Source organism: Nocardia sp. NPDC059195, assembly GCF_042754695.1.
GTDB lineage: Bacteria > Actinomycetota > Actinomycetes > Mycobacteriales > Mycobacteriaceae > Nocardia.
In genome coordinates, this window is record NZ_JBHZBG010000041.1 from 1 (window position 1) to 45,324 (window position 45,324).

The window sequence follows — 45,324 nt, forward strand, 5'->3', positions numbered from 1 at the left end:
TCAGGGCTCGAGACTAACGCCTTCGGCGTAGCGCTTTCGAGCCCTGATCGGCGACCCGGCCGCGGACCGGCCACTTCGTGGCCGCCGCTCCCCAGAGGTCGCGGGTGCGGGGCTGGGAATGCGGTCATGGCGGATCTCGGGTGTATGTTTCGGTGTCAGTCGGTGGTGACGACCGTCGCGTAGGTGGCGGTCAGGCCGGCGATGAACGCGGTGAGCGCCAATTCGAAACTGTCGTCATCGATTTCGTCGGCGATCGCGCGCAGGAGATGCGCCTGATTCAGGTGCGGGTACCGGTCGCGGTAGACCTGCACATCGTCGGCGAAGCCGCCGGCGAAGGAGCCCACTGTCGAGCCCATGACCAGGTAGCGGGTGGCCGCGCCGATCATGGTGGCGTAACGCGGTGGCCAGCCCGCGCCGACCAGACCGCCGTGGACGGCGTCGGCGGCGCGTAGATTCTCGGCGCGGCGGCCCGGACCCGTTGCCAGGTACGGCACGAAATTCGGGTGGGTGGCCAGTGCTGTGCGATAGCTGCGCGCCCAGTCCGCGAGTGCTCGATCCCAGCTCACGGCGTCGAAGGCTGAGGTGTCGACGAGGCTCATGATACCGGTGGCGATGTCGTCGAACAGGTCGTCCTTGTTCGGGTAGTGGCCGTAGAGCGAGGCGGCCTGCACGCCGAGTTCGGCGCCCAGCTTGCGCATGGAGACCTCGGCGAGCCCGTCGCGGTCGATCAGGACCAGCGCGGCGTCGCGAATTCGCTCGCGGCTCAACAGCGGTACGCGCGGCCTCGCCATGCGGCACTCCATCTCTCTCGTGGGGAATCGAACGGTATCACCGATGCCGAAAATGACTCTTGATTAACCGAACGCCGTTAGGCTACGGTTCGCACGTAAACCTAACACCGTATGGTTCAGGAGTGATTCCGTGGATTTCCAGCTCACCCCCGCGCAGTCCGACCTGTGCGAACTCGCCCGCACGTGGGTGGACAGGGAAGTCGTGCCGTATGCCGCCCAGTGGGATCGCGACGAATCGGTTGACCCGGCGATCGTCGGCAAGCTCGGGGCGCTGGGCTTCCTCGGCATCGGGATCACCGAGGAATACGGCGGCTCCGGCGGCGACACCGTCGACTACTGCCTGCTGCTCGAGGAGCTCGGGCGCGGTGACAGCGCGGTGCGCGGCATCGTGTCGGTCTCGCTCGGCCTGTTCGGCAAGTCGATCGCCGCGTACGGCACCGAGGAGCAGAAGCTGCGGTTCCTGCCGGGAATCTGTGCCGGTTCGCTGCTCGGTTGTTTCGCGCTGACCGAGCCCGGCACCGGCTCCGATGCCGCGAACCTGGACACCCGCGCCACCCGCGACGGGTCGGATTGGGTCATCTCCGGCACCAAGATCTTCATCACCAACGGCACCTGGGCCGATCACGCGCTGGTGTTCGCGCGGACCGGCGGACCGGGGCCCAAGGGTGTCACCGCGTTCGTAGTGCCCACGGACGCACCGGGTTTCGGCCGAACCGAGATCAAGGGCAAGCTCGGCCTGCGCGGCCAGGCCACCGCCGAACTCGTCCTCGACGGGGTTCGCGTGCCCGACTCTCTGCGTCTCGGCGAGCAGGGCCAGGGCTTCCGGATCGCGATGTCCGCGCTCGACAAGGGCCGCATCGGGGTCGCGGCCGGGTGTGTCGGGGTGGCCCGCGCTTGCCTGGAGGCGGCGGTCCGCTACGCGGGCGAACGTGCACAGTTCGGCAAGCCGATCGCCGGGTACCAGCTGGTTCAGGAGTTGCTCTCCGATATCGCCGTCGAGACCGATGCCGCCCGCCTACTAGCTTGGCGCGCTGCCGATCTCGCCGACCGCGGTGAACCCTTCGGTACCGCCGCGTCGATGGCGAAGCTGTTCGCCTCCGAAGCCGCGGTCTCCGCCGCCAACAACGCGATCCAGGTGTTCGGCGGCTACGGCTACATCGACGAATACCCGGTCGCCAAGTATCTGCGCGACGCTCGCGTGCTGACGCTCTACGAGGGCACCACCCAGATCCAGAAACTGCTCATCGGGCGCGCGCTCACCGGCGTGAACGCCATTGTCTGACACAGGAGTACGACCCATGACCCACAGAACTGCCTTCGTCACCGGTGCGGCCCGCGGCATCGGCGCGGCGACCGCGGCCCGCTTGGCCGAAGCCGGCTTCACCCTGGCGGTCGTCGATCTCGACGCCGACGCCGCCGTCCTGGCCGCCGGGAAGATCAACGCGGCCGGCGGTACCGCGATCGGCCTCGGCTGCGATGTCGCCGACGAGGCGCAGGTGAACGACGCGGTGGCGCGCACCGTGGCCGAGCTCGGCTCGCTCGACGTGCTCGTGAACAACGCGGGTGTGCTGCGCGACAACCTGCTGTTCAAGATGTCGGTCGACGACTGGGACACCGTCATGGCGGTGCACCTGCGCGGTGCGTTCCTGTGCAGCAAGGCCGCGCAGAAGCACATGGTGGACAACGGTGGCGGCGCCATCGTCAACACCTCGAGCGTCTCGGCGCTGGGCAACCGCGGCCAGGCCAACTACGCGGCGGCCAAAGCCGGCATCCAGGGCCTGACCCGCACGCTGGCCATGGAACTCGGCCCGTTCGGGATTCGCGTCAACGCCGTCGCCCCCGGCTTCATCGCCACCGAGATGACCGCGGCCACCGCGGCGCGGATGGGCGTGAGCGCCGAGGACCTGCAGGCGAAGACCGCCGAGATCACCCCGCTGCGACGGGTCGGTGTGCCTGCCGATATCGCGAACGTTGTCGCGTTTCTCGCCTCCGACGATGCCGGATTCGTCACCGGACAGACCGTGTATGTCGACGGCGGACGCCGTCTCTAGATTTCGGAGAACGTCATGCAGAGAACAGTTTTCAACGAAGAGCACGAGGCGTTCCGCAAGACCGTGCGCGCGTTCATCGAATCGCAGGTCTCGCCGGTCTACGACCAGTGGTACGAGGCAGGCATCGCGCCGCGCGAATTCTACGGCCGGCTGGCCGACCTCGGTGTGTTCGGAATCGAGGTGCCAGAGGAATACGGTGGCGCCGGCCTCGAATCGTTCAAATTCCAGGCGATCCTGCTGGAGGAAACCACCCGCGCCGGTGTGTCTTTCGGTGGTTCGGGCGTGCACGTCGGCCTGTGTCTGCCGTATCTGAAGAGCCTCGCGACCGAAGAGCAGAAGCAGCGCTGGCTACCGGGGTTCGTCACGGGCGAGATCATGTTCGCGATCGCCATGACCGAGCCCGGTACCGGCTCCGACCTCGCCGGAATGCGGACCACCGCACAGCTTTCCGATGATGGCACACACTATGTGCTCAACGGTGCCAAGACCTTCATCACCGGTGGCGTGCATGCCGACCGGGTGATCGTGTGCGCGCGGACCGCCCCGGCGCCGGACACCGATCGCCGCCACGGGATCTCGCTGCTCGTCGTCGACACGAAGTCGCCGGGATACGCGGTGGGGCGCAAGCTGGACAAGCTGGGTCTGAAGGTGTCCGACACCGCCGAGCTGTCCTTCACCGACGTGCGGGTTCCGGTCTCGGACCTGCTGGGCGAGGCGAACAAGGGTTTCGGTTACCTCGGCCAGAATCTGCCGCAGGAACGGCTCTCGATCGCGCTCGGTGCCTACGCCCAGGCCAAGGCGGCGATCCGGTTCACCCTCGAATACACCAGGGGCCGCAGCGTTTTCGGTCAGCCTGTCGCGCAGTTCCAGAACACCAAGTTCGAACTCGCGGCCTGTCGGGCCGAGGTCGACGCGGCCGAAGCGGTCGTCGACCGGGCGCTGGAGGCCCTCGACCGCGACGAGCTCACCGCCGCCGACGCGGCCTCGGCCAAACTGTTCTGCTCCGAGGTGGCCTCGCGGGTGATCGACCGCTGCCTGCAGTTGCACGGCGGCTACGGCTACATCAACGAGTACCCGGTGGCTCGCCTGTACGCCGACAACCGGGTCAACCGGATCTACGGCGGCACCAGTGAGGTAATGAAGATGATCATCGCCAAGGACATGGGCCTGTGAACACCGTGAACGCCACTCTCTCCCTGGCGAGCATTCTCGCCGAACCCGCCCGCCGCAGGCCCGATCACCTCGCGCTGATCGAAGGCGATACCCGCATCACCTTCGTCGAGCTGTGGCGCCAGGCCCGCGAACAAGCGGGTGCCCTGATCGCGCGTGGTGTGAAACCCGGTGATCGGGTCGGGCTGCTGTGCCCGAACACCGCCGACTTCCCCCGCGCCTACTTCGCCATCCTGGCCGCGGGCGCGACCGTGGTGCCCGTACACCTGCTGCTCACCGCGCCGGAAATGGCGTACGTGCTGCGCGACAGCGGTGCCTCGCTGACTGATCTGTCATCCGATGGTCGCGGCAACGGGTACCGAAGCTGCGAGTAGTGCGGGCATCGATGCCGTGGTGCCCGAAGAGCTTGTCGGCGAGGCGATCTCGAACTTCGTCTCGCGTGGCCCCCTCGACACCGCCGTCGTTTTCTACACCAGCGGCACCACCGGTACACCCAAGGGCGCCGAACTCAGCCATCTCAATATGGTGATGTGCGCGACGGTGAACACCTTCGACGCCAACGAGATCCACCGAGACGACATCGCCCTCGGCGCGCTGCCGCTGTTCCACGTGTTCGGGCAGACGGTGTCGATGAATTCGCAGTGGCGGGTCGGCGGCACCCTGGTGCTGATGCCGAGATTCGATGCGGCCGCGGCAGTTTCACTGATGGCCGCCGAGCGGGTCAACCTGTTCCACGGTGTGCCCACCATGTACCTGTCGCTGATCGAGGCGGCGGCTTCGGCACCGGAATTGCCGGAGCTGAAATTGTGCATCAGCGGTGGCGCCGCACTGCCCGTCGCCGTGCTCGAGGAATTCGAGCGGATCTTCCGCGCACCGGTGCTCGAGGGATACGGCCTGTCGGAGACCTCACCGACCGCCGCGGTGAACCAGCCGTGCTTCGGCTCCGAAGCAGGCACCGTGGGACATCCGGTGTGGGGAGTCGACGTGGAGATCGCCGATCCCGCGATCACCGATCGCATCGCGATGCTGCCCATCGGCGAGGTCGGGGAGGTGGTGGTGCGTGGGCACAACGTGTTCAGCGGCTACACCGGCAGGCCGGAGGCGACGGCCGCCGCCGTGGTCGACGGCTGGTTCCGGACCGGCGACCTCGGTACCCGCGACAAGACCGGCCGGGTGCGCATCGTCGACCGGATCAAGGAGATGATCCTGCGCGGCGGCTTCAACGTCTATCCGACCGAGGTCGAGGCGGCCCTGCTGCGCCACCCGAATATCGCGCAGGTCGCGGTGATCGGCGTGCCCGACGCGCATTACGGTGAGGAGATCGTGGCGGTCGTCGTGCCCGACGGTGCGTTGACCGAGCAGGAAGTGATCGACTTCGCCAAGCTGGCGGTCGCGAAGTACAAGTACCCGCGCCGGGTCGAGTTCGTCACCGAGCTGCCGCTGGGCCCCACCCACAAAGTTCTCAAACGCGAACTGCGCCAACGTTTCGGAGGATCGGCATGACCACGGATTTCGCAGATTTCGACGCCGTGCGCGCCGCGGTCGGAACCGAACTCGGCCCCAGCGACTGGGTCACCGTCGACCAGCGCCGCATCGACCTGTTCGCCGAGGCCACCGACGACCACCAGTGGATCCACGTCGACGCCGAACGCGCCGCCGCGGGCCCCTATGGCACCACCATCGCCCACGGCTTCCTCACCCTGTCGCTGATCGTGCCCATGACCCAGCAGATCATGACCGTCAGCGCCGCGAAGGCAGGCATCAACTACGGCCTCGACCGAGTTCGCTTCCTCACCCCGGTCCCCGTCGACAGCCGCATTCGCGCCCACCTCACGCTCACCGAGGTCACCGAAGTCCCCGGCGGCGTCCAGATCCATCGCCATGTCATCGTCGAACTGGAAAACGCCGACCGCCCGGCCTGTGTAGCCGACTCCATCGCCCGCTGCCTGCTCTGAACTGTCTGCGGCACCTGGCGCTGATCGCGGCGACCGCTTCGCCAACCGAGCCGTCGTGGTGGGCGGAACCGCTGGGAGCTACGGAGAAGGCGACGAGCATCGTGGTCCTTTCGGTGGGTGGGTCTCATGGTCGGTGGGCGACTGCCCAACTGTGCGCCGACGCGCGGGGGAGTGGACGCGACCATTACCCTCTATCGGGTGGCGATATCCAAGGTCGAGCGGCTGATGAATCTGGTCATCGCGCTGCTGTCGACCAGGCAGTTCCTGAGTGCGGAACGTATTCGCGCCAGCGTGGCCGGTTACGAGGACTCCGCGACCGACGAGGCGTTCAGCCGGATGTTCGAGCGCGACAAGAACGAATTGCGCGATCTGGGCATTCCCCTGGAAGTCGGTCCGGTGGGACGGTTCTCGACACTCGAGGGGTACCGGATCAACCGCGACGCCTACGAGCTGCCCGATATCGACCTGTCGAGCGAGGAAGCCGCGGCGGTCGCCGTCGCGGTGCAGATGTGGGCCTCACCGGAATTGGCGGGCGCGGCCGAGGGCGCGCTGCTGAAGCTGCGCGCGGCCGGGGTCACCGTCGAGACCGACAACGTCGGGGTGTCGGTGCCCGCGGTGCCCGCACGCACCCGCGGGTCGGAACCGGTGCTGCGGGAACTCCTTGCGGCGATCGACGCGGGTCAGGCGGTGCGGTTCGGCCACCACAGTGCCGTCACCGATCCGTTCGTGACCCGCGATGTCGAACCGTGGGGTGTGGTGACCCGGCACGGGCGCTGGTATCTCGTCGGGCACGACCGCGAACGTGATGCCGTTCGCACGTTCCGGTTGTCGCGGATCGGTGGTCAGGTGCGGCCGTACGGTCCGGTCGACACGGTGCACAAGCCCGCGCACACCGACCTGCGCGCGATCGTCGACCGGGTCACCGGCGATGCTCCCGTCACCGGGTCGGCCACCGTGTGGGTCGCCAAGGGCCGTGGACGCGAATTGCGCCGCATCGGCACCGAAGTCGACACCCGAGATCTCGGCGGTCGCCCCGGCTCGGTGTTAGAGGTGCCGGTCCGATCCAAGGACTGGGTGGCCCGGCTGATCACCGGCCTCGGGCCCGATGTCCTCGTGCTCGAACCACCGGAACTGCGCGCCGACGTGATGAACCGGCTACGGTCGGTACTCGACCACACGGAGGTCACGTCGTGAGTTCGCGTCTGTCGCTACGCCTTTCGCGCCTGCTGAACATGGTGCCGTACCTGCTCGCGCACCCGGGTATCAGCGCGGCCGAGGCCGCCGCCGAACTGGGTGTCACCACCAAACAGCTGATGAGCGACCTCAACCAGCTGTGGATGTGCGGGTTGCCTGGCTACGGTCCCGGCGATCTGATCGACCTGTCGTTCTCCGAGGAGAGCATCGAGGTCACCTTCTCGGCCGGCATCGAACGGCCGCTGCGGCTGACCTCCACCGAGGCCACCGCACTGCTGGTGGCCCTGCGCTCTATCGTGGAAATGCCGGGGATGGTCGACCCGACCGCCGCGCACGCCGCCATCGCCAAGATCGAATCGGCGATCGCCAGCACCGATGCGGTCGTCACCGGCAAACCGGTCGAGGTCCCCGTCGAGAAGCCGGTGGTCGCGACCGTGCGCGCCGCGCTCGCCGACGCGCGGGCACTGCGCCTGGTCTATTACTCGGCCAGCCGTGACGAGGTGTCCGAACGCGTCGTCGACCCGATTCGTGTCGTGCTGGTCGACAACAACAGCTACCTGCAGGCCTGGTGCAGGCAAGCCGAAGGCGTTCGCCTGTTCCGATTCGACCGGATCGAAGACGCCATCGAACTCGACGAACCAGCCCACCCGCCGAGCCACGCCGCCGCCGACGCGGCCGCACTCGACCTGTTCCAGGACGACCCCGACGTGCCGCTGGCCCGGCTACGGATCCGCGCCGACTACGCGTGGGTGCTCGACCAATACCCCATGCACCGCATCGAGTCCCGGCCCGACGGCAGCATCGAGGCGGGAATGCGGTTCGCCTCGGCCGACTGGATGGCCCGCCTGCTACTCGGCTTCGGCACCGGCGTCAGCGTGCTCGGGCCATCGGAACTCGTGGCGGCGGTGCGCGATCGCGCCGCCGCCGCCCTGGCGGCCTACGCGGCCGCCGGACTGCTCGAGGAGACTGAACCGGCGTGAACCAGCGAGTCCTGATCCTCGGTGCGGGCAGCGTCGGGGTCTTCATCGGCGGTCACCTGGCCGCGGCAGGCCTGGAAGTGATCTTCGTCGGCCGTCAGCGGGTGCTCGACGATATCGCCGATCACGGCCTGCACCTGACCGACCTCGACGGTGGCTCGATCGAAGTATCACCCGACCGATTCGGGCTGGCGTTGGCACCGGACGAACCGGAACTGGCCGACCTTGTCCTGGTGACCGTGAAATCCGCCGACACCGCCGCCGCGGTCCGACCCGTCGCGGGTCGATTACGCCCGGGCACCCCCGTGGTGAGCTTGCAAAACGGCATCGGCAACGACACCCTGATCCGGGAGATCCTGCCCACCTGCGTCGTGATGGCGGGGATGGTGCCGTTCAACGTGGTGCATCGTGGCCACGGCAGCTTCCATCGTGGCAGTGACGGCGTTCTCGCCATCCAGGACGATCCGGTGGTCGAACGGTTCGCCGACAAGTTCCGCGCGGCCGGGCTGCCGTTGCGCCGCTACCGCGACCTGCGTCCGGTGCAATGGGCCAAGCTCCTGCTCAATCTGAACAATCCGATCAACGCGCTGTCGGGCAGGCCGCTGCGCGAGGAGCTCGCCGAGCGCGACTACCGCCGCTGCCTCGCGCTGACCCAGGCCGAAGCCCTCGCCGTGATGAACACTGCGCGAATTCGCCCCGCGCAGCTCACCCCCGTGCCGCCCGAGTTGATGGTGCATTTGCTGCGTGTTCCCGACGCTGTCTTCCGGCGGGTGTTCGGCCGTGTGCTCGCCATCGATCCGTTGGCCCGCTCGTCGATGGCCGATGACCTCGCGCTCGGCCGACGCACCGAAATCGCGTGGTTGTGTGGGGAAATCGTGCGCCTGGGCGAGATGGTGGGGCACCCGACGCCGGTCAACCGGCGGCTGACGGAGCTGATCAGGATCGCCGAGTCCGGCGACACCGTGCGATTCACCGGAAGCCGGTTGTTCGCCGACCTGACCGGGGCGGCGGCCGCTGTCGCGGATTGAACGCGTGGCGAACACCGCTGCGGCTGGGCGGTCATCGCCGTCCGAACCCAGGTAGCATCGGTAATCACCACAGTCTTTGGAGGTATCTGATAATGGGCACGTTCAGCTGGACGCACCTGCTGATCATCGCGTTGCTGTTCGTTCTGCTCTTCGGCGCGAAGCGGCTTCCCGACGCGGCACGCGGCCTCGGCCGCTCGCTGCGCATCTTCAAGAGCGAGGTCGGGCAGATGCAGGCGGAGTCGACGACTTCCGACGCACCGCAGGCCACCACGGCCACCCCCGCGCCGCAGCAGCAGTTGTCCGCGTCCGCGACGCAGGCACAGACCCCGATCGTCGAACCGCAGCAGGGCCACAAAACCCTCTGACCTCGGCCATCACCCCGGGGCGGTAGTGACCGCTCCGGGGCGAAGTGCTGTGTAGTCGAGCATCCGCCGAACCGAGGGTTAGAGGCCACCACCCACCATGCGCATCCCGTTCGATCCCCGGCGCACCAAGCGCAGGACGAATCCCGACGGCACCATGTCGTTGGTCGAGCACCTGCAGGAATTGCGCACCCGGCTGTTGCTGGCACTGGCCGCGATCGCGGTGACCACGCTGATCGGCTTCTTCTGGTACGCGCACACCCTCTTCGGGCTGGAGAGCCTCGGCGAGATCTTGCGCGGCCCCTACTGCGCGCTGCCCGAATCGGCGCGGGCCACCCTGACTCCCGACGGCGCCTGCCGGCTCCTCGCCACCGGACCGTTCGACCAGTTCATGCTCCGGTTGAAGGTCGGGTTCACCGCAGGCGTGGTGATCGCGACGCCGTTCTGGCTGTATCAGCTGTGGGCGTTCATCACCCCGGGGCTGTACGCGAAGGAACGCAAGCTCGCGGTCGGTTTCGTGGTGACGGGCTCGGTGCTGTTCGTGACGGGCGCTGTGCTGGCCTATGTGGTGGTGTCGCACGCGTTGTCGTTCCTGATGACCATCGGCGACAACGTCCAGATCACCGCGTTGAGCGGTAACCAGTACTTCGGTTTCATCATCCAGTTGCTGATCATCTTCGGCGTCAGCTTCGAGACCCCGTTGATCATCATCGGGCTGAACCTGGTCGGGGTACTGCCCTACGCCAAGCTCAAGGCGTGGCGGCGCGGGATGATCTTCGGCCTGTTCGTCTTCGCCGCGATCGTCACCCCACAGGACCCGTTCTCCATGCTCGCGCTCGCGATCGCGCTGACCGTGCTGTTCGAGCTCGCGGTCCAGTTCTCGCGGTTCAGCGATGCTCGCAAGGCCCGCCGGGAGGCGAAGGAGGGCTGGGGCACCCTCGACGACGAACAGGCTTCACCGCTGCAGACCCCCGAACCGGTGGCGTCCGCCGATCCGGTGCGTGACCCGGAGAAAACCGCGCGCCCGGTGTCGGACTACTCCGATACGCTCTGAGGGGTGACCGACACTCCGGGGCTGCCCAGCGAACTGGCGAAATTCGCCGGTGAAATCTCCTTCGATCTGGACCCCTTCCAGAGCACCGCGTGCGCGGCGTTGGAAGACGGGCACAGCGTGCTCGTGTGCGCCCCTACCGGTGCGGGCAAGACGATCGTCGGTGAGTTCGCCGTGCACATGGCGCTGGCCTCGGGCGGAAAGTGCTTCTACACCACACCGATCAAGGCGCTGTCGAATCAGAAGTTCGCCGATCTCACCGCCCGCTACGGGCGCGACAGTGTCGGCCTGCTCACCGGTGACCAGTCGATCAACCCCGCCGCGCCGGTGGTCGTGATGACCACCGAGGTGCTGCGCAACATGCTCTACGCGTCCTCGGACTCGCTGCACGGCCTGTCCTACGTCGTGATGGACGAGGTGCACTACCTGGCCGACCGATTCCGCGGCGCGGTGTGGGAGGAAGTGATCCTGCACCTGCCACCGGATGTGCGCCTGGTGAGCCTGTCGGCGACGGTGTCCAACGCCGAGGAGTTCGGCGCGTGGATGGAAACCGTGCGCGGCGACACCGCGGTGGTGGTAGACGAGACAAGACCGGTGCCGCTGTGGCAGCACGTGATGGTCGGGCGGCGGATGTTCGACCTGTTCGACACCAAGTCCAGCGATCGCAAGGTCGTGGTCGACGAAGACCTCGTCCGGTTCATCCGCCAGCGGGAGAGCGCCGAACGGATGCACGGCTACGGCGGTCCGCGCGGTCGCGGCGGTCGCGGTGGCAACTTCCGGCCGCTGCCGCGACCCGACGTGCTCGCGCGCCTCGACGAGGAAGACCTGCTGCCCGCGATCACGTTCATCTTCAGCCGCGCGGGCTGCGACGGCGCGCTGGCCCAGTGCCTGCGCGCCCGCCTCGATCTGAGTCGTCCCGGCGAGGCCGAGCAGATCGACGAGATCATCGAGAAGCACACCGGCGACCTGCCCAAGGGTGATCTGGAGGTGCTCGGCTACTGGGAGTGGCGCGAGGCGCTGCACCGCGGCCTGGCCTCCCATCACGCCGGCATGCTGCCCGCGTTCCGGCACACCGTCGAGGACCTGTTCGTCAAGGGTCTGGTGCGCGCGGTGTTCGCCACCGAAACCCTGGCACTCGGCATCAATATGCCCGCCCGCACGGTGGTTCTCGAGCGCCTGGTGAAGTTCAACGGTGAAACCCACGCCGAGCTGACTCCTGGCGAATACACCCAGCTCACCGGTCGTGCGGGCAGGCGCGGCATCGACGTCGAAGGCCACGCGGTGGTGCTGTGGCAGCCTGAGGTCGACACCAGTGCGGTGGCCGGCCTGGCCTCCACCCGCACCTACCCGCTGCGCAGTTCGTTCCGGCCCGGCTACAACATGTCGATCAACCTGATCGACAGGATGGGCGCCCAGGAGGCCAGAACGCTGCTCGAAAGGTCGTTCGCCCAGTTCCAGGCCGACCGGTCGGTCGTCGGTCTCGTCCGTGGCATCGAACGCAACGAGGGCGCGCTGCGCAAGCTGGAGAGCCAGCTCGGTGGCGTCGACGGCGATTTCATGGAGTACCTGTCGCTGCGCGACCGGATCAAGCAGCGTGAGCGCGATATCCAGCAGCAGGGCCGGGCCGACCGGCGCGGCGCCGCGGTGAACGCGCTGATCGGCTTGCGTCGGGGCGACGTGGTATCCATCCCGGTGGGTAAACGTTCCGGGCTCGCGGTGATTCTCGAACCCGACCAGACGCCCGGCGACCCGCGTCCGCTGGTGCTGACCGAGGACCACTGGGCAGGTCGGGTGTCCGCGGCCGATTTCCCAGAGCCCGCCGAAGCACTCGGGCGCATGGATCTGCCGCGCCGGGTCGATCACCGGACCGCGCGCATCCGCCGCGACTTGGCCTCGGCGTTGCGCGGCACCGGGATCTCGGCTCCGCGCCGGAGTAAGCGCAACGATCGTGTTCGCGGCGGCGAAGATCGTCAACTCTCGACGCTGCGGCGCAGTCTGCGTTCCCATCCCGCGCACGATCGTCCCGATCGGGAGCAACTGAGCCGCACCGGCGAGCGGTATTCGCGCCTCGCCCGCGAGACCGAGACGATGCGCCAGAAGGTTGCCGCGACCACGAATTCGCTGGCGCGCACCTTCGACCGGATCGTCGGGCTGCTCGAGGAACGCGGATTCGTCGCCCACGGTGAGGTGACCGCCGACGGCAGGCGGCTGGCCAGGATCTACGCCGAGAGCGATCTCGTGGTCGCCGAGGCCTTGCGTCAGGGTCTGTGGCGCGGACTCGGCCCGGCCGAGCTCGCCGCGGTGGTATCGACGCTGGTCTACGAATCGCGCCAGGAATCCGGCCTGCTGACACCGGCGGGCCCGACCGACCCGATCCGCCGGGCGGTCGCGGCCACCATCGAAGTGTGGTCGGACCTGCGCTCCGACGAGGCGCGGCACAAACTTCCGCCCACGCGCGAACCCGATCTGGGATTCGTCACCGGGGTGCACAAATGGGCGCGCGGTGACGCGTTGGCCGAGGCGTTGCTGGCCAGTGGCGACCAGGGCACCACGATGTCGGCGGGCGATTTCGTGCGATGGTGCAGGCAGGTGATCGATCTGCTCGACCAGATCCACAACACCGCCGACGACCCCGAGATCGCGTCCACCGCGGCCAAGGCGGTGCGTGCCGTACGGCGGGGTGTCGTCGCGGTGGACGCCGCGTAGTCGGGGCGTCTGTGATTTGATTTCTTCGCGTACCGACCGTGAGGCGGATGTCGTGCGAATGCGGCAGGCCCGGCGCGGGGGGCTACCGTATGGATTAATGATGCGAGTGGAGGCGAGTGGATGAGCGGCCCTTACGGACCGAACAACCCCGGGGAGGGGAATAACGATCCCACCCAGCACTGGGGGGGTCAGCAGGGGGCCGGTGGCGCCGGTCCCACCCAGCACTGGGGTGGCGCGCAGCAGCCGCCGCAACAGGGCGCCCAGCCCACCCAGCAGTGGGGTGACCCGAACCAGCAGCCGCAGCAGCAGTGGGGGCAGCAGCCCCAGCAGCCGCAGCAGCCGTGGGGTCAGCAACCGCAGCAGGGTGGCGTGCCGCCGCAGCAACCGACCGGACCGCAGCAGCAGTGGGGCCAGACCCAGCCGCCTCCGCAGGACTGGAACAACCAGGCCGCCGGCGCGTCGCAGCAGCAGTGGGGTCAGCAGTCCGCGCCGCAGCAGCAGTGGGGGCAGCAGCCCGCGCCGCAGCAGCAGTGGGGCCAGCAGCCGCAGCAGTCCTCCGGCGGCAAGAGCAAGGGTCTGATCATCGGGCTCATCGCCGCGGGCGTGCTCGTGGTCGCCGCGGTCATCGGTCTGCTCCTGGTCGTGCTCTCCTCCGACGAACTCGACAACGCGGCCGTGCAGGACGGTGTCTCGCGCGTGCTGAAGGACTCCTACGGCATCGCCGACGTCTCCGATGTCAGCTGCCCTTCCGGCCAAGCAGTGAAGGTCGACGCGACCTTCACCTGCGACCTGAAGGTCAGCGGCGAGGCGAAGAAGGTCACGGTCAAGATCACCAAGGAAGACGGCACCTACGAGGTCGGCCGCCCCAACTAGGCGCTCGCGCTACGTTTTCCGGGCCGTCCGCGAATTCGCGGGCGGCCCGGTGTCGTTTCCGGTGTCGCATGGCCGGTCGGACGGGTGGCTCTGTCGCGAACTCGTCGCGGGCGGGTCAGTCGGCGTGTGCCGCGGTCAGCGCGGTGACCAGGCGGGTGATCGGACTCTCGGCGTTGTACGCGGCGGCCAACGCGAGCAGCCGGTCGGGGTCGGCCGGCGTGGCGGGCAGGACATCCGGACGCGACAAGATGATATCGGCGTCGCGGACTACCCGCACGACCGGTGCGGCGACCTTCAGATAGTCCTGCGCGGCACCGAGTTTCGCGCGCACGCCCTTGGCGATATCGGAACCCGGATCGGCGACGGCGGCCATGAGGGCGTCGAGCGAGCCGAACTTCGTGATCAGCTGGGCGGCGGACTTGTCGCCGATGCCCGCCACCCCGGGCAGGCCGTCGGAGGCGTCGCCGCGCAGCGTCGCCATATCGGCATAGGCCGGTCCCGCATTCTGTTCGGGCACACCGTATTTCGCCGAGAGCTCCGCGGGGCCGAACAGTTCGGCCTTGGCCAGACCGCGACCGACGTAGAGCACCCGAACCGGTGGAGTCGGCTCGTCGCGCACCAACTGCAGTAGGTCGCGGTCACCGCTGACGACGACAACCGGGTCGGTGCGTTCTCTGCTCGCGAGGGTGCCGAGCACATCGTCGGCCTCGAGGCCTTCGGCGCCACCGGTCGCGATGCCCGCCGCGGCCAGCACCTCGAGGATCATCTCGACCTGCGGGGTGAGGGTGTCGGGCACTTCCTCCGCGCCGGGTGCCGCACTGGTGCTGGTGTCGAGTCGGTGCGCCTTGTACGAGGGCACGAGCGCCACCCGGAACGGGGGCCGCCAATCGAGGTCGAGCCCGACGACGAGCCTGCTCGGGCGATGTTTGGTGACCAGCGAGGCCACCATGTCGGTGAATCCGCGCACCGCGTTCACCGACCGACCGTCGGCGCCTCGGAGCTTGTCGGGGATGGCGTAATAGGCGCGGAACCAGAGGCTGGCGCCATCGAGGATCAACAGGGGTCCACGGGTGCTCTCGTCAGCGGTCACCCGGTGATTGTGCCCCGAACCACCGACACCGTGGCCGTGGCCGTGCCGATGGGCGTCGGTGGCCGAGGTCGCCTCGGGGCGGGTAACGTCGGATTCTATGAGCGCGCACACGGATGCCAGGTTCGCGGCGAAGGTCTACGGTCAGCGTCTGGAGCGGGCGGTCGAGTTGATGCGGGCGGCGCATCTGGACGCCCTGCTGATCACCCCAGGGCCCGACTTGCGCTACCTGATCGGTTCGGCCGCGGAATCCTTCGAGAGGCTCACCTGCCTGGTGATCCCGGCCGACGGAGCGAATCCGTCGGTGGTCATCCCGAAACTCGAGCTCGCTTCCCTCGGTGATTCCGCGGCGGGCGAACTCGGCCTGCAGGTGCTCGACTGGGTCGACGGCGTCGATCCGTACCAGCTGGTCCGCTCGATATTGCACGCCGGTTCCCGCATCGCGGTCGCCGACGCCATGCCCGCCCTGCACCTGATCCCGCTCGCCGAGTCGACGACCGGGCTGCCCGCCTCGGCGACGCCGGTGCTCCGCGAGTCGCGAATGATCAAGGACGAGGCCGAGATCGACGCGCTGCGCCGAGCGGGCGCGGCCATCGATCGCGTGCACGCGCGGATGGGCGAATTCCTGCGGGCGGGTCGCACCGAGGCCGAGGTGAGCGCCGATATCACCGCCGCGATCGTCGAGGAAGGCCATACCGAGGCGGCGTTCGTCATCGTCGGCAGTGGCCCGCACGGTGCCGACCCGCACCACGAGGTGTCCGATCGCGTCATCGAAGCGGGCGACGTGGTCGTCATCGATATCGGTGGCCCCGTCGCACCCGGCTACTACTCCGACTCGACCCGCACCTACGTGCTCGGTACCCCCAGCCCGCAGATCGTCGAGCGGATGGCAGTCCTCGAGGCGGCCCAGGCCGCCGCGGTCGCGGCGGTGCGGCCGGGGGTGAGCGCGGAGTCCATCGACGCCGCCGCCCGCGCTGTGCTCGCCGACGCGGGCCTCGGCGACGCCTTCATCCACCGCACCGGGCACGGCATCGGCCTGTCGGTGCACGAGGAGCCCTACATCGTGGCGGGCAACGACCTGGTGCTCGAACCGGGCATGGCGTTCAGCATCGAACCGGGAATCTACTTCCGCGGCGAATGGGGCGCGCGGATCGAGGACATCGTGGTCGTCACCGAGGACGGCGTCGAGTCGATGAACAACCGGCCGCACGGCCTGACGGTGTTGTAGGCGGCGCGGACTATTGGAGAGTGCTCGACGAGAGCACTCGGCGCACCTGGATCGCGACGACGACCCGCGTCGGATTCTCGCGGGGCACCCGGTACCGCTCGGTGTAGCGGCGGACGGCCGCCGCGACGTCGGCGCTGTCGTCGAGCACTGTCGCAGGCCCTTCGAGGGTGAGCCAGCGCGCCCCGTCGACCTGGCTCACCGCCGCGTAGCCACCGCGCGCGGCATTGCGCGCCTTCACCGACGCGCCATCGGTGATCACGCGGGCGATCCCGCTCTCGGGATCCCAGGTGAATCCCACCGCGACCACGTGCGGGGTGCCGTCGGCGCGCAGCGTGGTGAGCGTGGCCAGGTGCCGCTCGGTGACGAACCCGATGGCGGCGGGGGAGAGCTGTGCGGTGGCGGTCGGCATGCCGGAAACGGTAGTCGGGCCGACCGGCGCTCACTTGCGCGGGTTTCGGCTGCGCCCGGAACCCAGGCAGGCCGAATCCGGCCGCGCCGGCCGGATGACAGACTGGCGCTATGGGAATGCAGCAGAACGATGGGCCGGTGCTGGTCCTGGGCGGGCGCAGTGAGATCGGCCTGGAAGTGGCGCGCAGGCTGGCACCAGGGCGGGTGGTGATCCTGGCCGCCCGCCGGGCCGACGCGTTGGACGTCGAGATCGAACAGGTGCGCGCGGCAGGCGCGACCGCCGTGCACACCGTGGAATTCGACGCCGACGAGATCGCCACCCACGCGCCGCTGCTGGAGAAGCTCGCCGCCGAGCACGGTGGCATCGCGACCGCGGTCCTCGCATTCGGTGTACTCGGCGATCAGGACCGTGCCGAACACGACCCGGCGCACGCCGTCGCCGTCGTGCACACCGACTTTGTCGCCCAGGTCAGCGTCCTCACGACCCTGGCGACCCTGATGCGTGCGCAGGAGTCGGGCCAGATCGTCGTCTTCAGCTCGATCGCGGGCGTGCGCGTGCGCCGGGCGAACTATGTCTACGGTTCGGCCAAAGCGGGCCTGGACGGCTTCGCCAGCGGCCTCGGCGACGCCCTGCACGGTACCGGCGTGCAACTGCTGCTGGTTCGCTCGGGCTTCGTGATCGGCCGCATGACCACCGGCATGGACCCCGCCCCCATGTCCAGTACGCCGGACCAGGTCGCCGACGCGGTCGTCCGCAGTCTCGGCAAGGGCGCCACCCGAGTCGCCGTCCCCGGCCGACTGGCCCTGGCCTTCTTCGTGATGCGGCTGCTCCCGCAATCCGTCTGGCGCCGGATGCCACGGTGACCGCGTCGGGCGATGGGCTTTCCGAGGGAAGCGGCCTGGCGTCGGATCCGGTCGTGACCGGTGGGTCGGGGACCGGTGATTCCGCGGTCAGCGCGTCAGCGGCCGGTACGGACTGGACCGGGCACCAGATCGTGGTGGCCGGAATCGGAGCCGACGGCTGGTCCGGACTGGGGGACAACGTCCGCGGAGCCGTCGGTGACTGTGACATCGTGTTCGGATCCGCACGTCAACTGGCGCTGCTCCCGGCGAGCGAGATCGAACGCGTACCGTGGCCGACGCCGCTGCTGCCCGCACTACCGGAGCTGTTCGCGCGCAATGCCGGTCGACGCATCGGCGTCCTCGCCAGCGGTGATCCCATGTTCTACGGAATCGGCGTCACCCTGGCCCGCCGGTTCGGCCCGGCGGCGCTGCGCGTGTTCCCGCAGCCCTCCTCGGCATCGCTGGCATGTGCCCGGCTCGGTTGGCCACTGGCCGAAACCCCGGTGGTGAGCGTGGTTGCCCGGCCATTGCCCACCGTGCTGCCCGAATTGTCCGAAAGTCGTCGGATCCTCGTCCTCAGCGAAGACGAGACAACGCCGAGCCGGATCGCGGAACTACTGCGCGACAACGGGTTCGGCGCCTCGACACTGACCGTCCTCGAACAACTCGGCGGCCCCACCGAACACCTGCGCACCGGCCCCGCCGCTACTTGGCCGCACCCGCCTGGCGACCCACTCAACATCGTCGCCATCGACTGTCGTGCCGACCCGGGCACCCGCCGCGACACCCGCCTGCCCGGCCTGGCCGACACCGCCTTCACCGGCGACGGCCAGCTCACCAAAGCCGAGGTCCGCGCCCTCACCGTCACTGCTCTCGCCCCCGCACCGGGGGAAATGCTGTGGGATATCGGCGGCGGCTCGGGCAGTATCGCCATCGAATGGTGTCGCACCCATCCGCTGTGCCGGGCCGTCACATTCGAACGACTGCCCGCCCGCCGCGAGCAAATCGCGACCAATATCGACGCGCTCGGGGTGCCGGGAATAACGATCCGCGGTGAGGTGCGCTCAGAGTTAGCCGAAGAAACGATCCCGGCGCCCGACGCCATATTTCTCGGTGGCGGCCTCACCCAGGACGGGATGTTCGAGCGGTGCTGGCAACGCCTGCGCCCCGGTGGCCGCCTCGTCGCCAACGCGGTCACCGCGGAATCGGAAGCGCTGCTGCTCGACTGGTCTACCGGGTTCGGCGGAACCCTGCGCAAATTTCAGATCTATCGAGGTGAACCGCTGGGCGGGTTCACAGCCTGGCGACCGCACTTGCCGGTGGCCCAGTGGATTGTCCGAAAACCCGCTGGTCGACGGAGCGCGGACCCGTAGTCCCGATCACGATCAGATCACGCGCAGATCACGATGAATCCGTTGTCGCAGGGTCCGCGCGCCGTAAAAGTTTCGGACCGAACGTGTAGAACCCTCGGCCCGGGGGTATGGTCGGTGCCGTTCCGGGTAATCCCCCCGGTGCGTTTTCCATGATGGAGAGTTACATGAAGTACTCGAAGTTCGATGGCGATGCCGGTGCCGATGATTTCGGAGGGCTGTCCTGAGAGTTTTGATCCTCGGTGGCACCGGCGAGGCCAGGGAGTTGGCGCGCAGAGCGTCCGGCGAGCGCGGACTCGACATCGTGTCCTCCCTCGCCGGTCGGGTCGCCAATCCGCGGCTGCCGGTCGGTGCGGTCCGCGTGGGTGGGTTCGGTGGCGTCGAGGGCCTCCGAACCTGGCTACGCGAGAACGCGATCGACGCTGTCGTGGATGCGACCCATCCCTTCGCCGCGAAGGTGAGCGCGCACGCGGCCACCGCCGCGGCCGAGCTGGACATCCCGGCGCTGCATCTGCGCCGCCCGGAGTGGGTGCAGCGGGGCGGTGACCTGTGGACCCGGGTGCCCGATCTCGCGTCGGCGGCCGCGGCCCTGACCGACCGCGACGAACAGGTCCTGCTGACCATCGGCCGCCAGGGCGTCGGCGCGTTCGTCGGCTGCACGGGGCACGGTTTCGTGATCCGCTCCATCGACGCTCCCGAGGTCCCGCTGCCGCCGCGTGCCAAGCTGTTGCTGGCGCGTGGGCCGTTCACTTTCGATGAAGAACTCGTGCTGATGTCGCGCCATCGCATCGATGTGCTGGTCACCAAGAACAGCGGCGGTGAGCAGACCGAGGCGAAGATCTTCGCTGCCCGCACCGCGGGTCTGCCGGTGATCATGGTCGACCGGCCACCGCTGCCCGCGGGCGCGGTCACCGTGGCCGAGGTCGGCGACGCTGTCGAGTGGTTGCGCGAGTCCGCGTCGCACCGGGTGCGCTGAATCCGGTCGCGTTCGGTCGGGCCGCGGGTGGGTCGAACCGGAGTCAGCGTGGCGTCGGCGGTGTGAAGATCGTCGGCAGCTGGTCGAACCAGTGCAGGACCGCGCGCTCGTAGGCGATGCCGAATTCCAGGGTCGCCCGCTGGTTGGGGGCCAGGGCGGTCTCGTCTTCGTCGAGGTAGCGGTCGAGGCGATCCTGATGAATGTTCTTGTTGGCGGCGATGATTCGATCCCGATGAACCGGATCCAGGTGCTCGCCGAAGGACAGCGTGAGCAGTAGCGGCACCCGGATGGTCTCCGCGCCCGGATCGCGCCCGATCCATTCCGCGAAGGCCTCGCGCCCGATATCGGTGATCCGGTACGGCGTGCGCTCCCTGGCGCCGCGTTCGCCCTTGGTCACCAGGCCCGCGGCGTCCATCGTGGACAGTTCGCGATAGACCTGGCTCTGCGTGATGGTCCAGAAGTCGCCGATGCGTTGCTGGGCCTGGGTGGCTAGATCCCAGCCCGACTTCGGACCCTCGTGCAGGAACCCGAGTAGCGAGGCCGCGGTGGAGTTCAGTGGGCGGCGTCGGGTCGCGATGTCGGTCAACGGTCAACTCCCTTCGAACTACATTCCTAAGTGGAACGTTACGCCTGGGTGGGCGGTTCGCCAATAGTGCCGCCTGTCGCGGCGAGTTCGCCGGGCCGGGTGCGGCGGTGATGCTCGCGCGCTGAGCACCACCGCCGCGGTGGTCGACCCGTCAGGCTCAGGCCAACGCGAGGTTCAGGATGTCACCGTCGGCCAGTTCGTAGGACGCCAGTGTTGCGGAGTCCTCGAGCTTGATCTCGCTCTCGGTGATGAGCTGCTGATCAGCCACCGGAACGCCGGTCTGTTCCTTGATGAGAACCTTCAGGTCCTGCACGGTGGCTGTGGTGTCGACACTGACCGAGATGGGCTCGCCGTCCAAGCCGTTGACCGTCACGGTGATGGCGCTCGCGGTCTCGGCGAGGGGTGCCCCTGGCACGCTGGGCAACTTGGGTGCGACGGGCGCGGCCGGCAGCTCGGGTGCGCCCGGCAGCTTCGGTGTGCCCGGCAGCTCGGGTGTGCCCGGCAGCTCGGGAACCCCGGGTACCGAGGGCGCCGAGGGGAGGGGCGGCAGGGCCGACGCGGTGACCGGCAGGATCCCGGCGACGGGAACCGCGATGGCGGCGGCTATCAGGCCGGCCGTCACACCGCGCCGTAATCGGGTGCTGAGGGTGTGCTGTGCGTGGTGCTGAACACTCATCGTGGTGAATCCTTTCATCGTCCTCGTGGGACGCGTTGGGGAATCGAACCAGGAAACGAGCTGTCACGCTGTTGTGCTCGCGGGCAGGCCCGCGGAACCAGTGTGCCACCGCAGGTGCGGATCGCCGGGCCTCGCCGACCGCGAGGGTCGCCGAGGATCGCGGCGGTTTTCGGTCGCCCACGGGTCGCCGGGGGTGCCTGCTGCGCCGATTCGGCAGCCGCTCGGCGCGGGTCGTGCGGGGTGCCGACCGTGCGGTTGCCGATGTCCCGACGCGGACTACCGGCTCGGCACCGACCCGTACCTGCGCGAGGTGAAGACGCGGGTGCCTTCCGGCGTGTCGAAGGTGGTGGTGGTCGAGGATCCGATGATCAGCAGTGTGCGCATGTCGACCTCGTCCGGATCCAGCTCGCCCAAGGTGGTCACCCGGACCGATTCGGTCGGCCCGCCGACATCGCGGCCCAGCACCACCGGCGTCTGTGGCGGGCGGTGTTCGAGCAGTACCTCGCGCATGGCGCCGACCTGCCAGCCTCGTTGCGAGGAGGCCGGGTTGTAGATCGCGATAGCCATATCGGCCGCGGCGACCGCCGAAAGACGTTGTGCGACAACATCCCACGGTTTGAGCCGGTCCGACAACGAGATCATCGCGTAGTCGTGGCCCAGCGGCGCGCCGACCCGGCTCGCCACCGCGTTGGCGGCGGTCAGGCCCGGCAGCACCCGCACCGGGACATCCTTGAACTGTGGTTCGGCCGACACCTCGAGGACGGCAGCCGCCATGGCGAAAACGCCCGGATCGCCGGAGGATACGACGGCGACGCGAGCACCACGCTTGGCCATATCGAGGGCCATCGCGGCCCGTTCGGATTCGACCTTGTTGTCGCTGGCGTGCCTGCGCTGACCCGCCTGCTCGGGGACGCGATTGATGTAGGTGGTGTAGCCGACGAGATCCGTCGCCTCGGCCAATGCGGCGCTGACCTGGGGCGTCGTCCAGTCCGCGTCGCCGGGACCGAGACCGATGACAACGACTTCGCCCGGCACAGCCGCTGATCCCTCCGGCGAGACGCGCGGTGCGGTCACGAGGCCACTGGGCGCGGAGGCCGCGGCTGTGCGGTTCGGCTCGGCCGCCGCGGTGATCGAGCGGTCGGGCCGGGACTCGACAGATGCCGTGCGGTCAGGCGCGGTGGTTGTCAGGTCCGCCGCGGTGGCGGGCTGCCGGCCGGAAGCATCGCGAACGGGGATCGCTGTGGTCGGCGTCGGACCAGGGACGAGGGTGATGGAGAAGTACGGAACGTCCGCCTCGTCGACGTCGGCCGCGGCGAGTACCCGCTGACGCGTGCTGCTCGCGCGTTCGACGTAGTAGGCGTCCTGTAGCCGACCGGAATCCGAAAGCGCCTGGCGCACACCGGGAAACGTGCGCCCCAGCTTCATGATCGCGGCGGCGTCCGTCTCGCGCAGGCGCTCGGTCAGTTCTGCCACGGGCATGGTGCCGGGCAGCACCGTCAGCACCTGCTCACCCTCGACGAGGGGAGTGCCCAGCGCCGCCGATGCCGCACTGACCGAGGTGATACCGGGAACGATCTCGGCGTCGAATCGATCGGCCAGTCGCCGGTGCATGTGCATATAGGAGGAGTAGAACAGCGGATCACCGGCGGCGAGCAGCGCGACGGTGCGCCCCGCGGCCAGGTGGGTGGCCAGGCGCGCGGCCGCCTGCTCGTAGAACTCGTCGATCGCCCCCTGATACCCACCGGGGTGATCGGTCGTCTCCACGGTCACCGGGTAGACGAGGTGCTCCTCGATCTGCCCCGGGCGCAGGTACGGCGCCGCGATGGCGCGCGAGATGCTGCGCCCGTGCTTGGCGCTGTGGAACGCGACCACATCGGCTTCGGCGATGAGCCGGGCGGCCTTCACCGTCACCAATTCCGGATCGCCGGGACCAAGGCCGATACCCCACAGTTTGCCGGTGCTGATCTCACTCACTCCTGTTCGCTCGCAATCGCATTCAGTGCCGAAGCGGTGATCGCGCTGCCACCCCGCCTGCCGCGGACGGTCAAATACTCGATCCCGTCGAAGTCGATCAGCGCCTGCTTGGATTCGGCGGCCCCGATGAACCCGACCGGGATGCCGATGATCGCGGCGGGTCGCGGCGCACCGGCGTCGAGCATGTCGAGCAGATGGAACAGCGCGGTCGGTGCGTTGCCGATGGCTACCACCGCACCGTCGAGCTGCTCGCGCAGCAGTTCCAGTGCCGCCACCGAGCGTGTGTTGCCCAGTCGCGCGGCGAGTTCGGGCACGCGCGGATCGGTGAGGTTGCACAGCACCGCGTTGTCGGCGGGCAGGCGCTTGCGGGTCACCCCCGAGGCGACCATATTGGCATCGCAGATGATCGGCTTGCCCGCGTGCAGCGCGGCGCGCGCGGCGGCGACCACACCGGCGGAGTAGGCGATATCGGGGGCCAGGTCGACTTGACCGCAGCCGTGGATCATTCGCACCGCCACCCGCTCGACATCGGCGGGGAAACCGGCGAGATCGGCCTCGGCGCGGATCGTCGCGAACGAGCGCCGATAGATCTCGGCCCCGTCGGTGAGGTAGCTGGTACGCACGTCGGACATGCCGACAACCCTAGAACCTGGGTCTGACGTGGTGTCCGGCGGCTCAGGTACGGGGGCGTTCGAGAATGCGTGACATCACCAGCGAGCTGCGGGTGCGCCCGACGCGCGCGTTCTCCCTGATCCGTTCGACCGTCACTTCGATCTCGGCCATATCGGTGGCCATCACGTGCACGAGCGCGTCGGCCTCGCCCGCGATGGTCCACACTCCGACGACCTGCGGGATCGGTTCGAGGGTGCGGCGTAGCTCGGCCGGTGAGATGTTGTCGCGGTAGTAGACCTCGACATACGCCTCGGTCGTCCAGCCGAGCGCGGCCGGGTTGACCTGGGCGGTGAACCCGGTGATCTGCCCGCTCGCGACCATCTTGTCCACCCGCCGCTTCACCGCGGGCGCGGACAATCCGACCACCGAACCGATCTCCTGGAACGAGGCGCGGGCGTGGATGAGCAGCTCCGCGAGAATTCGCCGATCGATATCGTCCACGTCGACCCTTCGCTTCCATTCGCAACGATTCCCCATTCTTACACCGAAATGCGCAACGAATCGGTGTTCCCTGCGCAATGGAGCGGCAATTACGGTCGTGGAAACCGTCCGCGCTGCCGCCAGGAGTCCTGATGACCGCCGCTAGCCCCCTTCGCGTCTCCGCACCGGCACGGACCGCGTCACCGCGCCGCTATGTGCTGTGCCGCCCCGACCATTTCGAGGTCACCTACGCGATCAACCCGTGGATGGATCCGGCCGCCCCCGTCGACCGGGCGCGCGCGCTCGCCCAGTGGGAGATCCTGCGCGCGAGCCTGGAAGCCCACGGGCACACGGTGGAAACGGTGCCGGGCGAGCCCGGTTTGCCGGATATGGTTTTCGCCGCCAACAGCGGCATCGTGATCGGTGGGCACGCACTCTCCGCTAGATTCGCTCACCCTGAACGTGCCGACGAGGGCCCCGCTTTCCATCAGTGGTTCGCCGCCAGGGAACTGCGCGAGCTGGCCGCTGCGGCCGAAATCAACGAGGGGGAGGGCGATTTCGCGTTCGCCGGACAGCGCATTCTGGCCGGTGTCGGATTCCGTTGTTCGTTGTCCGCGCATGCGGAGGTCGAGCGGTATTTCGAGGTGCCGGTGGTGTCGCTCGAGTTGGTCGACCCGCGCTTCTATCACCTCGACACCGCGCTGATGGTCCTCGACGACACCACCATCGCCTACTATCCGGCCGCGTTCAGCCCCGCCGCTCGCGAAGTACTGACCGCGCTCTACCCGGACGCGATCCTCGCCGACGACAACGACGCGCTCTCCTTCGGTTTGAACGGCCTCAGCGACGGCGAACACGTCTTCCTCGATCCCGGCGCCACCGGGCTCATCGCGCAGCTGCGCGAGCGCGGGTTCGTTCCCGTCCCGGTCGACATGTCCGAACTGCGCAAGGGTGGCGGCGGCGTGAAGTGCTGCGTACTCGAGCTGCACAGCCGCCGCGACACGACCGTCGGGTAGCCGAGGACGGCACACCCTGCTCTACGGGTTCGTGCCGCGGATGATGGGGGAGTCGCCGAGCAGCGTCGCGATGCCGCCGCAGCCGAGTGAGAGCGAACCACTGCGCGCTGATCGGGGCCGTCGCGGCGGGGCCTGGGCCGAGTTACGCGTGCCCGCCGGTCTGCGACCGTCGGTGACGGACACGCGTAACTCGGTGGGGCCTCACTCGTATTCGGTGCCGCCGTCGCGCAGCAGGTACGCGGCGGAGACGATCTTGCCGATCGCCCGGCCGCCGAGAATCGGCGACTGCCGTTCGGTGGCAGGCCGCACCACGAGGCCCTCGCGGATATTGGTGCCCGCGCCGCTGACGGTTTCGGCGCCCTCGGCCAATTCCAGCAGCAACTCCGCGTCGTAGGCGCCCTCGAAGAGGACCGGCACGCGCGGCAGGGCGAGGCCGAGGTCGTGGAGCAGGGCGCTGATCTCGTGATGGCCGAGCCAGCGAGCCGGCGCTGTGCCCGCATCCACCGCGATATCGAACAGTCCGAAGCCGAGCGAGGAGTCTTGGGCGGCGGACGCGCCGTAGTGCAGGTCCTGTACGCCCGCGCCGTACACCTCACCGAACAGACCGACGCGGTCCGCGTCGAGCGCGGCGGCAAGCTTGCGAGCGGCCTCATCGAGCCCGTGGGCGCGAACGGCGCGCCAGTACAGGTTGCCATCGGCCTCGGTCAGCGACAGCGACCGGCCACCGACGCCCTTGGACGACACCAGGATTCGGTCACCGTCACGCACGTAGGTGAGCAGGCAGGCGGTGCCGTGGATCTTCTCCGTCGCCACCACCGGCTCCCCGGCCGTGAAGATATCAGGAAACCGTTTGATGTTCTCGACATCGACCCACCGCAGCAGATCCGGCGCCGACTCGACCTGCCCCGACATCGAGACCGGCACCGGCGGAACCCATTTCACGACTCCGAGCGACTCGGCGAAATCGGTCCCCGCTGCGGCGGCCTCGGCGAGATCCACGCCGCCCAGCGCGGTCGGCGTGCACACGATGCCCTGCGATACCTCACCACGCAAACGCACCGCCTTCACCCGATTGCGCTGCGAGCCCGCGAGTTTCCCGGTCAAGCCGAGCTCAGCGATCAGCTCCTCGGGTAGCACCGACTGTTCCGGAATGTAGACCGCGTGATCCCCCGTCGAGAACTGACCCTTCGCGACCACCGCCCGGTACAACCCGACCTGGGCCAACTCGAGCCGATCGGCATTCGGATGCGGAACAACGACGAGCCGCTCGGCCGTCACCTGCAGTGTGGACATGGGAACCCCCTCATAGTGAGAAGGCAAGGGTACGAGATGTTTCCGGCATCGTCGATCGAGTTTCGTTCGGCCGCCGACGCGGATCAGGGAGCGGTCGTCGCCTCGTCGATATCGATGCGATAGCCGTGGTCGGTGGCGACGACATCGGTGACGGGTCCGCGTGGACGGCCGCAGCGGCGGTCGCACCCCGACCAGTGCTGGCGACCTGTCACGGTGACGGCGTCGGCCGCAACCAGTTCGTTCCGCACCGGCTGCTCGGAAGCCTCAGGCGCGGTGACGTTCTCGGCGGGCAGCACGTTCCCCGGATCGGTGGGTGCGGTGGTGCTCTCGGCCGACCGCACGGTGACTGCTGAGGCGTCGGCCCGATCGGGAAGGACACGGTCGGATTCGACGGCGGCGGCCAGGTCGGCCCGGACATCGGTGCGTGACTTCGCGCAACCGGGGCGCCCGGCGCAGGCGCTGACCTGCAGCCACGGGGAATTCGCGTCGAAGATCAGGCCCATCGGCGCGAGCACTCGCACCACCGTTTCGGCGGGTCCCTCGTCCAGGTCGGTGATCACCAGGCTGCGCCACGGGGTGACGAAGACGGGTCGTTCGACAGCGGCCAGGAATTCGGCCGTTCTGGCCGACAAGGTGCCGAGCGGTATCCCCGCGCCGAGTGTGACGAGGCCGTTCTCCTGGTCGAGCCATCCGATCGGAACAGCGTGTGTCGCACCGAGTTCGAGAGGTGCACCGACGGGGGAGCGGTCCAATGTCCGCACCACCGATTCGACCCCGCCCGGAATTTCGTGCAGTCGCCACTGTCCGGAATCGCTGGTTCCCCGTAGATCGAGAAAGCCGCGCGCCGCGTCGAGCATCACGTCGATCGCCTCGCCCGCGGTGACCCGAATTCCGGTGTCGGCGCCCGCCAGCAGCAGGGCGAACTCGTCGTCGCCCACCGCGTGAACGCCGATGTCGCCGTGCAGCGTGCTCACATCGCCGCGTCCGTCGTCGAGGGTGAACAGCACTCGTCCCGGCAGCTCCGCCAGCAGCGGATCGCCGCGCAATCCGGCGTCGAGGTCGACCGCGAGCCCGTGTACGTCCGCGAAACCGCCGACGCGCCCGGACAGTGGGGAGGCCACGATATTGCGCACCCGTTCATGGGTCCGGCTCGGCAACAGTCCCGCCGCCCCCAGGCGTTGCGCGAGTTCGGAGGCGTCACGCACCTGCCGCAGCTGAATGTTGCCCCGCGAGGTCAGCTCGAGATTCCCGTTGCCGAGATCGCGTGCCGCATCGGCCAGCGCCTGCAACTGCGCCGATTCCAACCGCCCGCCCGGCACACGAATCCGCGCCAGCGGCCCGTCGGCCGCCTGATGCAACCGCAGAACCCCTGGACAAGAATCGGGCGCACTCCTGGTCATGATGCTCCAGCCTACGACGCGCCGACTGCGCCCCGAACCCCGCCGTGATCGGCCCAGGGCGGTCCCCGCCCACTCCGGCGAGCGGTCGACCAGCTGCGGCCTGCCTTGCCGGCGCGACGGCGCAGACTCGCGTGACGGTGCGGTTCGGGGGTATTCGCCTAGGGTGAGTGGCGGATCCTTCGCCAGCCGAGCACTGACAGGAGAGCCGCCACATGCTGCGTGAATTCGTGGACAAGCGTGTTGTTCCCGCACTCGACCGGGTCGCGCAGGCGCAGGCACCGGTGGTGAATCGTTACGTCGACTGGTTGGGCCACCGACATCCCGAGGATGCGCCGGTGGAGATCGTGCAGCGGCTGTCACGCCAGTACCTGGTGGTCGTCACCGCCAGCGGCGTCACCGTCGGGCTCACCGCCGCGGTCCCCGGGGTGGGCACCCTGCTCGGTCTGGCCGCGACCGGTGTGGACACCCTCGTGTTCCTCGAGGCGTCGTCGGCGCTGTCGGTCGGTGCGGCCGCGGCGTACGGTCTCGATCCCGACGACCCGAGGCTGGCGCAGCTGGTGTCGAAGGTGGTGCTCGGCGAAGGTGGCACGAAGGTGCTCGAGGAGACCGCGGGCCACAAGAAGGGCCAGTGGCTCTCGGTCGTCACCGACCACATTCCCGGCCTGGCGAGCATGCCCGACTCCCCGGCTAAGCGTTTCATCGTCAACTACCTGGTCAAACGCACGCTGCTGCTGTTCGGCACGCTGATCCCCGCGGGTATCGGTGCGGTCATCGGCGGCGTCGGCAACAACGCCCTCGGCCAACTGGTGATCGCGAACGTGTACCGCAATCTCGGCACCGGCTCCCCGGAGATGGTCGCCGCGGGCACCGGCCGGCCGACGACTTGACCTTCGAGTCACTCGAACCCCGATCATGAAACGGTGCCCGACACCGAGCTGATCACCATCGGAGCTTTCGCCCGCACCTGCGGCCTGAGCGCCAGTGCCCTGCGTTTTTACGCGGACGCAGGCATCCTCGTCCCCGCCGTCGTCGACGACATCACCGGCTACCGCTACTACGCCCCCGAACAGACCGACACCGCCCGCCTGATCCGGCACCTGCGCGCCGTCGACATGCCGCTACCGGCTGTCGCCGCCGTCCTCGCCGACCCAGCCGATGCGGCCGACCTGGTAGACGAGCACCTGGCCGCCATGGACCGTCGCTCGGCCGAGATTCGCACCGCCACGATCGCGGCCCGCGCGGCCATGCGAGTTCACCCGGAATCGCCGAACACCCACGACTCGGTAGACCGGGAAGATCCTCAGCACTCGCCGACCCGAGGCGAGGCATCCGACGCCCTATGGATGAGCGGACCCGCGCTCGCGGCCGCGGTCGACCAAGTCGCGACCGCCACTCTCACCGATCCGACCATGCGGGTACTGGACACGATTCTCTTCGAAGTGGACGCGCAGGAGCTGACGCTCACCGCAACCGACCGCTACCGATTGGCGACCCGCACGCTACACACGACAGGCAAGGCCGCACGGTCATGGACAGCCACCATCGACGCCGCCGACCTTCGATCGGCCGTGTCCTGGCTGCGCCGACAGTATTCCGTGGCTATCGTCGCGACCGCATCAGGTATCGAATTCACCACGGCCGCTGAGGATTCCGGCGGCAACCGGCGTACCGCCGCGCGAGGCCGCGGCGAACGGCCCGGCGACAGGGATCTCGACGCACACGCCGACCGCGTCGACGGCGATGTCGGGCACGGAGCGTCGGGCGTTCGGCTCGGCCAGAAAACCGATGCTGCCCGCCGCCACTGCCGCCGTTCGACCGAGGACTTCCCCGACTATCGAGAAATGCTGGCGGCACTGCCACCGGTCAGCACAAGAGTTGTGCTCGCCCGTGCGGATCTGCTCCATTCGCTGGAAAACGCAGGTTCATCCACGGTGGCGCTCCATGTGTACCCACCGAACGCGGTGTCCATCACAGCCGGCGGCACCCCCGCACGGCTCGCCACCACCGCGGAGACGCCGGACAGACCTGCGAACGCCGAGCCTGCCACGCCCGAGGCCGACCACAGCTGCGTCACTCGACGATCTCTCGCCGCCGAGATCACCGGCCCCTCGATGACCATCCACTTCGCCGTCACCACCCTCTACCCCGCCATCGCAGGCGCGGTCGGCGCCGACGTGATGCTCGACCTCATCGCCCCGGACATGCCCGTGCTGGTCCGTTCCGCCGACGACGGCGACCTGTCGACCCTGGTCATGCCGCGCAAACCCGAACCCACCGAGGAGACCTCCCGATGACCACCGCCGACCCGATCATGACCCGAATCACCCAGGGCGTCACCGACTTCCGGACCGGCGACGCCGATGGTGCCCGCACCACCCTGCTCGAGGTCTGGGCCGACATCGGTCCCGCCGGTGACCCGCTGCACCGATGCGCCCTCGCCCACTACCTGGCCGACGTCTACGACGACCCGGCCGAAGCCCTGGTCTGGGACGTCCGCGCCCTCGACGCCGCCGACGCCCTCACCGACACCCGCCTCAACGACTATCACGCGGGCCTCCAGGTCGCCGGCTTCTACCCCTCCCTGCACCTGAACCTCGCCGACAACTTCCGCCGCCTCGGTGCCTTCCCGGCTGCAACCCGCCACCTCGAAGAGGCCCGCGAACGCCTCGATATCCTCCCGGACGACGACTACGGCGCGCTGATCCGACGCATCGTTCCCGAGATCGCCCTGGCGATCGCGTCCAACGACACCACCCGCCGCCCCACCCCTTGACGACGTCGACCACCCACACGCGCCGCAGGTGGTCGGCGAACGCGTACATCTGGTCGGACACCGACTTCGGCGGCGGCTGTTCGGTCGAGTCGATCATGATCGGCAGCGTCGAGGCGGTCGCCCCGATCGCTGAACACCGCCGCGCAGCGCCGCCGCAGATCAAGATCATCAAGCAATGGTGCAGGAGCGCTCTCGGGTGATGCCCGCGCCATTGCCTGCTGATCGATTGTCCAGCGGTGGGGAGCGGGCTGGAAAGTTGCGGGCGAGGCGGGCCCAGTAGCATCGTCTTGCTCGGCGGGCGACGAGGAAACCGGTGGAAATCCGGTGCGGTCGCGCCACTGTGAACAGCCAGACCCTCTCCGGCGAGCACCGCAACTCCCCGATGGGCGCGTAACCCGAGGAAGGTCTCACCCTGTGATCCTGCTGCTGTCCACCTCCGACACCGACCTGCTGAGCGCTCGCGCGAGCGGCGCCGAGTACCGCTGGGGCAACCCCGCCCGGCTGCTGGTGGAGGATCTGCCGGGACTGCTCGACGGCGCCGACCTGGTGATCGTGCGGATCCTCGGCGGCAAGCGCGCGTGGGAAGAGGGCCTCGACGCGATTCGGGCGAGCGGGGTGCCGATGGTGGCGCTGGGCGGCGAGATCGCGCCCGATGCCGAGCTGATGGAATGCTCGACGGTGCCGGTCGGTGTCGCGGCCGATGCGCACAACTATCTCGCCGCGGGCGGGGCCGAGAACCTGCTCCAGTTGCACAATTTCCTGTCCGACACGGTGTTGCTGACCGGACACGGTTTCGAACCGCCCGCGCAACTGCCCACCTGGGGCGAGCTCGACCGGTCCCCGCGAATCCTCGAACCGCACGCCCCGACCGTCGCCGTCGTCTACTACCGCGCCCAGCACCTGGCGGGCAACACCGCCTACGTCGAGGCGCTGTGCAAGGCGATCGAGGCCAAGGGCGCCCGGCCGCTGCCGGTCTACGCCGCCTCGCTGCGCACCGCCGAACCCGAACTCCTCACCCTGCTCGGCCGTGCCGACGCCCTCGTGGTGACCGTCCTCGCGGCGGGTGGCAGCAAGCCCGCGACCGCGTCGGCCGGTGGTGACGACGAAGCCTGGGATGTGGCCGCGCTCGCCGCCCTCGACGTGCCGATCCTGCAGGGCCTGTGCCTGACCAGTGGCCGCGCGCAGTGGGAGGCCAACGACGACGGCCTGTCGCCGCTCGATGTGGCGACGCAGGTCGCGGTGCCCGAATTCGACGGCCGGATCATCACGGTGCCGTTCTCCTTCAAGGAATTCGACGCAGACGGGCTGTCGGCGTATGTCCCCGATCCCGAACGCTGCGCCCGCGTGGCGGGGATCGCCGTGCGCCACGCCCGCTTGCGCCACATCCCGGCCGCCGACAAGCGGATCGCGATCATGCTCTCGGCCTATCCGACCAAGCACGCCCGCATCGGCAATGCCGTCGGCCTCGACACCCCAGCGAGTGCGATCCGTCTGCTCACGGAATTGCGTACCGCCGGTTACGATCTCGGTGATATCGACGAGATCCCCGGCCTGGTGGAACGCGACGGCGACGCGCTGATCCACGCGCTGATCGCCGCGGGCGGTCAGGATCCGGAGTGGTTGAGCGCGGAACAGTTGGAGGGCAACCCGATTCGCATCGGTGCCACCACCTACACCCGCTGGTTCGAATCCCTGCCCGCGGACCTGGGCGAGGCTGTCGTCGAGGCGTGGGGGCCGGCGCCGGGCGAACTCTACGTCGACCGATCGGCCGATCCCAAGGGTGAGATCGTCATCGCCGCACTGCGGTTCGGCAATGTGGTGCTCATGGTGCAGCCGCCTCGCGGGTTCGGCGAGAACCCCGTGGCGATCTACCACGATCCCGATCTGCCGCCCAGCCACCACTATCTCGCCGCCTACCGCTGGCTGTCCGCGCCCGACGGTTTCGGCGCGGACGCGATGGTGCACCTGGGTAAGCACGGCAACCTGGAGTGGCTGCCCGGCAAGACCCTCGGCATGTCCGCCTCCTGCGGCACCGACGCGGCGCTGGGCGACCTGCCGCTGATCTACCCGTTCCTGGTCAACGATCCGGGCGAGGGCACCCAGGCCAAGCGGCGCGCCCACGCCACCCTCGTCGACCACCTGATCCCGCCGATGGCGCGCGCCGAAACCTACGGCGACATCTCTCGTTTGGAGCAGTTGCTCGACGAGCACGCCAATATCTCCGCCCTCGACCCGGCCAAACTGCCCGCCATCCGCCAGCAGATCTGGACCCTGATGCGCGCGGCCAAGATGGACCACGACCTCGGCCTCGCCGAACGTCCCGAGGAAGACGTCTTCGACGACATGCTCCTGCACGTCGACGGCTGGCTGTGCGAGATCAAGGACGTCCAGATCCGCGACGGCCTGCACATCCTCGGGCAGGCGCCCGAGGGTGACATGGAACTCGACCTGGTGCTGGCCATGCTGCGCGCCCGCCAACTGTGGGGCGGCGAACAGAACGTGCCCGGTCTGCGCGAAGCCTTGGGTCTCAGTGAGGCCGGCGACGAATCCCGCGAACGCGTGGACACCGCAGAGGGTCGCGCCCGCGATCTCCTCGCCGCGTTGCAGGCAACGGACTGGTCGGCGGACGCCGTCGACACCGTCGTCGACGACCATGCCGCCGCGATTCTCGCTGGGGGAGTGGGGAATCCGACCACGGCCGACGCGACTGCCGCAGCAGGCTCCGAGCGCACCTTCTCGTCCGACGAGGTCGCGCGCCTGGACGCGGTGACGACCGTCTTGCGGTTCGCCGCGACCGAGGTCGTGCCCCGCCTGCGCGAAACCCGCATCGAGATCGCCCGCGTCCTGCACGCTCTCAACGGCGGTTTCATCCCAGCGGGCCCCAGCGGATCCCCGCTGCGCGGCCTGATCAACGTGCTGCCGACCGGCCGCAACTTCTACTCCGTCGACCCCAAGGCCGTCCCCTCGCGGCTGGCCTGGGAGACCGGTCAGGCGATGGCGGAATCGCTGCTCGCCCGATACCTGGCCGATCACGGCGAGTACCCGAAGTCGGTCGGGCTGTCGGTGTGGGGCACTTCGGCGATGCGCACCTCCGGCGACGACATCGCGGAAGTCTTCGCGCTGCTGGGCGTTCGGCCGGTGTGGGACGAGGCGAGCCGCCGCGTCACCGCGCTCGAGGTGATCTCCCTCGACGAACTCGCCCGCCCGCGCATCGACGTCACCGTCCGCATCTCCGGCTTCTTCCGCGACGCGTTCCCGCACGTGCTCGCCCTGCTCGACGACGCGGTCCGCCTGGTCGCCGACCTCGACGAGCCCGCCGAGTCGAATTACGTTCGCGCGCACGCCCAGTCGGACCTCGCCGAACACGGCGACACCCGTCGCGCCACCACCCGCATCTTCGGCTCCAAGCCGGGTACCTACGGCGCCGGTCTGCTGCAGCTCATCGACTCCAAGAGCTGGCGCACCGACGACGACCTCGCGCAGGTCTACACCACCTGGGGCGGCTACGCCTACGGCCGCGACCTCGACGGCGCCCCCGCCGCCGACGACATGCGCACCGCCTACAAGCGCATCGCGGTCGCCGCCAAGAACACCGACACCCGCGAACACGACATCGCCGACTCCGACGACTACTTCCAGTACCACGGCGGCATGGTCGCGACCGTCCGCGCGCTGACCGGCAAGAACCCCGAGGCCTACATCGGCGACTCCACCCGCCCCGATGCCGTGCGCACCCGCACATTGTCGGAGGAGACCGCTCGCGTCTTCCGCGCCCGCGTGGTGAACCCGCGCTGGCTCGAGGCGATGCGCCGCCACGGGTACAAGGGCGCGTTCGAGATGGCGGCCACCGTCGACTACCTGTTCGGTTATGACGCGACCACCAATGTCGTCGCCGACTGGATGTACGAGAAGCTGTCGGAGAGTTACGTTTTCGACGATGTGAACCGCAAGTTCATGGAGCAGTCGAACCCCTGGGCGCTGCACGGCATCGCCGAACGGCTCCTGGAAGCGGCCGAGCGCAAGCTCTGGGAGCACCCCGAGCAGGAGACGCTGGACAAGCTGCGCCAGGTCTACCTGGAAACCGAGGGTGAGCTGGAGTGACTCGACTTGCCGCAAAACTGCAACACGTTCTAGTGTGAGGAATGGTGTGTTGGCGCGATCCCGCCCAGCACACGCAGCGAAAGGGTCACGATGAGTATCTCCCTGGGTTACTTCACGCATGCGGACGGCGTCTTCGCGCCGATGCGGTACTCGCTGAGCCTGTGGTCGCCCAGCACACTGTCCGGTCCGCCGGTGTGCGGGTTGATGGCGCGCGAAGTGGAAGCGGGCTATTGCGCAGACGGGTTCAGCCCGGCGCGATTGACCGTCGACCTGCACCGTCCGGTACCCGCCGTGCCGCTGACGGTCGCCAGCGAACTGGTGCGTGACGGCAAACGGGTCCGTTCGGTGGCGATCGTCGTGCGCGCCGACGGCGAGATCGTCGCCCGTGGCAGCGCGCTCCTGCTCAAACGTTCGACCCAACCGCCGGGCGATGTCTGGCGCCCCGATCGGGATCGGCCGCTGCCCCCGCCCACTGTGCTGGCCACCATCGACGAGGCGATGCACCTGTTCGGCAGTGACGGGCAGGGCTGGTCGGCGAATATGACCGAACACCAGAACGACACTCGCAAACGTAAGTGGATGCGCAATATCCCGGTCGTCGTGGGGGAGCGGTCGTCCCCGTTCTGCTACGCCGCGATGACCGGCGAGCAGACCAGTCTGGTCACCAACTGGGGCACCGAGGGCATCGGTTTCATCAATACCGATGTGTCGATCACGTTCTCGCGCATGCCCGTCGGCCACGACATGGGTATCGAGGCGGAGAGTCACCTCAGCGACGACGGGATCGCGGCCGGTGCCGCGGTGCTCTACGACGAGCAGGGCGCGTTCGGTATCTGCACGACCACCGCGCTGGCCAACGAACGCAGACAGATCCGCGGCGCCGTCATCGACGAGCTGTCGGAGTCGTTCGCGGCGGACGCGCTCAGGCAGCCGCAAGTCCGGTGAATGCCCTGTTCCTGGTCACCTCGGCGCGGAAATCAATGTCACGATGAGTTCGTCGGCGATCGACTCCGCCTTCACCATGCCCGTGCCCAGGTACAGGGTCGCCGCGCGAGGGCGGCCGTCGGCCAGTGGCACCACCGAGACCGCGTCGACGCGGCGGCCCGCGAGCTCGTCGTAGGGTGCCTCGTCGGTGACGTCGAACGCGGTGTATTTGCCGGAGTTGGCGACGTACTCGATGTTCACGGGGTCGACCAGTGGCTCGAACGGGTCCCGCCACGGCGCCCCGCCGATGCGCAGTTCCGCACCGTCGACACCGGCGTCGAGGAGCAGGGTCGAACCGTTGTGGAAGGTGAATTCGATCGGGCCCTCGGTGCGGTCGATCTCGTCGCCCAGGACATAGAACATCCGGCGGACGGCGATGATGGTCCCGTCGACCGCGGCATTGAGCGCGGTGCGGCCGTGCTCGTCGGTGTCGGACATAGGTTTCCTCTGCAGCGGTCGATGCCGGGCGGATGAAACATCATGTCGCCGCGCGCCCACCGCGCGCAACTCGGCCCCGGCGTGTTCGTCCCGCGCACAACGCGGCGCCGCCCCACTCGTAAAGTGGATCCATGGTGGATATCGACACCACCGACGCGGTGGAACGCGCGGCGGAGCTGCTGAGCGGGCGCCGCACCGTGGTGATCTCCGGTGCGGGGCTGAGCACCGACAGCGGTATTCCCGACTACCGCGGGCCCCAGTCGCCGCCACGTAACCCGATGACCTATCAGCAGTTCGTCGGCGACCCGGTGTTCCGGCAACGGTATTGGGCACGCAACCACATCGGCTGGCGGCGCATGGACGCCGCCCGGCCCAACCCCGGTCATCGCGCCGTCGCGCGGCTGGAGCGGGCAGGCGTGGTGTCGGGAGTGATCACCCAGAACGTGGACCTGCTGCACATGAAGGCGGGGGCGCGCCGGGTGATCGATCTGCACGGAACTTACGCGCGAGTGCGCTGTCTGGACTGCGCGAAGCTGATCTCGCGGATGACGCTCGCGCAACACCTCGAAGCCGCCAATCCCGGTTTCGCGGAAAATGTTTCGGCGCGGGCTTCGGGTATCGAAGTGGCACCCGACGCGGACGCCGTGGTGACCGATACCGACCGATTCCGGATGGTCGACTGCATGGCGTGCGGTGGAATGCTCAAACCCGACATCGTGTATTTCGGTGAGAATGTGCCCCCCGACCGGGTGGAAGCCGCTTTCGGCATGGTCGAACAAGCACAGGCGATACTGGTGGCCGGTTCCTCGCTGACGGTGATGTCGGGCCTGCGCTTCGTGCGCAGAGCAGCGAAAAACGGTGTGCCAGTGGTGATCGTGAATCGCGGACGCACCCGCGGCGACGAACTCGCCACCCTCCGAATCGACGCGGGTTGCTCGGAAACATTGGGCGCGCTGGCCGAACTCGGCTGCTGAATTCACGCCCGCCGAACTGACAGTCCCGAGCGCCGGAACCTATCGTTTCCCAGTGAAATGATCGATAACTTGATCCCTCGATGACGGCGACGGATCCGGCGTGGGTAAGCTCTGCGCACCAGTGCATGAAGAGTTCCACCCGCGGCGCAAAGTTTTCCTCGCAGCGGGGTTGTCGGCCCTCGTGTGGGCCGAATGATCGACCCCCACTTGCCAGCCGATCAGAACCAGGGCTTCTCCATGACCGATACCGTCGTTGCCGAATCACGCCTCACGCACCGCCAGACACTCACGATTCTGTCCGGCCTGCTACTAGGGGTGTTCCTCGCCGCGCTCGACCAGAACATCGTCAGCGTCGCGATCGTGCGAATCGCGAACAGTCTCGACGGGTTCGACGAACAGGCATGGGCGACAACGGCATACCTGATCACCGCCACCGTCACCACGCCGCTCTACGGCAAACTGGCCGACATCTACGGGCGTAAGCCGTTCTATCTGCTGGCGATAGCCCTGTTCGTCATCGGCTCGGCGGCCTGCTGCTTCGCGACCACCATGTACCAGCTGGCCGGCTGCCGCGCCTTCCAGGGTTTGGGCGCGGGTGGGTTGATGTCGCTGGCGTTCACCATCGTCGGTGACATCGTGCCCCCGCGCGAACGGGTCCGCTACCAGGGGTATTTCCTCATGGTGTTCGGCATCGCGACGGTGCTCGGTCCGATGGTCGGCGGTTTCCTGTCCGATTACGAGAGCCTCGGTGGCATCGAGGGCTGGCGCTGGGTGTTCCTGGTGAACGTGCCGGTCGGAATTCTGGCGTTCCTCGTGGTCGCGAAGGTGCTGAACGTGGCGCACACGCGCCGCCGCAGCCGGATCGACTGGTTGGGCGCGATCACGCTCATCGTGGGTGTGGTGCCGCTGCTGATCGTGGCCGAGCAGGGGCGCGTCTGGGGTTGGACCGAGCCGAAATCGCTACTCTGCTACGGCATCTGCGCGGGCGGTCTGCTGCTGTTCGTCCTGGTCGAATTCCTGATGAAGGACTCGGCGCTGATCCCGCTGCGGCTGTTCCGCAGTTCCACGTTCAGCGTCGCGATCCTCGGTGGGTTCCTCGTGGGCGTCGCGATGTTCGGCGCGATCACGATGGTGCCCCAGTACCTCCAGGTCGTGCGTGGTTTCTCGCCGACCGAGGCGGGGCTGCTGATGATGCCGCTGGTACTCGGGATCATGGTGGGCGCGCAGATATCCGGGCTGATCACCAAAGCCACCGGACGCTACAAAGTGCTGCCGGTGCTCGGTGCGCTGATCCTGGCGATCGGGTGCGCCCTGTTCGCCCGGATCACCTACAACGGTCCGCTGTGGCAGCCACTCGCCTACAGCGCGATCATGGGTTTCGGACTCGGCTGCTGCATGCAGACGCTGATCATCGCCGCGCAGAACGCGGTGGGGCGCACCGAAATGGGCGTGTCGACCGCGGCGGCGACGTTCTTCCGTCAGCTCGGCGGGACACTCGGTGTCGCGGTGTTCCTCACGGTGCTGTTCGACCGGCTGCCCGGTTCGATCCTGGAATCTTTCGGTGGGAGCCTGCCGCCCGGTTTCGACGGGGCGCGGCTCGAGGGCCTGCTGAGCAATACCAGTGGCATCGCCACACTGCCCGACGAGTTGCGGATCCCGATCCTCGAGGGATTCACCGACTCGATGCACAGCGTGTTCCTCCTCGCCGCCGATCTCGCCATCGTGGCCTGCCTGGTGCTGGTGTTCATGAAAGAGATTCCGCTGCAGGAGGATCCGGCGCCCGAGGAGCAAGCCGATGCCACCGCGCTGCGCGATGTGAGCCTGCACGACGCGCACGAGATGGCCGGGAAATTGCACCCCGTCGCGACCGGTCGGGTGATCGCGGGACTGCTGCGCCGCGACGACGCCCGCCCGGTGCCCGCCGCCACGCTCACCCTGATCGACCAGCACGGGCATCAGGTGGCCCGCGGCAACGGCGACGCCGACGGCGCGTACGTGATCGAGGCGCCGCGACCGGGCAACTATGTGCTCATCGCCGCCGCGGCCGGTCATCAGCCCGAGGCGGTGAGCGTGTCGATCGGGGAGCGCGCCCAGCACGTCGACCTGATGCTGACCGGCGCGGGCGAACTCACCGGGATCGTGCGGTCGGCGCGCCGCGGCGAACCGCTCTGGGGTGCCACGGTCACCCTGACCGACCCCGAGGGCGAGGTGGTCGGCGCGGCGATCACCGGCGAGGACGGCACGTACGTGTGCCGCGACGTCGTCAGCGGCACGTACACCCTGGTCGCGGTGGCCGACCACATGCGTCCGTCGGCGGTCGCGCTGACCGTGCCGGAGACGGGCTCGCTGCATCGCGATATCGCCCTCGAACCGATGGCCATTCTCCTCGGCTCGGCCTGGGTGGACGGTGACCGTCCCGTCCCCGATGTGCAGATCACCCTCCTGGATTCGGGTGGCGATCCGGCGGCGACGGCCCGGACCGACGAGAAGGGGCAGTACCTGGTCCCGGATCTGCCGGAAGGGGAGTACACGGTGGTCGCGCGCGGCTACCCACCGGTCGCGAGTCAGGTATCGGTGACTCGTGGCGAGATCATCCACGACGTGACGCTGGGGTACGAGAACGAGGAGTCGATGAACCGCCGGTAGCCGGGTCGAGGTCGACGCGCGCCCGCGGAACTCGTCGGCGCGCTGGATGAACAGATCGCGCTGGTGGCCGTGCGGCCGATCAGGCGGACTCGGCGACCTGCTCGTCTCGGTAGGACTCGGCCAGTTCGGCCAGGGGGATCGAGAGGGCCTCGGCGAGGCCGACGACGGTGCCGAATGCGGGTGAGGGCAGTCGGCCCGACTCGATCTTGCGCAGCGTCTCCGGGGAAATGCCTGCTCGCAGGGCCACCTCGGCGAGGTCGCGATCGCCGCGCGCCGTACGGAGCCGGCGGCCCAGTCGGCGGCCTGCTTCGACCTGCGCGGGACTGAGCGGGAGACGGACCATGCGACCGATGGTATGTCCTCGCGAACGCGTTGGCCAAGTTGAGTAGGTATCTCCGTTTCCGCCTCGCGCGGTCGATGGCGGTGGTAGGTGTCAGGGGAGGACATCGAGGTTCGAAAGGTATGGGCATGACACGACGGTTCGAGGGCAAGGTCGCTTTCATCACGGGAGCGGCGCGCGGGCAGGGCAGGGCGGAGGCGGTGCGTTTCGCCGAGGAAGGTGCCGACGTGATCGCGATCGACATCTGCGCCGAGTTCGCCAGCACTTCGTACGAGGGTGCCACGGAGGCGGACCTGGCCGAGACCGTGAAGCTGGTCGAAGCGGCAGGCGGCAAGATTGTCGCCAGCAAGGTCGACGTTCGCGATTTCGACGCGCTCTCGGCGGCGCTGACAGCGGGCATCGAGCAGCTGGGCAGGCTCGATGTGGTCGTGGCCAACGCGGGAATCTGTTCGGCGGCGATGTCGTGGGAGATCACCGCCGAGCAGTGGCAGGAGACGATCGACGTCAACCTCACCGGCGTCTTTCATACGGCGAAAGCCGCTGTGCCACACCTGATCGCGCAGAACGAAGGCGGCGCGATGGTGTTCACCAGTTCGGTGGGCGGACTCAAGGGCATCCCGTTCACCGGTCACTACGTCGCGACCAAACACGCGATCACGGGGCTGGCCAAGACGATGGCCAACGAGCTCGGCGGGTACGCGATCCGGGTGAACACGGTGCACCCGGCGGGCGTGGAGAGCGGTATGCAGATCCACGAGATGGGACCGCTGTTCGAGAAGTACGGGAGCACCCTGGCGCCCATCTTCATGAACGCGCTGCCCAGCCACATCTGCCAGCCGGAGGAGATCGCGGCGACCGTCGCGTGGCTGTGCTCGGACGAGGCGGGCAAGATCACCGGCGCGCAGATCCCCGTGGATATGGGCAACCTGAACCGCTGAAATTGGTATTTTTATACCGGCACGGCTAGTGTCGGTATGAAAATACCAAGTGGAGGCGTGATGGTGGAGTTGAAATCACCCGCGGAGATCGAGCGCATGCGGGTGACCGGCCGGTTCGTCGCCGACGTGCTGGCCGGGGTGCGCGACCGCGCGGCGGTCGGGGTGAACCTGCTCGAGCTGGAAGCGTATGTGCGGGAACGGATTCGCGAGCGCGGGGCGGTGTCGTGCTATTGGGACTACTCGCCGTCGTTCGGGCGCGGGCCGTTCCGCAATACGGTGTGTCTGGCGGTGAACGATGCTGTGCTGCACGGGCTTCCGCACGACTATGTGCTGTGTGACGGGGACCTGCTGACAGCGGATCTGGCCGTGTCGATCGACGGCTGGGTCGCCGACTCGGCGATCTCGTTCATCGTCGGTACCCCGGCGCCCGCGGATGAGCGACTCGTGCGGGCCACCGAGGAGGCCTTGGCTGCCGGAATCGCGGCCGCGCAACCGGACAACCGCATCGGTGACATCTCCGCCGCGATCGCGAATGTCGCCCGCGGGTACGGCTATCCGGTCAACACCGAGTTCGGTGGGCACGGACTGGGGCGGACGATGCACGAGGATCCGCACATCGCCAACGATGGCAGGGCCGGCCGCGGGTTCCGGCTGCGGCCCGGTCTCACGGTGGCGATCGAGCCGTGGTTCGCGGCGAGCACCGCGAAGGTCTACACCGACGCCGACGGGTGGACCATCCGCTCCGCCGACGGCTCCCGCTGCGCGCACAGTGAGCACACGATCGCCGTCACCGCCGACGGTCCGCGGGTTCTCACTTCACAAGACTGACCGGTCGGCTCCGTGCGTGCGAATTCTGTGTTGCCGCAAGCCGATTCGGATTCCGCCGATCCGGTGTGATACGGCATAGCCATAGCGCATCATGGGAGGTACGGGCTGATCTCGGGGTAGGTCGGGTCAGCAAGTCGGAGGGAAATCCCATGATGTTCAAGCAGTTGCTGGCTGCGTGCGTGCTCACTGTCGCGGCGACCGGCATCGCCGCCGCCACCGCCAATGGCGCCCCACTCGCCGGACCGTCGGTCGGGGGCGTCGACGGGGCCGTTGCCTATACGGCCGCGGTCGCACACGACGGTTCGCAGGCGTCCGTCGAACTCACGGCGGGCACCTTCGAGCTCACGCCCGAAGCAGGCGTCGCCGTCCTGGCACCCAACGGCCAGCGCGTCGGCTTCATCCCGACGACCGTGCACACGGTTGCCGGTCCTGCCATCACCGTGGTCCCGCAGCTCGACGCCGCGGCCACCACCCTCACTCTCACCCCCGTCGGCGCGCCGATCGCGAACCCCGCGGCATTGCAGAACATCGATCAGACCGGCAATATCGTCGCCGGCATCGCCATCGGCTGTGTCATCGGTGCCCTCATCGGCCTGATCTTCCTGCTCGTCAGCGCCATCCCCGGTTGCATCATCGGGGCGGTGATCGGCGGCATCATCGGCTCGAACCAGTAGATCGATCCGTTGTGGTGGGAGCTGAAAAGGCGCCCACCACAACGGTATTGCCCCCTCGCGCGGTCCCTCACCCTCGAGTTCCCACATCAGGTCTCGGCGCGGCACCACTCTGATCAGCGAGGGCGGTCCGATCGCCGCGGTCGGGTCTGTCGGCGTCACGCGTCGGTCGTGATGTTGGTTCGGGTAGCGCCCGCGACGGCACGCAGGTAGCGGTTGGCCAGTGCGTGAATCAGCTCGACCAACTCCGGTGGATCACCGACAGTGAATTCGATGCCGTGCATGCCCAGCTGTCCGATGTTGAGCGCCAGCGCTTCCGGGGTATCCGCGCCGGTGCGCAGCACACAGGTCGTGTCGTCGATCGCTTCGATGGTGCCCGCGGCCGGGGGGATGCGGGCGCTGAGGAAATCGGCGGGTGCGTGCACGGTCACCGATGCCCGCAAGCGCCAGGCCGCCGCGGATACGCCGCGGGTCACCCGGTCGGTCATGTCGTGCGGCAGTTCACGGGGAGCGAATCGCGGCCCGGTCGGAGTTTTCGGCGTGATGCGGTCCACCCGGAAGGTGCGCCAGTCGTCCCGGTCGATATCGAACGCGACCAGATACCAGCGTCGCCCCCAGTTGACCAGCCGGTAGGGCTCGACCACCCGCGAGCTGTCGCCGCGGTTGTGGTCGCGGTAGTCGAATCGGAGCCGCTCGTGATCACGGCACGCGGCCGCGATCACGGTCAATGTCTCGGCGTCGACACGCGGACCTGTGCCGTCCCCCGGCACTACGACGGTATATGCCTGCAACGCGTTGACCCTGCGCCGCAACCGATTCGGCAGCACCTGCTCGAGTTTGGTGAGGGCCCGCAATGCGGTCTCCTCGACTCCGGCGATGCCGCCCCCGGCGGCGGTGCGCAGGCCGACGGTCACCGCGACGGCCTCCTCGTCGTCGAGTAGCAGCGGCGGCAGGCTGGCGCCCGCGCCGAGTCGGTAGCCGCCCGCCGTTCCCCTGGTCGCGTGCACCGGGTAACCGAGGTGACGCAGCCGTTCGATGTCGTTGCGCACCGTCCGGGTGCTGACCTGCAGCCGATCGGCCAGGGTCGCGCCGTTCCAGTCGCCCGGGATCTGCAAGAGCGACAGCAGCCGCAGCAGTCGCGCCGAGGTCTCCAACATTTCTTCAGTCTGCCATGCCATTGAGGAACGAAGTGTTCCTAAATACCTCCTAGGTTTCTGGACATGACATTGACGACCACCTCGATCACGCCCTTCCGCATCGATATCCCGCAGGCGGACCTCGACGATCTCCAGGATCGGCTGGCGCGGACGCGCTGGGCAGGCGAACTGGCTCTCGAGACCGAGGGGCAGGTCCAGACCGGGCCGGTCCCGCCGGGGTGGGAGTACGGAGTCCCGCTCGACTATGTGCAGCGGCTGACCGCCTACTGGCGCGATGAATACGACTGGCGCGCATGGGAAGCCAAGCTCAATGCGTATCCGCAGTTCACCACCGAGATCGACGGCCAGCTCATCCATTTCCTGCACGTGCGCTCGCCGGAGGTCGATGCCACCCCGCTGATCCTCACTCACGGGTGGCCGAGCTCGGTGTTCGAGTACCTCGATCTGATCGGTCCGCTCACCGATCCCCGTGCCAACGGCGGGAACCCAGCGCAGGCATTCCACCTGGTGATCCCTTCGCTGCCCGGTTTCGGCTTCTCCGGAGCCACTCGGGAGCAGGGCTGGAACCGCTACCGCACCGCCGCGGCCTGGGCAGAGCTGATGAGCCGTCTGGGCTACGACCGCTACGGCGCCCACGGCAACGACGTCGGTTCGCACGTCTCGCCCGAAGTGGGTCGAATCGACCCCGACCATGTGATCGGGGTACATGTGACCCAACTGTTCTCCTTCCCTTCCGGCGACCCCGCGGAGCTGGCCGACCTGACCGAGGAGGACCAGCGATACGTGCAGCATCTGAAGTACTTCAACGACAACATGTCCGGATATGCCAGGCTGCAGGAGACCGCGCCCCAGAACCTCGCGCACGCGCTGGCGGATTCACCCACCGGGCAACTCGCCTGGACCGCGCAACTGCTGGCCGCGCTCGACGATGATCATGTTCTGACCAACGCGACGCTGTACTGGCTGACCAACACCGCGGCTTCGGCAGCGCGGTTCTACTACGAGGACCACCACGCCCAGCACCCGACCGAACCGACCACCGCTCCCACGGGACTGGCCAGCTTCGCCTACGACTTCACCCCGCTGCGCCGGTTCGCCGAACGCGATCACCGCAATATCGTGTCCTGGAACGAGTTCGACCGGGGCAGTCACTGGGCGACCCAGGACGCACCCGAGTTGTTGATCGCCGACATTCGCCAATTCTTCGGTGCGCTGAAGTAGGCAGCGCCGAAGCACTGTCTCCGAGTGGGGGGGGGGGGGGGGGCCCCCCCCCCCCCCCCCCCGGGAGGAGTGAGTGAAGGAAAATACCGGGGTCGCCAGGTGTAAAAAACAAAAAGACATCACACGACCAAACCAACGAGGAGTTT

Annotated in this window: 42 protein-coding genes and 1 riboswitch; of the genes, 29 read left to right on the forward strand and 13 right to left on the reverse strand. The window is 68.3% G+C overall.

Annotation, left to right across the window (positions count from 1 at the left end; translation table 11 throughout):
* Positions 1 to 155: 155 nt before the first annotated feature.
* A complete protein-coding gene (locus ACFXKN_RS31315; protein ID WP_379434422.1) occupies positions 156 to 791 on the reverse strand; it encodes a TetR/AcrR family transcriptional regulator in 636 nt (211 codons plus the stop codon).
* Positions 792 to 921: 130 nt separating this feature from the next.
* Between ACFXKN_RS31315 and ACFXKN_RS31320 the strand changes: the two genes are divergently transcribed.
* The 13 genes from ACFXKN_RS31320 to ACFXKN_RS31380 all read left to right on the forward strand — a co-directional run bounded on the left by ACFXKN_RS31320 (position 922) and on the right by ACFXKN_RS31380 (position 14,158).
* Complete coding sequence (locus tag ACFXKN_RS31320) at positions 922 to 2,073, forward strand: acyl-CoA dehydrogenase family protein (protein ID WP_379434424.1); 1,152 nt, start codon at positions 922 to 924, stop codon at positions 2,071 to 2,073.
* Positions 2,074 to 2,089: 16 nt separating this feature from the next.
* A complete protein-coding gene (gene fabG / locus ACFXKN_RS31325) occupies positions 2,090 to 2,842 on the forward strand; it encodes a 3-oxoacyl-ACP reductase FabG (RefSeq protein ID WP_378952001.1) in 753 nt (250 codons plus the stop codon).
* 15 nt (positions 2,843 to 2,857) lie between these two features.
* A complete protein-coding gene (locus ACFXKN_RS31330; RefSeq protein WP_379434426.1) occupies positions 2,858 to 4,015 on the forward strand; it encodes an acyl-CoA dehydrogenase family protein in 1,158 nt (385 codons plus the stop codon).
* Complete coding sequence (locus ACFXKN_RS31335; protein ID WP_378951995.1) at positions 4,012 to 4,386, forward strand: AMP-binding protein; 375 nt, start codon at positions 4,012 to 4,014, stop codon at positions 4,384 to 4,386. The genes ACFXKN_RS31330 and ACFXKN_RS31335 overlap by 4 nt, the downstream gene beginning before the upstream one ends.
* Positions 4,352 to 5,515: an AMP-binding protein gene (locus ACFXKN_RS31340; protein ID WP_378951992.1), complete on the forward strand. Its 1,164-nt coding sequence runs from the start codon at positions 4,352 to 4,354 to the stop codon at positions 5,513 to 5,515. Before ACFXKN_RS31335 ends, ACFXKN_RS31340 begins: the two co-directional genes overlap by 35 nt.
* The gene (locus ACFXKN_RS31345; protein WP_378951989.1) at positions 5,512 to 5,967 is read left to right on the forward strand and encodes a MaoC family dehydratase; all 456 of its coding nucleotides are present in this window, start codon (positions 5,512 to 5,514) and stop codon (positions 5,965 to 5,967) included. Before ACFXKN_RS31340 ends, ACFXKN_RS31345 begins: the two co-directional genes overlap by 4 nt.
* A 198-nt stretch (positions 5,968 to 6,165) precedes the next feature.
* On the forward strand, positions 6,166 to 7,161 hold the full coding sequence (locus ACFXKN_RS31350; protein ID WP_378951985.1) for a helix-turn-helix transcriptional regulator: 996 nt from the start codon (positions 6,166 to 6,168) through the stop codon (positions 7,159 to 7,161).
* Positions 7,158 to 8,141, forward strand: coding sequence for a helix-turn-helix transcriptional regulator (locus tag ACFXKN_RS31355; RefSeq protein WP_378951982.1), 984 nt, complete (start codon positions 7,158 to 7,160; stop codon positions 8,139 to 8,141). The genes ACFXKN_RS31350 and ACFXKN_RS31355 overlap by 4 nt, the downstream gene beginning before the upstream one ends.
* Entirely contained in the window at positions 8,138 to 9,166 is a 1,029-nt protein-coding gene (locus ACFXKN_RS31360; RefSeq protein WP_378951979.1) for a 2-dehydropantoate 2-reductase, read from the forward strand. The genes ACFXKN_RS31355 and ACFXKN_RS31360 overlap by 4 nt, the downstream gene beginning before the upstream one ends.
* 92 nt (positions 9,167 to 9,258) lie before the next feature.
* The gene (tatA, locus tag ACFXKN_RS31365; protein ID WP_378951976.1) at positions 9,259 to 9,531 is read left to right on the forward strand and encodes a Sec-independent protein translocase subunit TatA; all 273 of its coding nucleotides are present in this window, start codon (positions 9,259 to 9,261) and stop codon (positions 9,529 to 9,531) included.
* Between the two features lie 97 nt (positions 9,532 to 9,628).
* A complete protein-coding gene (gene tatC, locus ACFXKN_RS31370; protein WP_378951973.1) occupies positions 9,629 to 10,582 on the forward strand; it encodes a twin-arginine translocase subunit TatC in 954 nt (317 codons plus the stop codon).
* A 3-nt stretch (positions 10,583 to 10,585) separates the two neighbouring features.
* Complete coding sequence (locus tag ACFXKN_RS31375) at positions 10,586 to 13,285, forward strand: DEAD/DEAH box helicase (protein WP_378951970.1); 2,700 nt, start codon at positions 10,586 to 10,588, stop codon at positions 13,283 to 13,285.
* A 120-nt stretch (positions 13,286 to 13,405) separates the two neighbouring features.
* Positions 13,406 to 14,158 carry a DUF4333 domain-containing protein gene (locus ACFXKN_RS31380; protein WP_379434432.1) on the forward strand — a complete coding sequence of 251 codons (753 nt, stop codon included), beginning with the start codon at positions 13,406 to 13,408 and terminating at the stop codon, positions 14,156 to 14,158.
* A gap of 115 nt (positions 14,159 to 14,273) precedes the next feature.
* On the opposite strand, the gene ACFXKN_RS31385 is transcribed toward ACFXKN_RS31380, so the two are convergent.
* Positions 14,274 to 15,248, reverse strand: a complete 975-nt coding sequence (locus tag ACFXKN_RS31385; protein ID WP_379434448.1) for a 5'-3' exonuclease H3TH domain-containing protein — start codon at positions 15,246 to 15,248, stop codon at positions 14,274 to 14,276.
* Between the two features lie 97 nt (positions 15,249 to 15,345).
* Here ACFXKN_RS31385 and ACFXKN_RS31390 point away from each other — a divergent pair, with 97 nt between their 5' ends.
* On the forward strand, positions 15,346 to 16,473 hold the full coding sequence (locus ACFXKN_RS31390; RefSeq protein WP_379434434.1) for a M24 family metallopeptidase: 1,128 nt from the start codon (positions 15,346 to 15,348) through the stop codon (positions 16,471 to 16,473).
* A 10-nt stretch (positions 16,474 to 16,483) separates the two neighbouring features.
* Here ACFXKN_RS31390 and ACFXKN_RS31395 read toward each other — a convergent pair whose 3' ends face one another.
* Positions 16,484 to 16,882, reverse strand: a complete 399-nt coding sequence (locus ACFXKN_RS31395) for a TIGR03618 family F420-dependent PPOX class oxidoreductase (RefSeq protein ID WP_378951961.1) — start codon at positions 16,880 to 16,882, stop codon at positions 16,484 to 16,486.
* Between the two features lie 110 nt (positions 16,883 to 16,992).
* Between ACFXKN_RS31395 and ACFXKN_RS31400 the strand changes: the two genes are divergently transcribed.
* From ACFXKN_RS31400 to ACFXKN_RS31410, 3 genes are all read left to right on the forward strand, one after another.
* On the forward strand, positions 16,993 to 17,745 hold the full coding sequence (locus ACFXKN_RS31400; protein ID WP_378951958.1) for an SDR family NAD(P)-dependent oxidoreductase: 753 nt from the start codon (positions 16,993 to 16,995) through the stop codon (positions 17,743 to 17,745).
* Positions 17,746 to 17,873: 128 nt separating this feature from the next.
* A complete protein-coding gene (cbiE, locus tag ACFXKN_RS31405; RefSeq protein WP_378952060.1) occupies positions 17,874 to 19,097 on the forward strand; it encodes a precorrin-6y C5,15-methyltransferase (decarboxylating) subunit CbiE in 1,224 nt (407 codons plus the stop codon).
* A 220-nt stretch (positions 19,098 to 19,317) separates the two neighbouring features.
* Positions 19,318 to 20,070, forward strand: a complete 753-nt coding sequence (locus tag ACFXKN_RS31410; protein ID WP_378952057.1) for a cobalt-precorrin-6A reductase — start codon at positions 19,318 to 19,320, stop codon at positions 20,068 to 20,070.
* 43 nt (positions 20,071 to 20,113) lie between these two features.
* Here ACFXKN_RS31410 and ACFXKN_RS31415 read toward each other — a convergent pair whose 3' ends face one another.
* The 5 genes from ACFXKN_RS31415 to ACFXKN_RS31435 all read right to left on the reverse strand — a co-directional run bounded on the left by ACFXKN_RS31415 (position 20,114) and on the right by ACFXKN_RS31435 (position 24,455).
* On the reverse strand, positions 20,114 to 20,656 hold the full coding sequence (locus tag ACFXKN_RS31415) for a PadR family transcriptional regulator (RefSeq protein ID WP_378951955.1): 543 nt from the start codon (positions 20,654 to 20,656) through the stop codon (positions 20,114 to 20,116).
* Positions 20,657 to 20,813: 157 nt separating this feature from the next.
* Positions 20,814 to 21,332 carry a ubiquitin-like protein gene (locus ACFXKN_RS31420; RefSeq protein WP_378951952.1) on the reverse strand — a complete coding sequence of 173 codons (519 nt, stop codon included), beginning with the start codon at positions 21,330 to 21,332 and terminating at the stop codon, positions 20,814 to 20,816.
* A gap of 276 nt (positions 21,333 to 21,608) precedes the next feature.
* Positions 21,609 to 23,297, reverse strand: coding sequence for a precorrin-3B C(17)-methyltransferase (cobJ, locus tag ACFXKN_RS31425; RefSeq protein WP_379434451.1), 1,689 nt, complete (start codon positions 23,295 to 23,297; stop codon positions 21,609 to 21,611).
* Positions 23,298 to 23,302: 5 nt separating this feature from the next.
* Positions 23,303 to 23,938 carry a precorrin-8X methylmutase gene (locus ACFXKN_RS31430; protein ID WP_378951949.1) on the reverse strand — a complete coding sequence of 212 codons (636 nt, stop codon included), beginning with the start codon at positions 23,936 to 23,938 and terminating at the stop codon, positions 23,303 to 23,305.
* Positions 23,939 to 23,981: 43 nt separating this feature from the next.
* Positions 23,982 to 24,455: an Lrp/AsnC family transcriptional regulator gene (locus ACFXKN_RS31435; RefSeq protein WP_378951946.1), complete on the reverse strand. Its 474-nt coding sequence runs from the start codon at positions 24,453 to 24,455 to the stop codon at positions 23,982 to 23,984.
* A gap of 95 nt (positions 24,456 to 24,550) precedes the next feature.
* On the opposite strand from ACFXKN_RS31435, the gene ddaH reads away from it, so the two are divergent.
* The gene (ddaH, locus tag ACFXKN_RS31440; RefSeq protein WP_378951943.1) at positions 24,551 to 25,414 is read left to right on the forward strand and encodes a dimethylargininase; all 864 of its coding nucleotides are present in this window, start codon (positions 24,551 to 24,553) and stop codon (positions 25,412 to 25,414) included.
* A gap of 201 nt (positions 25,415 to 25,615) precedes the next feature.
* On the opposite strand, the gene ACFXKN_RS31445 is transcribed toward ddaH, so the two are convergent.
* Positions 25,616 to 26,707 (reverse strand): RNA ligase (ATP), encoded by a 1,092-nt coding sequence (locus ACFXKN_RS31445; protein WP_378951940.1) that lies wholly within the window; start codon positions 26,705 to 26,707, stop codon positions 25,616 to 25,618.
* A gap of 83 nt (positions 26,708 to 26,790) precedes the next feature.
* A complete protein-coding gene (gene cobG / locus ACFXKN_RS31450) occupies positions 26,791 to 28,107 on the reverse strand; it encodes a precorrin-3B synthase (RefSeq protein WP_378951937.1) in 1,317 nt (438 codons plus the stop codon).
* A 212-nt stretch (positions 28,108 to 28,319) separates the two neighbouring features.
* Between cobG and ACFXKN_RS31455 the strand changes: the two genes are divergently transcribed.
* The 5 genes from ACFXKN_RS31455 (at position 28,320) to ACFXKN_RS31475 (ending at position 35,926) form a co-directional block, all read left to right on the forward strand.
* On the forward strand, positions 28,320 to 28,994 hold the full coding sequence (locus ACFXKN_RS31455) for a hypothetical protein (RefSeq protein ID WP_378951934.1): 675 nt from the start codon (positions 28,320 to 28,322) through the stop codon (positions 28,992 to 28,994).
* Positions 28,995 to 29,027: 33 nt separating this feature from the next.
* The gene (locus ACFXKN_RS31460; protein WP_378951931.1) at positions 29,028 to 30,401 is read left to right on the forward strand and encodes a MerR family transcriptional regulator; all 1,374 of its coding nucleotides are present in this window, start codon (positions 29,028 to 29,030) and stop codon (positions 30,399 to 30,401) included.
* On the forward strand, positions 30,398 to 30,880 hold the full coding sequence (locus ACFXKN_RS31465) for a hypothetical protein (protein WP_378951928.1): 483 nt from the start codon (positions 30,398 to 30,400) through the stop codon (positions 30,878 to 30,880). The genes ACFXKN_RS31460 and ACFXKN_RS31465 overlap by 4 nt, the downstream gene beginning before the upstream one ends.
* A 251-nt stretch (positions 30,881 to 31,131) precedes the next feature.
* A riboswitch (cobalamin riboswitch) is annotated at positions 31,132 to 31,259 on the forward strand.
* 35 nt (positions 31,260 to 31,294) lie between these two features.
* The gene (gene cobN, locus ACFXKN_RS31470; RefSeq protein WP_378951924.1) at positions 31,295 to 34,981 is read left to right on the forward strand and encodes a cobaltochelatase subunit CobN; all 3,687 of its coding nucleotides are present in this window, start codon (positions 31,295 to 31,297) and stop codon (positions 34,979 to 34,981) included.
* Between the two features lie 90 nt (positions 34,982 to 35,071).
* Positions 35,072 to 35,926 (forward strand): acyl-CoA thioesterase domain-containing protein, encoded by an 855-nt coding sequence (locus tag ACFXKN_RS31475; RefSeq protein ID WP_378951921.1) that lies wholly within the window; start codon positions 35,072 to 35,074, stop codon positions 35,924 to 35,926.
* Positions 35,927 to 35,941: 15 nt separating this feature from the next.
* Here the strand turns inward: ACFXKN_RS31475 and ACFXKN_RS31480 are convergent, their stop codons facing one another.
* Positions 35,942 to 36,403: a hypothetical protein gene (locus ACFXKN_RS31480; protein ID WP_378951918.1), complete on the reverse strand. Its 462-nt coding sequence runs from the start codon at positions 36,401 to 36,403 to the stop codon at positions 35,942 to 35,944.
* 131 nt (positions 36,404 to 36,534) lie between these two features.
* On the opposite strand from ACFXKN_RS31480, the gene ACFXKN_RS31485 reads away from it, so the two are divergent.
* Positions 36,535 to 37,377: an NAD-dependent protein deacetylase gene (locus tag ACFXKN_RS31485; RefSeq protein WP_379434441.1), complete on the forward strand. Its 843-nt coding sequence runs from the start codon at positions 36,535 to 36,537 to the stop codon at positions 37,375 to 37,377.
* A gap of 237 nt (positions 37,378 to 37,614) precedes the next feature.
* Positions 37,615 to 40,023, forward strand: a complete 2,409-nt coding sequence (locus ACFXKN_RS31490) for an MFS transporter (RefSeq protein ID WP_379434443.1) — start codon at positions 37,615 to 37,617, stop codon at positions 40,021 to 40,023.
* Between the two features lie 79 nt (positions 40,024 to 40,102).
* Here the strand turns inward: ACFXKN_RS31490 and ACFXKN_RS31495 are convergent, their stop codons facing one another.
* Entirely contained in the window at positions 40,103 to 40,366 is a 264-nt protein-coding gene (locus tag ACFXKN_RS31495) for a helix-turn-helix domain-containing protein (RefSeq protein ID WP_056809815.1), read from the reverse strand.
* A gap of 119 nt (positions 40,367 to 40,485) precedes the next feature.
* Between ACFXKN_RS31495 and ACFXKN_RS31500 the strand changes: the two genes are divergently transcribed.
* From ACFXKN_RS31500 to ACFXKN_RS31510, 3 genes are all read left to right on the forward strand, one after another.
* Positions 40,486 to 41,301 (forward strand): mycofactocin-coupled SDR family oxidoreductase, encoded by an 816-nt coding sequence (locus ACFXKN_RS31500; RefSeq protein ID WP_378951909.1) that lies wholly within the window; start codon positions 40,486 to 40,488, stop codon positions 41,299 to 41,301.
* A gap of 60 nt (positions 41,302 to 41,361) precedes the next feature.
* Entirely contained in the window at positions 41,362 to 42,129 is a 768-nt protein-coding gene (map, locus tag ACFXKN_RS31505; RefSeq protein WP_378951906.1) for a type I methionyl aminopeptidase, read from the forward strand.
* A gap of 149 nt (positions 42,130 to 42,278) precedes the next feature.
* The gene (locus ACFXKN_RS31510) at positions 42,279 to 42,803 is read left to right on the forward strand and encodes a hypothetical protein (RefSeq protein WP_378951903.1); all 525 of its coding nucleotides are present in this window, start codon (positions 42,279 to 42,281) and stop codon (positions 42,801 to 42,803) included.
* A 155-nt stretch (positions 42,804 to 42,958) separates the two neighbouring features.
* On the opposite strand, the gene ACFXKN_RS31515 is transcribed toward ACFXKN_RS31510, so the two are convergent.
* Positions 42,959 to 43,957 (reverse strand): helix-turn-helix transcriptional regulator, encoded by a 999-nt coding sequence (locus tag ACFXKN_RS31515; protein ID WP_379434446.1) that lies wholly within the window; start codon positions 43,955 to 43,957, stop codon positions 42,959 to 42,961.
* A gap of 63 nt (positions 43,958 to 44,020) precedes the next feature.
* Between ACFXKN_RS31515 and ACFXKN_RS31520 the strand changes: the two genes are divergently transcribed.
* Positions 44,021 to 45,178, forward strand: a complete 1,158-nt coding sequence (locus ACFXKN_RS31520; protein WP_378951897.1) for an epoxide hydrolase family protein — start codon at positions 44,021 to 44,023, stop codon at positions 45,176 to 45,178.
* The last annotated feature ends 146 nt before the right edge of the window (positions 45,179 to 45,324 follow it).

What these genes read in the sequence shown, in the direction of transcription:
- ACFXKN_RS31315 (WP_379434422.1), bottom strand. Translation starts at nt 791, where the DNA reads ATGGCGAGGCCGCGCGTACCGCTGTTGAGCCGCGAGCGAATTCGCGAC.
- fabG (WP_378952001.1), top strand. Translation starts at nt 2,090, where the DNA reads ATGACCCACAGAACTGCCTTCGTCACCGGTGCGGCCCGCGGCATCGGC.
- ACFXKN_RS31330 (WP_379434426.1), top strand. Translation starts at nt 2,858, where the DNA reads ATGCAGAGAACAGTTTTCAACGAAGAGCACGAGGCGTTCCGCAAGACC.
- ACFXKN_RS31340 (WP_378951992.1), top strand. Translation starts at nt 4,352, where the DNA reads ATGGTCGCGGCAACGGGTACCGAAGCTGCGAGTAGTGCGGGCATCGAT.
- ACFXKN_RS31345 (WP_378951989.1), top strand. Translation starts at nt 5,512, where the DNA reads ATGACCACGGATTTCGCAGATTTCGACGCCGTGCGCGCCGCGGTCGGA.
- tatA (WP_378951976.1), top strand. Translation starts at nt 9,259, where the DNA reads ATGGGCACGTTCAGCTGGACGCACCTGCTGATCATCGCGTTGCTGTTC.
- tatC (WP_378951973.1), top strand. Translation starts at nt 9,629, where the DNA reads ATGCGCATCCCGTTCGATCCCCGGCGCACCAAGCGCAGGACGAATCCC.
- ACFXKN_RS31380 (WP_379434432.1), top strand. Translation starts at nt 13,406, where the DNA reads ATGAGCGGCCCTTACGGACCGAACAACCCCGGGGAGGGGAATAACGAT.
- ACFXKN_RS31390 (WP_379434434.1), top strand. Translation starts at nt 15,346, where the DNA reads ATGAGCGCGCACACGGATGCCAGGTTCGCGGCGAAGGTCTACGGTCAG.
- ACFXKN_RS31395 (WP_378951961.1), bottom strand. Translation starts at nt 16,882, where the DNA reads ATGCCGACCGCCACCGCACAGCTCTCCCCCGCCGCCATCGGGTTCGTC.
- ACFXKN_RS31400 (WP_378951958.1), top strand. Translation starts at nt 16,993, where the DNA reads ATGGGAATGCAGCAGAACGATGGGCCGGTGCTGGTCCTGGGCGGGCGC.
- ACFXKN_RS31420 (WP_378951952.1), bottom strand. Translation starts at nt 21,332, where the DNA reads ATGAGTGTTCAGCACCACGCACAGCACACCCTCAGCACCCGATTACGG.
- ACFXKN_RS31430 (WP_378951949.1), bottom strand. Translation starts at nt 23,938, where the DNA reads ATGTCCGACGTGCGTACCAGCTACCTCACCGACGGGGCCGAGATCTAT.
- ACFXKN_RS31435 (WP_378951946.1), bottom strand. Translation starts at nt 24,455, where the DNA reads ATGGGGAATCGTTGCGAATGGAAGCGAAGGGTCGACGTGGACGATATC.
- ddaH (WP_378951943.1), top strand. Translation starts at nt 24,551, where the DNA reads ATGACCGCCGCTAGCCCCCTTCGCGTCTCCGCACCGGCACGGACCGCG.
- ACFXKN_RS31445 (WP_378951940.1), bottom strand. Translation starts at nt 26,707, where the DNA reads ATGTCCACACTGCAGGTGACGGCCGAGCGGCTCGTCGTTGTTCCGCAT.
- cobG (WP_378951937.1), bottom strand. Translation starts at nt 28,107, where the DNA reads ATGACCAGGAGTGCGCCCGATTCTTGTCCAGGGGTTCTGCGGTTGCAT.
- ACFXKN_RS31455 (WP_378951934.1), top strand. Translation starts at nt 28,320, where the DNA reads ATGCTGCGTGAATTCGTGGACAAGCGTGTTGTTCCCGCACTCGACCGG.
- ACFXKN_RS31465 (WP_378951928.1), top strand. Translation starts at nt 30,398, where the DNA reads ATGACCACCGCCGACCCGATCATGACCCGAATCACCCAGGGCGTCACC.
- ACFXKN_RS31475 (WP_378951921.1), top strand. Translation starts at nt 35,072, where the DNA reads ATGAGTATCTCCCTGGGTTACTTCACGCATGCGGACGGCGTCTTCGCG.
- ACFXKN_RS31480 (WP_378951918.1), bottom strand. Translation starts at nt 36,403, where the DNA reads ATGTCCGACACCGACGAGCACGGCCGCACCGCGCTCAATGCCGCGGTC.
- ACFXKN_RS31485 (WP_379434441.1), top strand. Translation starts at nt 36,535, where the DNA reads ATGGTGGATATCGACACCACCGACGCGGTGGAACGCGCGGCGGAGCTG.
- ACFXKN_RS31490 (WP_379434443.1), top strand. Translation starts at nt 37,615, where the DNA reads ATGACCGATACCGTCGTTGCCGAATCACGCCTCACGCACCGCCAGACA.
- ACFXKN_RS31495 (WP_056809815.1), bottom strand. Translation starts at nt 40,366, where the DNA reads ATGGTCCGTCTCCCGCTCAGTCCCGCGCAGGTCGAAGCAGGCCGCCGA.
- ACFXKN_RS31500 (WP_378951909.1), top strand. Translation starts at nt 40,486, where the DNA reads ATGGGCATGACACGACGGTTCGAGGGCAAGGTCGCTTTCATCACGGGA.
- map (WP_378951906.1), top strand. Translation starts at nt 41,362, where the DNA reads ATGGTGGAGTTGAAATCACCCGCGGAGATCGAGCGCATGCGGGTGACC.
- ACFXKN_RS31510 (WP_378951903.1), top strand. Translation starts at nt 42,279, where the DNA reads ATGATGTTCAAGCAGTTGCTGGCTGCGTGCGTGCTCACTGTCGCGGCG.
- ACFXKN_RS31515 (WP_379434446.1), bottom strand. Translation starts at nt 43,957, where the DNA reads ATGTTGGAGACCTCGGCGCGACTGCTGCGGCTGCTGTCGCTCTTGCAG.
- ACFXKN_RS31520 (WP_378951897.1), top strand. Translation starts at nt 44,021, where the DNA reads ATGACATTGACGACCACCTCGATCACGCCCTTCCGCATCGATATCCCG.